We start from the raw sequence: 57671 nt of genomic DNA, 5'->3' as shown, positions 1-57671 counted from the left end.
AGCCATGCGCTGTCCTCTACGAATATCGTCTATCCCGTCATTAACCTGATCATCGCATGCGGCGTCATGCTCTCGACCGGCGGGAGCGCTCTTGTTGCCAAAAAGCTCGGAGAGGGCAGGGAATCAGAAGCCCGCGAGGATTTCTCGGCGCTGCTCATCACAGGTATCCTTGCCGGAGTCGGTCTGATGGTTGTCGGGCTTGTGTTTCTGGAGCCGCTTGTCCGCCTGCTCGGCGCGACGGACCTTCTCCTGGACGACAGTATGACCTATCTGAGGATCGCGCTTTTCTTTGCGCCGGCCTGTATCCTGCAGCTTTTCTTCCAGACGTTTTTTGTGACGGCAGGAAAGCCCGGATATGGCCTTGCGCTTATCTGTGCAGGCGGCGTCTTTAATATAGTCTTTGACTACATATTCATGGGACCGCTTGAGATGGGCATTGCCGGAGCGGCGATCGCCACCGGGATGGGACAGATGATCCCTGCGGTTGCAGGTCTGCTGTATTTTACCTTTGTGCGCAGACATCTATATATCGTAAGTCCCGTACTGCATAAGGGCACACTGTTTTTAAGCTGTTCCAACGGCTCATCAGAGATGGTCACAAACATCTCAAACGCCGTTATCACCTTTTTGTTCAACAGCATCATGCTTCAGCTGCTCGGAGAACCGGGCGTGGCCGCGATCACGATCGTACTGTACGGACAGTTTTTATTCAATGCGCTCTACATGGGCTTCTCGATGGGGGTGGGACCCGTCATCAGCTACAACTACGGCTGCAAAAATCTGCCTCTGCTGCGCCGCGTTGTGCGCATCTGTCTGACCTTTATCACCGTCTCTTCCGCCGTGATCACAGCCGTAGCCCTGATCGCCTCGCCTGCTATTGTCGGGATCTTTACACCTGCCTCTACCGAAACGTATGAGATCGCAAAAACGGGCTTTTTCCTGTTTTCCTTTAACTACCTGTTTGCAGGACTGAACATCTTTTCTTCCGCAATGTTCACTTCCTTAAATAATGGTCCTGTCTCCGCAGCGATCTCTTTCATGCGCACCTTCTGTTTCATTGTCGTAAATATCCTGGTGCTCCCAAAGCTGATCGGTGTGACAGGTGTATGGCTGGCAGTTCCGGTTGCCGAGTTTATGACCCTGTTTTTGTCCCTGTATATGATAAAGACACGGTGGAAACGATATTTCACCGCGTCTTAGCTTTTTATCTTCTTTGCTTTTTGTCTTCTTTGCTTCTTATCTTTTCATCTGGCTGTATACCGCGGCAATCTCTTCCCCTGTCGCCAGCTTCTCGGAAAAGGCGCTGGCACTTCCCGCTGCCAGTCCCATATCAAAAGCATATTTGTAATCTCCTGAGGAAAGCCAGCCTGCCATAAACCCTGCTACCATCGAATCTCCGGCTCCTACCGCATTGATCAGCTTTCCCTCCGGCGCCAAAGCGCTGTAAAGCTCTCCGTCTGCCGCGATCAGCACTGCTCCTTCTCCCGCCAGCGATATGAGCACATTCTGCGCCCCTGCCTCCTGCAGCTTTTTTCCATAAGGGATGACATCTTCCCGTGACTCCAGACGAACGCCAAAGATCTCCCCCAGCTCCTGGTGATTTGGCTTGATCAGAAACGGACGGTATTTCAGCACATTCATCAGAAGCGCCTTCGTCGCATCCACCACGACTGCCGCGCCTGTGCCGTCCAGCCTGCGCATGATCCTCTCATATGTATCATCCGGCATCGAAGCCGGAATACTGCCCGACAGAAACAGCACGTCTCCCCTGCCCACCCCATCAAGGCGGCGCAGCAAAAGTTCTGTCTTTTCCTCATCAATCTGCGGTCCCTGACCATTGATCTCTGTATCGTCCATAGCTTTCAGCTTCACATTAATCCTGCTGAATCCCTCTTCCAGCCAGATAAAATCATTCTTCACTCCAATCTTCTCCAGCCTCCGCACGATTTCCTCTCCGGTAAATCCCGCTACAAATCCCAGAGCTGTACTTTCTATTCCCATATTTTTCAAAACCAGCGATACATTGATCCCCTTGCCGCCTGCAAACAGCTTCTCCGACTGCGTCCGGTTCGTACATCCGGTCTGAAAACCCTGCACCGACACTACGTAGTCCAGTGAGGGATTGCATGTGACTGTATAAATCATACGCTTCCTCCTGCCTTTATCCATTTCTGTTTTCTTCCAGCACAGTATAGCCCCGAATATGTTCAAAATCAATCCCGTCCAAGTGACGCCGCATCACCTGTCGCCGGATTATCGATCAGCATTCCATCCTCCTCAAAACGGGAACCATGACAGGGACAGTCCCAGGAGTGCTCCTGTGGATTCCACTTGAGTGCACATCCAAGATGCGGACATCTGCGCAAAGATGGGGTGAGCAGATGAACGGCAGCCTGCGTTCCGTTTAAAAAAAGCTGCGATTTCTTCATGCGCCTCGCCGGATCGTACAGCTGTCGGTATTGCGGTTCCTTTCCAGTCACCAGATCGCAAAGCATTTTTGCAGCCACCATGGAAGACGTCATTCCCCATTTACCAAACCCGGACGCCACATACAGCCCGGCCGTCCTGCGCGAATACGCTCCAATATAGGGGATGCCATCCAGGCTCATACAATCCTGCGCCGCCCATGCGTACTTCTCCTTCGCTCCCGCATAATACTGATTCGCAAAACGGCGCAGCTCCTGCCACCCGCCTCCCTGCGCTCCGGTACGGTGGCTCCCGCCCCCAAGCAACAACAGATTTCCATAATTCCGAAAAGAAAGTCCCTCCTGGGATTCATCCAGATACATCCCCGCGACCTCCTGTGCGCCTTCCAGACCAAGCACATAAGATCTGTGCTGATACAGCTTCAGAAAATAGCCGCCATGCTTATTCAAAAAAGGAAAATGCGTGGCAACAATGATCTGATCCGCACAGATTTCCCCTCGCTCTTCCCCAGGTTCAGCTCCAATATATGCCGTATGCGGCGCCAATTCCTGAACAAATGTATGCTCGTATATATTCAGTCCTTTTGCAATACCTGTCAGAAACTTCATCGGATGAAACTGCGCCTGCCCCGGAAAACAGATCGCCCCCTTAATCGGAAATGGCAGCGCAAGCGTCTCTCTGAAATCAGTAGAAAATCCAAGCGCATTGACTGCCTCCACCTCATCCTCTATTTTTTTCCTGTCTGACCTTGTATACACAAAAGCGTCCTTTTCTTCAAAATCACAGTCGACCATCTCTGCAAGGATCCGATACTGCGAAAGAGCTTCCTCATTCGCGCGCAGATACTGTGCAGCCCTCTCTTTCCCGACCAGATGCAGCAGCTTGCCATAGATCAGATTATGCTGCGAAGTGAGTTTTGCGGTCGTGTTTCCTGTCATACCACTCCCGATCGTGTCTGCCTCTACAAGCATATAGTCTACGCCTGCCTGCTCCAGAAACCACGCGCATAAAACGCCGCATAATCCTCCTCCAATGATCAAAACGTCTGTCTTATGTCTGCCTTGCAGCTTCGGAAACTGCGGCAGCCCTCTTTTCTCATAATCAAACTCTCTCCAAAGTGACTGGGACATATCTTTCCTCCAAAAAATCCCGGCACAGCTTTCGCAGCTGCCCGGGATTCTATCTGCAAATAACTTCTGTATTCAGTCTGTCCCAAAACCGATGTTTTATTCATCTGTAATCCATATCTGACACGGTACAAAAGCATTTATCGCAGCTGACTGAGCAGTGAGGTCCCGATGCAACCCTGCGGCATCTCCACCCCGAAATTGTCCGCGATCGTTGCTCCGACTACTGCAAAACAATCCTGCTCGGGAAGAGGACCGCTGCCTTTCATAGAGGGTGACCAGGCGAGGAACGGCACCTTTTCCCGCGTATGGTCCGTACCTGTATACATCGGATCATTCCCGTGGTCTGCTGTCAGTATCAGCAGATCATCCTCCTGCAGCGTATCCATCAGTCTGCCAAGCAGCACATCAAAGCGCTCCAGTTCCATTGCATATCCCTGCACGTCTCTGCGGTGACCCCACAGCGCATCAAAATCTACAAGATTTGTAAAGCAAAGCCCGGTAAAATCACGTCCTGCGATCTCGATCGTCTGCTCCATCCCGTGTACGGAACTCTTTGATTTGTTGGACTGTGTCAGCCCCTCGCCATCAAAAATATCAAAAATCTTTCCGACAGAGATCACCTCAAACCCATGATCCTTCAATGCGTTAAGCACTGTTTTCCCGAACGGCTTCAGTGCATAATCATGGCGGTTTGCCGTTCGCTTAAATTCACCTTTTCTGCGCCCTGTGTATGGGCGCGCAATGACTCTGCCTACCTTCCACTCGTCCCGCATCGTCAGCTCCCGCGCGATCTCACAGTAATGATACAGTGTCTCCAACCCCATCGTCTCCTCGTTGCCGCAGATCTGCAAAACAGAATCTGCTGAAGTATATACGATCAGCTTCCCATGATTGATCTCTTCCTCCCCGAGCTCATCCAGTATCGTTGTCCCACTGATGCTTTTATTTCCGATCACCTGTCTGCCTGTACGCCGCTCAAGCTCTGCGATCAGCTCCTTCGGGAAACCGTGCTCACTGAAGGTCTGAAATGGCTTTGTCACATACAGTCCCATGATCTCCCAGTGGCCTGTCATAGTATCCTTACCACTGCTGCGCTCCCGAAGCTTTGCATAATATCCTGCCGGATGCTCCACCGCAGCTATGCCTTTCAGATCACACAGATTCGCAAGTCCCAGCTTTGTCAGATTCGGGATCTGAAAATTTTCCCTGTGCTGTGCGATATGTCCCAGTGTATCTGCTCCCTTATCACCATACTGGTCAGCGTCTGGCATATAGCCGATGCCAAGAGAATCTATCACAATCGTAAAAATCCGTTTGTAACGCATATGACTACTCCACCCTTTCTGATACTGTCTAAAGATGCCTGTCATTTAGATCCTGCCCGGAAAAGCTAAGTGGAAGCAGCTCCTCCAGTGTATACTCCTCCCACGTCAGATTGTCTTTTCCAAGTAAGACAAGAAACTCCTGCGGTTCACAAAATTCTGCAAGCACCTGACGGCATATCCCGCACGGCGATGCGATCTGATCCGCGGATGCGTCCTGTGCTCCCCCTGCAATAGCGATTGCCGCAAATGCTCTGGCTCCCTCGGAAACTGCCTTGAACACCGCTGTTCTCTCTGCGCAGTTCGTAGCTCCGTAAGACGCATTTTCCACATTGCAGCCTGTAAAAATACGTCCATCCTTTGCCAGAAGCGCCGCTCCCACAGAAAAACCGGAATATGGAGCATACGAAAACGCTCTTGCCTTTAACGCCAGCTCTACGAGTTCCCGCTTCTGCTCCTGCGTCAATTCTTTTCCCTGGTTCTCTGTCATATCGCATTTTTCCGCCATATCGTGCATCCCTCCATCTCCAAAAAGGCTTTTCTTATCTCAGCTGCTCCAGACCTTTGTGTATTTCACTTCCAGAAAAACATTTTTGTTATTGTCTCTTTTCTTTGTCTCTTCGTATCAGGATGCGCAGCGCCTCTACTGCGCTTGTGATCGCTGCCTGTGTATCATGCACGATCGGATTTTCCATGCCGGCACGGTCGCGCTCCTGATTACCGATCGCCAGAAAAATCGAACCGCATCTCACTCTCCGGTATCCCGCTACGATAAACAGCGCCGCAGACTCCATCTCAGACGCCTTACAGCCCATGCGCAGCCATGCCTGCCATTTATCTGTCAGCTCGTACCCCGCCGGTTTTGTTTCCGGTTCATGCTGTCCGTAGAAGGAATCCTTGCACTGGACTACTCCCGTATGGAAGCAATAGCCGCATGCTTCTGCCGCCTCTACAAGTGCGTTTGTCACTGCAAGGTCCGGCACTGCCGGATATTCGATCGGCGCATATTCTCTGCTCGTACCCTCCATGCGGATCGCTCCTGTCGCAATGACAAGATCCCCGCCCCTGACTTCAAGATCCATGCCTCCGCAGGTCCCTACACGGATAAAAGTATCTGCTCCGCAGTTTGCCAGCTCTTCCAGAGCAATAGACGCTGAAGGGCCTCCGATCCCGGTCGAGGTAACGCTCACCTTTTCCCCGTCAAGATACCCTGTATACGTCACAAATTCACGACTGTCTGCGACCAGCCGGGCATCCTCAAACCGACTGGCAATTTTTTCACACCGCTTCGGATCCCCTGGAAGGATCACATAGCGTCCTACGTCTCCTTTTCTAAGCTGCACATGATACTGCAGACCGATCTCACCTGAATAATTCTGCATACAACACACCTCCTCCAATGCAGTAATCTGCTATATCCCTATCATACTACCATCCGTAAGCAAATACAACACACCCTCACGACTGAAATGCTTCCAGATATTTATCCACCGACCGCGTCATTTCTTTTGAAAAGTCTGAATTGTACTTTCTGTCACAAAACGCCTTCATCCACTCCTCGTACGGCTTCTGTCCTGCCTTTTGAGAAAACATCTCTTTTCGCTCTGCCCTGTCCATACAGCGATATCCGTTCTCATGTACGATATACTTCTGATCCGTCCGCTGCGGCTTCTGCCTGTCCTTTTGCTGCTGCGTAGGATAGCCGAACACAAGCATCACAGCCGGAAATACATACGGCGAAAGATGCAGCAGCCTGCGCTGTGTTTCACAGTTTTCCATCACATCTCCGATATAACAGGAGCCGATCCCCAGACTCCACGCTGCCGTCACCGCATTCTGCGCCGCGATCGCCGCGTCCGTCACCGCGAGCATCAGGTCGCCGGCTCCCGGCTTTCTCGGGGCACAGCCCGCATCCCCAAACGCATCGTACCATTTCTGACAGTCTGCACAGAAAATGAGCACCATCTGCGCTTTTGCGATGAACGGCTGGTTGTCGCATGTCTTTACCAGCTCCTCCTTCAAAGATGGATCTGTAATATCCAGTATGGTATAAAGCTGCTGATTTCCCGCAGTAGGCGCCATTGCCGCTGCCTCCAGGATCAGCGCCTTGTCCTTCGGGTCGATCCTCCGGTCCTCAAATACACGGACGGACCTGCGCTCAAACAGCTGCCTGATCATCTCATTCATTTAAAATCCTCCTCCATCCAATAGCTTCCTTTTGCCATGCCCACAAAATCTGTCGCGCTGTGCGTTTTGATCTGTAAAGCGTTCTGTTATACCGAATACTCTATCATATTTTTTCAGGCAATTCTATAGTACCGGTACATAAAAAATCTCCGTCTCCGCACTGTCCGCCATCGGATGCAGTGATCGGAAACAGAGATTTCCTTTTTCTGAAGCTGCTGTGCTTCTATATATTTATCGTCCCGTCTCTTCTTCCCTTTAATCTTGACATTGCTCTTGCAAGCGTTGCCTGAGAAATACGGTACTCCTGGATCGACTGTTTCTGGCGCAGCTCCTCCTTCGCACGGGCAAGCGCCTCGCGGGCGCGCACCTCGTCGATCTCCTCCGGCCGTTCTGCTGTATCAACAATGACCGTAACGCGGTTGTTGGCTGCCTGGGCAAACCCGCTGCCCACTATCGCCGTCTCCCATGTCCCATCCGGCCGTTTAAAACGCAGCTGCCCCGGCGACACAGCCACGATCATATTATCGTGATGCGCCATAAATGCCCATTCGCCGTCAAGTCCCGGAACGATAACGATCTCGCACGTTCCTTTATAGAACACGCGGTCGCTTGCCACGACCCTCAGATAAAATTCAGCCATGCTGCTTTGCTCCTTCCCAAAAGATGCCCGAGAAATATCTGTCTGTATGATCCACTGCTTATTGATCCGCAGCTTCCATCTGCTTTGCTTTCTCAATGACATCCTCGATCGTGCCGACATTGAAGAAAGCAGACTCCGGGTAGTCATCCATTTCACCGTCTATGATCGCGCGGAAGCCCTTTACCGTCTCTGCGACAGGCACGTATTTGCCCGGCACTCCGGTAAAGTTCTCTGCCACATGGAACGGCTGCGACAGGAAACGCTGGATCTTACGCGCACGGTATACGGTGACCTTATCCTCCTCAGAAAGCTCATCCATACCAAGGATCGCGATAATATCCTGCAGTTCCTTATACTTCTGCAAAATCTCCTGTACACGTCTGGCTGTCTCGTAGTGCTCCTCACCCACGACGTCCGGCTCAAGGATCCTCGATGAGGATTCCAGCGGATCGACTGCCGGATAGATTCCCTGCTCCACGATTTTTCTGGACAGTACGGTCGTCGCATCCAGATGCGCAAATGTCGTCGCCGGAGCCGGGTCTGTCAGGTCATCCGCAGGCACATAGACTGCCTGTACGGAGGTAACGGAACCATTCTTTGTGGAAGCGATACGCTCCTGCAGCTCGCCAAGCTCCGTCGCAAGCGTCGGCTGATAGCCTACCGCAGACGGCATACGTCCAAGCAGCGCCGAAACCTCTGAGCCTGCCTGCACAAATCGGAAAATATTGTCAATAAAAAGAAGTACGTTCTGGTTCTGTACATCACGGAAATACTCTGCCATGGTAAGACCGGTCTCCGCTACGCGCATACGCGCTCCAGGCGGCTCATTCATCTGCCCGAACACCAGCGCTGTTTTTTCCAGTACGCCAGATTCCTTCATCTCACTCCACAGGTCATTTCCTTCACGGGAGCGCTCTCCGACTCCTGTAAAGATCGAATAGCCGCCATGCTCGGTCGCGATATTCCGGATCAGCTCCTGAATCAGCACCGTTTTTCCCACTCCGGCGCCGCCAAACAGACCGATCTTTCCGCCCTTCGCATACGGCGCCAGCAGATCGATGACCTTGATACCTGTCTCAAGCATCTCCTGTACGGGACTTTGCTCTTCGAATCCGGGAGCTTCGCGGTGGATACACCAGTGCTCCTCATCTTTAAGCGCTTCCCCTCCATCGATCGTATCGCCGAGCACGTTGAAGAGACGTCCCAGTGTCTTCTCTCCGACCGGAACCTGGATACCAGAGCCGGTCGCTGTTACTTCCATATCTTTATGCAGTCCGTCGCTGGAAGCCAGCATAATACAGCGCACCGTATTTTCTCCGATATGCTGCGCTACCTCCATTACGCACCGCTTTCCATCCTTGTATACTTCCAGTGCATCCTTGATAAACGGCAGGTCGCCGTTTTCAAATTCCACATCGATAACAGGCCCTAACACCTGCACGATTTTTCCTTTATTCATACTGCGGCTCCTTTCGCCTTCTTTTTACGCTTTCTCTTCTGTGCCTTTGCTCCGCTTACTACCTCTGTGATCTCCTGTGTGATCGCTGCCTGGCGGACACGGTTGTACTCGATCGACAGCTCACGGATCATTGCCTGTGCACTGTCATTTGCAGCCTGCATCGCCGTCATTCTGGCATTGTGCTCACTGCAGTAGGATTCCATCAGCGCTCCGTATATATATCCGGAAACGTAGTTCGGCACCACGTGGTCAAGTACCTGCTCCGGTGAAGGCTCAAAACGGAATTCCTCCTGATAGACATTCACCGGAATCTCAGGAGTCTTAAAATCCTCTTTGGAAAGCGGCAGCAGACGCATCATTTTTGTCTGTGTCTGTACCGCATTCACCATCATCGTAAAGATCATCCAGACCTCTTCCACTTCATGCGTCTCATAAAGCGCAAGCGCCTTTGCCGCGATCTCCCGCGCCCGGTGCATGGTCGGATTCTGTGCCGTATAGAGAAAATGATCATCTACCTCGATCTTCTGGCTGTGAAAATACTGCCGTCCGACCTCGCCGACCACTGCCAGCGCATATTTGTCGCATGACTCGATCTGCTCCTTCGCAAGCTTTAATACATTGTGATTGTAGGCGCCCGCCATGCCCTTATCTCCGGTCACAACGAGAAATCCTTTTTTCTTTGCCTGCGCTGTCTTGCCGTCTCCGAAATACAGATGCTCCATCTTAGGGACGTGGCGGATAATACGGGAGAGCATGGACTGGAGCGTATAAAAGTAAGGCTCTGTCTCCTCCAGCTCACGGCGCGCTCTGCGCAGCTTCGTCGAGGAGATCATATACATGGCATTCGTGATCTTCATTGTATCGCGGATGCTCTTCATTCTGCTTTGAATCTCGCGTGTATTTGCCATTTACTCACCTTGTTCCTGCCACTGATCCCGGAAGCTCTTTGCTGCCTCAAGGATCCTGTTTTTCAGTTCCTCTCCCAGCTCTTTTCTGGTCGCAAGCTCATTCATGATCTCCGGCTTTGCTGTATAAAACCAGGCAAGCATCTCCTTCTGGAAGCGCTTCATCTGAGAAAGCGGAATATCCAGCAGCAGCCTTCCTGTCACCGCACACAGAGTAACAACCTGCTCTTCCATCGTGAGCGGAGCTCCAAGCGGCTGCTTCAAAAGCTCCATCAGTCCTCTTCCATACTGCAGCATCTCTTTGGTCGCCGGATCCAGATCCGAGCTAAACTGTGTAAAGACCTCCATCTCGCGGTACTGTGCCAGATCGATCCTGATGCTTCCTGCCGCCTTTTTCATCGCCTTTGTCTGCGCAGCTCCGCCGACACGCGATACAGACAGACCCACATTGACTGCCGGGCGCATGCCGGAGAAGAACAGGTCGCTCTCCAAAAAGATCTGTCCGTCTGTGATAGAAATCACATTCGTCGGAATATAGGCAGAAACATCTCCTGCCTGCGTCTCAATGATCGGAAGCGCTGTGATCGAGCCGCCTCCCGCCTCATCACTTAACCGGCTGGAACGCTCCAAAAGTCTTGAATGCAGATAGAATACATCGCCCGGATATGCCTCACGTCCCGGAGAACGCTCCAGCAAAAGTGACAGTGCACGATATGCGACTGCATGCTTGGACAGATCATCATAAACGATCAGTACATCTTTTCCGCCGCGCATAAAATACTCTGCCAGGGCAGTAGCCGCATAAGGAGCCACATACTGCAGCGGCGCCGGATCAGACGCAGTAGCTGCTACAACGATCGTATAGTCAAATGCTTCATACTTTTTCAATGTATTTACCAGCTTTGCGACCGTTGACGCCTTCTGTCCGATCGCTGCATAGATACAGATCACGTCCTTCCCCTTCTGGTTCAGAATTGTATCCAGAGCGATCGACGTCTTTCCTGTCTGACGGTCACCGATGATCAGCTCACGCTGACCGCGCCCGATTGGAAACATCGAGTCGATCGCAAGGATGCCTGTCTCCAGCGGTACGCTGACCGATTTACGCTCAATGATCCCCGGAGCTTCCTCCTCCATTGGCAGATACGAAGCAGCGCGGATCTCTCCGCCGCCGTCGATCGGCGCTCCCAGGGGATCCACCACCCGGCCAAGGAAGGCTTCTCCTACCGGGATACCTGCCTTCTTTCCGGTGCGCATCACTCGCGTGCCTTCGCGGATGCCTGTATCGCGCCCAAACAAAATACAGGCCACCTCGTCGCGGCGGATATCCTGTACCATACCCTTGATCCCATTATCAAAGACGACGATCTCGCCATACATCGCATGATCGATCCCGTCAATATTTGCGATACCGTCACCGACCCAGCTTACAACGCCGACTTCCTTTTCCTTTGCTTCCAGATCAAAATCCTCAATCTCACTTTTCAGGATTGAGATAATACCGTCAAGGCTCTGCGGATGTGCCGAAACGCCCTGCTCCAGCCGCTCCTGCATCTGACGGATCCTGCCATTTCGGGACCAGTCAAACTCCTCGCCCCCGACCGTAAGTATAAAACCTCCTCCCAAAGAGGCGTCCTTCACCATCGTAAAATCCAGCTCCTGCGGATCGTATTTTTCCCGGACAAACCGGCGGATCCCCTCAAGCTGCTTCTCGTCCGGCTCTGTCACATAGCGCAGTACGGCCCGGACACTTTCTTTTTTCTGCGGAATCTGCGTGCGGTACGCTTCACAGATATCCGAAAACATCGAAATCTTATCATTATCGCAGAGGAGCTTTAAAAAATCCCTGATCTCCATCGGAAATACTCTGTCGATCACACGATGCTTTTTCTGTACATCAACAGTCGGGTCTGACAGATCGTCAAGAACCTGCGGTACCGCCTCAAAAATATCAGCGGTATGCTTCTGGACATCCTGCGGGATCTCAAGCTGACGCATCATCTGCGCATATTTTTCTACTGCCTGCAACATACCCTACACTCCATTTCACTTTGTCTCATGCTCATCTTTTTCCTGTGCTGCCAGGAACGCGTCGTACAGCTTTCTGTCGCTGTCGCTTCCAGATGCTTCTCCTGCCACCTTCGCAGCTGCCGTGATCACCATTTCTCTGATCTGTGCGTCTGCCTGCTGCATCATTGCATTCTTTTCTTTTCTTGCATCCTCTTTTGCGTTCTCTACGATACCGTCTGCTGTGCGCTTTGCCTCATCCACAATGCGTCCGTACTCTTTTCCCGCCTGTGTATGCGCTTCCGCCACGATCCGATCCTTCTCACTCTGCGCGTCATGGAGCAGAGCCTCATATTTTTCACAGCTTTCCTTTGCCTGCGCTTCCTTTGCATCTGCCTGTGCAAATCTGCTGTCCGCCTCTGCCTGACGTTTTGCCAGGATCTCATTCACCGGCTTAAACAGAAACCGTTTCATCAGCAGATACAAAATCAGCAGGTTGATGATATTAAAAAGAATATTCCAGTCTAACCGAAGCACTGTCTTTTCCTGCCTTTCTTAGTATGTAATCCTGCATCAGCCCAAAAACAGAATGATCAAAAGCGCAACTACGAAGCCAAAGATCGCCGTACCCTCTGCCATTGCACAACCGATCAGGAGCAGCTTGCTGATCTTTCCGTCTGCCTCCGGCTGTCTTGCTACTGCGTCTGTTGCCTTTCCTGTTGCGATGCCGATACCGATTCCTGCTCCGATACCAGTAAGTGCTGCGATTCCTGCTCCGATTGCAATGATTGTATTCATATTTTTCGTCTCCTTTTCTTAATCCCTGATTTTACACCTGTTATGTGTTTTTATGCTTTTCTGTATTTCTGATGTTCCCTGTGGTTCTTTTGTTTCTTTTGGTTCTGGTGTTTCCTGCGGTTCTTTTTCGTATTGCCCGGATTTTTGCTTCCTGTTACTCGATCGCCTCTTTGAGGAACAAAGAGGTAAGGAATACAAACACGTACGCCTGGATCAGTCCGTCAAAAATATCAAAATAGAAACTGAACACGAGCGGTACACCGACCGGTATCACCATCTTGATCAGCTCCATGATAACAAATGCTCCAAGTACATTTCCGAACAGTCGCATACATAATGACAGCGGGCGGATAAATACCTCCATCACATTGATCGGAGCGATCACTGCCATAGGCTCGGCAAAGCTTTTTGCCCACTTTTTCACACCTCTCTGTCGGATACCTGCCGCCTCGATCAGTACGATACTCATCAGCGCCAGTGCCGCTGTGACACTTAAATCCTTTGTCGGCGGCTTCACCCCGACAAGCCCGATGACATTCGCCGTTGCGACATACAGCAGAACTGTTACAAGATAAGGAACATATTTCTTTCCTTCTTCTCCTACCATATCTTCTACGAAATTGTTGATCCACGTCACCGCTGCCTCGACCGCCGCCTGCTTTTTGCTGATGTTCGTCACACGCATCCCGTGCGTCAGCCAGATAGACAACAGTACGAGAACTGCCATGATGATCCATGTCATCACCGTGGACTCTGATACGCCGATCCCGCCAAAAACAGGGATCGTAAATACATCCTCACACGTCAGCTCTTCGAGAAGATTTTCTGCCAGCGTTTCCATCACATCACTTCCTTTCCCTGCGCAATCTTCCTTTGCGCGCCTTCTCTTTCTTGCTTTTTTGACACCGCTGTATTATACTCACATTAATTCAATATGTAAAATATATTTTCGATTACTCTGATATATCAATTTGACATACCATGAGGTGAACTATGAGTGTTTCTTACGATTACTACCGCATTTTCTATTACGTTGCCAAATATAAAAGCTTCACGCAAGCTGCCAACATCCTGCTCAGCAACCAGCCAAATGTCTCACGCGCGATCAACAACCTCGAAAACGAGCTGGGCTGCCGCCTCTTTATCCGATCCAACCGCGGCGTCACCCTTACTGCCGAGGGACAGTACCTCTTCAGCCGGGTTTCCGCGGCGCAGCGTCAGCTTGAGGCTGCCGAGGCAGAGCTGGCAGATGCCAAAAGCCTGCAGCATGGAATCATCTCGATCGGCGTAAGCGAGATTGCCCTGCATACCCTTCTGCTCCCCCGCCTGAAGGAATTCCACACCCTGTATCCCGGCATTCGCGTCCACCTCACAAGTGTAACGACCACCCAGGCAATCACCTCCCTGAAAATGGGACTCGTTGATTTTGCCCTGATCACCACCCCGGTGACAGTGCGCCGCCCGTTAAAGTCCACTCCTCTGATGGAGATCCATGAGAGCCTCTTTGGCGGACCCCGCTTTGCCGCGCTCGCCGAACAGACGCAGCAGCTGAAGGCCCTGCCGGACTATCCGATCATTCTTCCGAATGCCCAGACCGCGACCCGCGAATTCTACAACCACTTTTTTCTTGATCACGGGCTCTCCCTGATCCCGGAGATCGAAGCCTCCGTGATCGACCAGATCCTTCCTATGATCAAAAACGACCTCGGCCTCGGTTTTCTCGCAGAGGTTTTCTCCGCAGAAGCTGTAAAAAACAGGGAAATCTTCCATATAAAACTGGACTGCGAAATTCCCGCCAGAAGCATCTGTCTCGTCCGGGATACCTCCCGGCCAATGAATATCGCGGCAAAAGAATTTGAAAAAATGCTAAAGCAAAAATAAAACGGGGTGGCCAAAGCCACCCACAACTGTTATACAACTAATTTTCTGGAGTCCCGTTATTATTTTTTGACGCTTATTTTTTACCATATTTTAAGTTGCCATTTTTTCTTTTGATTATTATACCATACTTGTCTGCCCGCTTTTGTATCATGCTGTGCCCAGGCTCCGCACGTCGCCTCCTCTTTTCCGCTAGATAGTTCTGCGCAGAAAGACGCTAAATACATTTCCACGCTGCTCATCTGCTTCCCCTTTCATATAGCCCAGTTCATCTTTTACGATCTGCCGCGCCAGATACAGGCCAAGGCCGATCCCCTCCTGATCCTTTGCAGCTGCTCCCCGGTAAAATCTCTGGAAAAGCTTTGGGAATTCCTCCCTCTTGATCCTGATCCCCCGGCTGCAGACATTGATACGGATGTACGTCTCATATGCAAGCAGCTCCACAAGAATCGGGCTGCCCGGATCGCTGTATTTGACTGCGTTATCGAGCAGATTGAAAAAGACCTCCTCCGTCCACTTTTTATCCAGATAAGCCTCAAGCCTCTGATCTCCTGTAAGGCAAATGTCATTCCTGCGCTGCTCTGCCTTTGGAGAGACCTGGTCGATCGCAGACAGGAGAGCCGGCAATACGGGCTGTACCTTCGGCTGCAGGCTGATGATCCCTGTCTCCAGCCGGGAGAGCCGCGAAAAGCTTTCCCCAAGCCAGCCAAGCTTCTGCGCCTGTTTCTCCAGATTATCTGCAAAATGCTGATACTCCTCCGGCGAAAGTCCGCCATCCTTTAGAAATTCGCTGTACATTTTTATATTAGCGATCGGCGTATTGATCTGGTGTACAAGATCACTGACTGAGCTGCTGATCTGCGCCCGCAGCTGCTGCTCTCTTCGCTCATGTGAGTGATAGACTTCATAAAGGCGCTCCGCCTGCGTCTGGAATTTTCCCAGCAGAGAGTCTTCATTTTGCGGAAAATACGTGACCTTATGTCCCAGAAGCAGCTGCTCCAGCATATCGTCTACCTGCTCCATCGTCTTATTTGCGAGCTTTTTCAGCCTGTAGAGGCGGTATGATACAAAAATAAGCGCTGCAAGCAGCACAACCACTGCCGCAGACAGCGCTGTCATCATCCACGGGTTCATAGCCGGTCACTCCATTTATATCCAATGCCAAAAACTGTTTTGATATACTCCGGCTCCCTGGGGTCATCCTCGATCTTTTCCCGGAGTCTTCGCACATTGACGTTCAATGCTTTTTCGTCCACATAATTCTCATACGTATCCCACACCATGCCCAAAAGCTGCTCTCTTGTGAGCACCTGATTGGGGTGCGACAAAAATGCCTCCAGAAGCCGGATCTGCGTGGCTGTCAGCCGGATCTCCTGCTGTGCCTTTTTCAGCCGCTTTTCTCCATACTCATACGTCAGGTTTTTGCAGCGGTACATCCGGCTGTCCTCATTCCCGCAGTGCTTTAGCAGCACCTCGATCCTGCGAAGCAGCACTGCCATAGAAAACGGTTTTGTCACATAATCATCACAGCCTGCGTCAAAGCCCTGGAGCATATCTGTCTCCGCATCGCGGGCTGTCAGCAGCAGTACCGGCGTCTGGATACTTTTCCGGAGACGTTTCAGAAACAGCCTCCCGTCTCCGTCCGGCAGATTGATATCCAGGACCACCAGATCTACCGGCTGCTTCAGATATTCCGAAGCCTCTGCAAGCGATGCTGCGCAGTACACTTCGTATCCTTTTTTCGTGAGGGCGTACGCAATCCCCTCATTTAACATCGCATCGTCCTCTACTACCAGAATGTTCGCATCCATGTTATTGTGACAGTTCCTCTCTATCGCTTTTTGTCTATTACAGCTATCTTACTCAATTTCACGCAATCTTTCAACAATAGATTTCCGATTCAGCACTCTTACGAGCATCCACGTCATAAAGACACAGATCCCGGTCACCATACACAGCAGCAGTGCGGCAGATAAAAGAAACAGTCCTGCATGAAATCCGGTAAAGATCGAAGACTGCGCGATCAGATAGGACATCACGCCTCCCACACCCAGCATCAGAGCTACAGAAACACTCATAAATTTCATCGTATCAGTAAACAGCATCGCCCACATCTGCTTTTTCGTCATACCAATGGACTGCATTGCCGCCAGCTCAAGCTTTCTGGCAAATACGTCAGAGGTGATCGAATTGACCAGATTCGAGATCCCGATCATCCCCAGCAGACCTGCCAGCAGGAATCCAATCAGCTCAAAGGTCTGTTTCTGTGTACTCATCGCCATTCTTGTCGCGCTGCGCGATTCCAGGTTGAGCTGCGTGTTATGCTGCGCAGAAAGAAGTGTATTAAGCTGCTGGTGCTGCTCCGGCGTAATCTCCTGCTGTGTGGTGATCTCAATACTGCTGATGCGCTCCTCATAGTTCGGATACAGTTCACAAAACAGTGTATCCGACAAGATGATATTTCCGTTTCCGAAATCACTTCTTCCATATATATTCGGCTCTGTGAGCACTCCCAGGATCGTCAGCTCCTTTTTCGTGCAGTTGCCTTCGTCATCGTAAAAGCCGACCGTCACTACATCTCCCGCCTGCGCTCTGCCCTCAAATTCCTTTCCCAGCACATTGTCTATATCGGGAGATACCCAGATGATCCCTTCTCCTGCTGCAAATTTCTCCCAGTCCGGTGTCCCTTCACAGACGCCGGCATACTGCATTTCCAGTTCCATCATATCGGCCGGGATCCCCACCACGCCGAGTCTCCAGCGATTGCTCTTTGCCTGTCCCAAAAGATCCTGATCTCCGTACGTTCCCATATAGGAGCTGCTGTTTGCATAGACATTCATTTCGGTTTCCAGCGCGCCGTCCAGAGCCACGTCTGTCATTGAGCTCGAATAGATTCTTCCTACTGCTGTTTCACTATAATCCGGCATTATCCTGGCATGATATACCACCTCTACCCCCGTCACGAAAGGAAGCTGCGCGATCTCCTGCGGCAGCGTATCCGAAATCGGCTGGTACGGCTCCTCCAGATTCCATTCCGCAGCATCATGAAAAATCTTCGCATCCTTCATATTATAGCGTTCCACCGTGCGGTCCACGGAAAATCCCAGCGTCACATTGCAGACGATCAGAAAGATTGTACCGCTCAGTGTGATCGACAGGATCGTAAATATATTTTTCTTTTTTTTCGGAGAAAATCTGGCCGCCTCTACAGGAGAGATACGGCATGCCAGCTTCAGGGATTTTAGTGCGCTCACATATACTGTAAACCAGGAAAATACAGCTCCCAGGATCCATACTGCCAGCACGTTCGGCGCTTCATAAAACATTCCGTATATCGTCTGCCCCATCACCTTTGGGCCTACCAGATTTCCGAGCAGATAGCCCAGGACGTTCCCGATCACAATACCGATCAGCGCCAGGCGGCGGATCTGCTGCATCAGCACCTTTTTCAGCTGCTTTGCTGTCGTCCCGAGCGTCTTCATCATACCAAACCAGCGGATATCCGATGAGACGGAGATATAAAACACATTGTAGATCAGGAAATAGCCGCTCAGAACGATAAACAGGACTAGCAAAAGCGCAGGTCCTACGCCAAAGAGTACCTCACGCAGACTGTTTGTATGCTTCGTTCCAATCCCCTTTCCTGCGACCAGATCATTTGCCTCCTGCAGCTTCGCCATCACATCTGTCTTCATCAGAAGCGGATTCAAATTGTCAAGCTTTACGTAGATCGGCGAAGCCTGCTCCTGCACAGACGGATTGTACTGTTCTATAAATGCAGGAACCGTATAAATTTCATCATAGATGTCACTGATATTGATGAGCGGGTTTTTATAATACCCTGTGATCGTAAAAGAGATCGGCGTCTCCTGCATCTCTTCTCCCGATCCGGTCATCACGAGCAGCTCAATCCGGCTTCCTACGACAGGATCAACTCCCAGCCGTTTTGCCATCGTATCCGAGATCACGACCTCATCTGCGCTCTGCGCAAATCTGCCATCGAGCAGCTCGACAAAATTATGCTCAAAATATGTCTCATCCGGCGCTAAAAGCCGTACGTCCATCCCTGCAAATTCCTCATTGTGAAGCCCCGCCATACTGCACGGTCTCACCATATCTGCCCATTTGATCTGCGGCAGTTCGCGCAGCTGCTCCAGCGTCCCCGGCGTGCCGGTGATACTGCCCTCGCAGCCTGGTCCCGGCGCGGACTCGCCGTAGTTGCTGATCGTAGAAATAAAACTGATGCCCACGGTCCAGATCGCTGTGATCAGAAGAGTCGTCAGGGTGATCGCCAGAACCGCGATCCTGTTTCTGCTTTTATGGGAGCCATAATTGTCCTTTGCCAGCTCCTTCAGTACTTCCCGGTTAGAATTTTGAAACATCACCGTCACCTCCCACTATCTTTCCATCCTCCAGATGGATCACGCGGTCCGCCAGCTGTGCGATCTCCTCATTATGCGTGATCATAAGGATCGTCTGATTAAATTCCCGGCTCGTCATCTGCAAAAGTCCCATGACCTCTGCGCTGGTTCTGGAATCCAGATTGCCTGTCGGCTCATCGGCAAGAACAATCTTCGGCTTGGAAGCCAGCGCCCGCGCGATCGCCACCCTCTGCTGCTGTCCCCCGGAGAGCTGATTGGGGCGGTTGTGTATCTTCTCCGTCAGCCCCAAAAGCCGCAGGATCTTACTGATAAATGCTTCGTCCGGTCGGTTCCCGTCCAGACGGATCGGAAGTACCACGTTCTTATAGACATTTTGCATAGAGACCAGATTATAATTCTGAAAAATAAATCCGATATTTCTCCTGCGAAACACGGTGCGTTCCTCATCCTTCATATGCAGAAGTGACTGCCCTGCGATGATCACTTCTCCGCTGTCTGCATAATCCAGACCGCCCAGAAGATTCAAAAGCGTGGTTTTTCCCGATCCCGATGTGCCCACGATCGCCACAAACTCTCCTTCTTCCACCGAAATACTGATATCATCGACTGCTTTTACCAGATTCTCCCCTGAGCCATAATATTTCTTCAAATGTATTGTCTCCAAAATTGCCATAACAATCTCCTTTCTCCAGCATCTGTCTTCCTGCCGCCTGCACTTATAAAGTACACAGCAGACTGTGCTGTATCATCTGTGCACCTATCATAGCAAAGAGAAGTTACAATCTGGTAACAAAATAAAGAATAAAAATACCCTCCCCATCCGGTTTTCGTACCGGACAGGGAGGGCAAAACAGACGGTGATCAGCAGCTCGCTCCTCCTGCCAGGTGGAGCTTTGCAGCAAGGATTTCGTCCTTTCGCTGCAGGATCTCATCTGAGAGAAGCTCCCGCTCTACCTCCTCAAAACCAATTCTTGCGATCGTATCCGCAAACCGCTCTCCTGTATGTCCCTGCTCACGGAACAAAAGGATCGCCTTTTCTACTACATCCAGCACCTCTTCTTCTGATGTGAAAATCCTGGAAAGCGCTCTTCCCTGCGCAACCTTCTTTCCCCATCTCCCGCCGATATAGATCTTATATCCCGGCGTACCTTCCTCGATCGCGTCAAACGGACAGTTGCCGATGCAGCGTCCGCAGTTGTTGCAAAGCTCCTGGTCGATCTCCAGGACTCCATCCTCAACCTTTGCCGCCTTCATCGGACAGACCTTCTCGATCTTACATTTTTTGCAGCCATTGCACATATCTTCATCAAAATCCGGCACAAGCTGTCCCACAATGCCCAGATCATTCAGATCCGGCTTTACGCAGTTGTTCGGGCAGCCGCCTGTTGCGATTTTAAATTTGTGAGGAAGCTTTACGCTGCGGTATCCCAGATAAAATCTCTCATGGATCTTCTCTGACAGAGCAAAAGTATCATACAGCCCGTACTGGCACGTAGTCCCCTTGCAGGAAACGACCGGGCGCACCAGGGAGCCTGTCCCACCTGTCTGCAGGCCCGCCCCGGCGATATATTCCCGAAACGGCTCGATATTATCAAAGTGGATCCCACGGACCTCTACCGTAAGTCGTGTTGTGAACTCTACATCACCGTTTCCGAATTTCTCTGCCGCCTCTGCGATCACCTTTGCCTGCTGCGCTGTGATCTTGCCGTTTACTGTAATGACACGGCCATTAAACAGATCGGTCCCTTTGTTGTTCAAAAATCCTAATGCTTTCACTCTCCTGATCTCATCCGCGCTGATCGTACATGCCATAGTTCTGTCTCTCCTTTTCTTTTTCTTACGTTTTGTCTGTGCCAGAGGCTCTGTGAGCTTTTGTCACTGTGCCTCCACCTCGCTGAACATATTGCCGCCTTCCAGTACCTTTGTATCTGTATATCCGTAAAATTTCATGCGGTTCTGAAGCAGGTACGCCCGCTTCCCTTTGTTGCACACAAGCAGCAGCTTCTCATCCTTATCCAGGCCGTCGATCGGACCGTTCACCGTCACCAGATCCACATACGGCGCGCCCTCTGTGGTCGGCTGGATCGATGCATCGATCAGGCGATAGCCCTGCGCCGCACCGGCTGCGTACTCTGCCGGCGTAAAGGTCTCAAATGCGCCGTCAAGCTTATTCTTCAGGACATTCAGCGTATGAGCAAACGGATGGATCGCTGTGGAAAATGGAGGTGCATACGCAAAGTCAAGATCCGAAAGGTCCTCCAGCGTCCCTTTGAGCATAATGCCCGTCACCGCAATATCCACAATCTTATCGACTTCCCCTGCGCCAGCTGCCTGGATACCGATCAGCCGCCGTGTCTTTTTGTCCGCGATCATCTTTATCGCAAAAATACCCGATCCAGGATAGTAGTGTGCCTTGTCATCCACGATCGTCACTACGCTGACCGGATCAAAGCCCTCTTCCTGCGCTTGAGCCTGGGTCAGTCCCGTCCTTCCCACATTGATGCCGGGCAGCCTGCACACTGCTGTGCCAAGCACGCCGCGGTATGGGATCTTTGCTCCCATGATATTCTGCGCGATCACACGCCCTGCGATATTTGCCGTAGAGCCCATCGGCGACCAGACGGGGCGTCCGGTCAGAGCGTTGTGCACCATCGCACAGTCACCTGCCGCGTAGATATCCGGCAGATTTGTCTCACCATATTCATTGGTCAGGATCGTCCCCTTTACCATCTCAAGCCCTGTATCCTTCAGAAATTCCGTATTCGGACGGATACCCGCGCTTAAAACGACCAGATCTGCTTTATAGGTCTTCTTACTCGTAACGACCTTTTCTGCTTTTGTTTCCCCCTCGATCGCGGTGACAGCCACTCCTGTCACAACCGGGATCCCATGCTCAGAAAGCTTTCCCTCCACATACTCCGCCATCTCGGGGTCAAAGCCCGGAGCGAGGATCTGCGGAGCCATATCCAGCACAAATGGCCGGACTCCAAGCGCCTTTAAGTTTTCAGCGATCTCAAGTCCTATGTAGCCTGCACCGACTACCACTGCTTTTTTGATCCCGCCCTGGTCAATGACCTCCCGCATCCGGATCGCATCCTCCGGCGTTCTCATGAAAAATACATTTTCCAGCCCGCAGCCTGCGATCGGCGGCTTTACCGGGCTTGCGCCGACAGCGATCACGAGTTTATCATACGTATATTCCTTTGTCTCCTGTGTATTCAGATCAACTGCTGACACGATTTTTGCCTGCGGATCAACCTTCGTTGCCTCTGTCTGTGTCAGTACCCTTACTCCGGTCAGCTTTTCATATTTCTGCGGCGTATTTACGATCAGCTCCTCACGGTTCTCGATCACATGACCCACGTAATAGGGAAGCCCGCAGCCTGCATAAGAAATATCCTTCCCCTTATTCAGCACGATCACTTCATTTGACCGATCCTCTCTCATCAGCTTCGCAGCAATCTTTGTTCCGGCGGCAACGCCTCCAAGTACTAGTACCTTCATTTCGTCCACCTGTCCCTTCTCCATATATCAGCAGTAAAACATCGTTTTTTCTTACCGCGTTTATCATAACACTTGCTATTTTATAAGTAAAATAGTAATATTTTATGTAGCATATAGGTTTTTTCCTATAGCAGAACAGGAGGTATCTTATGGCTACGATCCGGCAGCTTGAAGTATTTATCGCTACAGCAGAATTCCGAAAAATGAGTGAGGCAGCCAAGCATCTCTATATCTCGCAGCCTACGATCAGCCAGATCATCTCTGAGCTGGAAAAAGAGTATCAGACCAGGCTTTTTGAACGCGGCACCAAAGAGCTGTGCATCACGCCCGCCGGCTCCCTGCTGCAAAAAAGCGCCCGCGAGATCCTCGAGATCCACCGCGCACTGCAGCAGAATATGAAAATGATCAACTCCATCCGTCCGCTGCGCGTGGGCGCTACCATGACCGTCGGAGCCAACATCATCGGAGCGATCACAGAAAATATGAACAAACGGTATCCTGACATTGATATTCATGTCAATGTCTCCAATACAAGTATCATCGAGCAGCTGCTTTTGCACAATGAGCTCGATATCGCCCTTGTGGAGGGTATCCCCGACAACCGGGAAATCAGTGCAAAGCCTGCGCTCCTTGACCGGCTGTGCATCATCTGCAGCAAAAATCATCCCTTTGCCGGCTCCTCCTGCCTGCACGCTGAGGATCTGCGCGACCAGAATTTCATTCTGCGGGAAAAGGGCAGCGGAACACGTGCGATCTTTGAAGCTTTTATGAAAGCCAAAAACATCCCTTATCAGATCAAATGGGAAAGCAGCAGCACGCCTGCCATCATCGACGCTGTGTCAAGAAACCTCGGGCTCGCTTTTTTATCTGAACGCTGTGCCGCCGATAAGGTCGCTGCCGGGATCCTCTGTCACTGCCCGGTACAGGATATCAATCTGGAGCGATTCTTTTATCTGTGCCACAACCGTTCCCATCCCATGACCAGCCAGATGCAGGATTTCACCGAATATATCAGCTCTCTTCCGGAGGACTTTCACTGAGCTCAGACCGCTGTTTTCTCTTCTGTACAAAAAATCCCTTCTATATAAAATGGGGGCTGCAACATACATCCCTGCATCTTGCAGCCCCCGCATACGGTCTGTGTCAGACAGCCTGTATTCTTTTTTCTGTGTTTTATTTTTTCTCTTCCTGTACTTCGATCTTACGGATCTCTTTTGTACGGATCTCTTTCGTGATCGCCGTGATAAAGTCATCCAGAGACTTCTGCCCTTCATCGCCCAGATAACGGCTTCTGACGGACACAACATTCTCCTCTTCTTCCTTTGCACCTACGACAAGCATATACGGTACCTTGGCAAGACGTGTCTCACGGATCTTGTAGCCGATCTTCTCCGAGCGATTATCCACACTGGAGCGGATACCGTTTTTCTTAAGCTCTGCATTTACCTTCTCTGCATAATCCGTGTACTTTTCAGAGATCGGCAGGACGCGTACCTGCTCCGGACACAGCCATGTCGGGAACAGCCCAGCATATTTTTCGATCAGCCATGCCAGTGTTCTTTCATAGCAGCCGATGGAGGTTCTGTGGATGATGCACGGACGCACCTTTTCACCGTTTTCATCAATGTAATACATGTCAAACTGTTCTGCAAGGAGCGCATCCCACTGGATCGTGATCATGGTGTCTTCCTTGCCATATACGTTCTTTGCATTAATATCAACCTTCGGTCCATAGAATGCTGCCTCTCCGACATCCTCTGTAAACTTGATATCAAGCTCTGTGAGCACCCGTCTGATGTGCTCCTCTGTCTCATTCCATACCTCCGGATCGCCGATATATTTCTCCTTGTTATCCGGATCCCACTTAGAGAGATGATACGTCACATCTTCCTCTACGCCAAGTGTCTGCAGGCAATATTTTGCCAGCGCCAGGCAGCCCTTGAACTCTTCTACCATCTGATCCGGCCTTACGACCAGGTGGCCCTCAGAGATCGTAAACTGGCGTACACGGGTCAGTCCATGCATCTCGCCGGAATCCTCGTTTCGAAACAGAGTAGAGGTCTCGCCGTAGCGCAGAGGCAGATCACGGTAGGAGTGCTGCTCTGCCTTGTATACGTAATACTGGAATGGGCAGGTCATCGGACGGAGCGCGTATACCTCCTTGTCCTTCTCCTCATCACCAAGCACGAACATACCGTCTTTGTAGTGATCCCAGTGGCCGGAAATCTTGTACAGATCGCTCTTTGCCATCAGCGGAGTCTTGGTACGCACGTATCCCCACTCATTGTCCTCGAGATCCTCGATCCAGCGCTGCAGCTCTTTCACAATGATCACGCCCTTCGGCATCAGAAGCGGAAGCCCCTGTCCGATCACATCTACTGTTGTAAAGAGTCCCATCTCCCGTCCAAGCTTGTTATGATCGCGCTTTTTCGCTTCTTCAAGCTGTTCCAGATGCGCTGCCAGCTCCTCTTTCTTCGCGTATGCCGTACCATAGATACGTGCCAGCATCTTGTTCTTTTCATTTCCTCTCCAGTAAGCGCCTGAAGAAGAGATCAGCTTAAACGCCTTGATATTCTTTGTGCTCATCATATGCGGACCTGCGCACAGATCGACAAAGTCTCCCTGACGATAGAAGGAAATCTCCGCATCCTCCGGGAGATCACGGATCAGCTCTACCTTGTACGGCTCGCCCTTTTCTTCCATGAATTTGATCGCTTCCTCTCTCGGAAGTGTGAACTTCTCCAACTTCGCGCCCTCTTTGATGATCTTTTTCATCTCTTTTTCGATCTTGTCCAGATCCTCGCGTGAAAACGGCTCATGGTCAAAATCGTAGTAAAAGCCCGTCTCGATCGACGGTCCGATCGCAAGCTTTGCCTGCGGATACAGTCTCTTTACCGCCTCTGCCAGCACATGCGATGTCGTATGGCGCAGCGCAGCCAGACCTTCCGGTGACGACGGCGTCAGAATGTTCAGTTCACAGTCTGCGTCTACGACGGTGCGCAGATCGACAACCGCTCCGTTTACCTGAGCGGCAGTAGCCATTCTTGCCAGCCCTTCACTGATATCCGCCGCAATGTCATACACAGACATCGGCTGTGCATATTCTTTCTTTGATCCATCCTTCAGTGTAATGATCATATCACTTCAGCTCCTTTTCTTCGTATTCATAATCTGTCTGGTATTCTGGCCGCATCCGCTTTGCTCCCGCCCGCAGGCGGCTGTCATTTTCCGGTTCTGCACGGCTCAGTTTTTACGAAAAAAAAACGTCCCATGCAGCCTTTCGGACTGCATGGGACGGGCAACTTTCATCACTCGCGGTTCCACCCTGCTTGTCTGTACTGTGACGCGGCGTATCGATTGCTTCGCCGGATCACGTTCTGTATCAGACCTCTCGTTTGGCGATAACGGCGCCTGCCGGACCGGATTGGGGCCACTCCGAGTTAGTTTTCAAATGGTTCCGCATAAGGGACTTCCAGCAAATCGCCCTCTCTCTGGATGCTTCCGCATTTTACTCTTCTCATCCACGTATTTTGCTTTGTTGTATTGACCAGATACCATATATCTGCATGGTTTCTCCCGTTTCGGGAAAATCTGTAATCAGTATAACATGTTCATCCGTTTTGTCAACACCCGGACCGTGATTTTATTTGACGTTTTATCGTTCCTGCTGTGCCGGTCTTTTCCGGTAGACCCACCGTTCCACCGCGCCGAAGACAATGCGGTCGATCGCGATCCCGATCAAAATGATCACCGCCATCACGAGCATGACCTGGTTCATATCTGCCAGGCTGCGCCCTGTGCTCAGCGTCTGTCCAAGACCGATGCAGGTGGTCATCACTTCTCCCGACATCAGCGCCCGCCATGCAAAAGACCAGCCCTGCTTGAGCCCCGCGATCAGCTCCGGCAGGGCAGCCGGAAAAATAATCTTCCAGTAAAGCTGCTTTTTGTCCACGCCCATTGACAGCGCGGCTTTTTTGTAAAGCAGCGGTACATTGCGGATCGCGTGATCGGTCGCCACTGCCAGTCCGAATACCGATCCCATTACCACAACAAAAAGGATCGCCTGCTCAGTCAGACCAAACCACAGGATTGAAAATGGTACCCAGCAAATGCTGGGAAGCGTCTGTACGCCCATGATAAGCGGTCTCATATTTCGCCTGAGAAAACCAAACTGGTTCATCAGAAGTCCCATCGTCATCCCGAGCAGCACCGCAAGAACGTAGCCCAAAAAGCCGCGGGCAAGGCTGCTGCCAGCCGCCCGCAGAAGGCTCCCGTCCGCAGTCAGCCGCCAAAACACTGCCCATACCCCTGCGGGGGACGGCAGCGCATATGGCTTCCACAGGGCGAAGACCTGCGTACCAAGTACATACAGAGCCTGCCACAGAAACACCAGCGCTGCAAAAAATCCGATTGTCTGCAAGGACTCTCTTATCTTTTTATTCTTCTCCATCCTGTACCTCCTCCAGGATCCGGTGCCGATACTCCACAAATACATCATCATATACGTGGCGCGGCCGCGGCAGATCAATCCTGATCACATCCCGGATACTCTTCTCTTTTTCTGACAGCACCACGACCCGGTCTGCAAGATACACTGCCTCTTCGACACTGTGCGTGATAAAAAAGACCGTTCTGTTCATTTTCATCCAGATCTCCTGAAGCTCTCTGCGCATCCGGTTCGCCGTCTGCTTGTCAAGAGCCGAAAATGGCTCATCCATCAGAAGGATCTCTGTGTCCAGGGTCAACGCCCGCGCAAGCGCCACCCTCTGCCTCATACCTCCGGAAAGCTGATGGATCGGATAATCGCGATACGCCTCCATCTGCACCATGCGGAGGTAATGCAAGGCCCGCTCCTCCTGCTGCGACTTCGGTACGCCTGCGACTTCCATGCCAAATTTTACATTCTCGATCACATTTCTCCACGGAAACAGCGCATGCTCCTGGAACATCACTACGCGGTCTGCGCCCGGACCGGTGACCGCTTTCCCGTTCAGGAGAATCTCTCCGCCCGTCGGCGTCTCCAGCCCTGCGATCAGATTTAAAAGGGTGCTCTTCCCACAGCCGCTCTTTCCCACCACACACAGAAATTCACCATCTGCTATTTCCAGATTGATATCTGCAAGCGTTGGCTCCTGCGCATGTTCAAACTGCTTTGTCACATTTTTTATGATCAGTGTCATACGTTTTCCCTTCCTCCCGGTACTCTCCTGTGCAGGTTTCTTCCCATCCTGCGAGCCGTCTGTCACCCGGCGCTGTCATCTTGCCGTTTGGCAAACAGTTTCTCATATGTCTCCTCGATAAATCCCTGCTCCAGAGAGATCCGTGCAAAATCGTCAAGCGCATTTGGACTGACTTCTGTCGAAAGGATGATCTTCTCAAACGCACGCTCCAAAACAGGCTGCCCCAGAGAGCTCCCTGTCGCGTCTGCAAGCTCCTGATCCATCACTGCCGCTGCCGCCGCCGTATCCTTGCGTATCGTCTGTGTCGCCTCCTCGTGCATCTGCAAAAAGGTATTCACAAGTTCCGGCTCCTCCTCCAGAAAATCTTTTCTCACAGCTACAACCGCCACCGGATAATCGCCCCCTGCATATACCTCATCATAATCGAGCACCGTCTGCGCCCCGTTTTCTGCAAGCAGCGTCCCCCATGGCTCCGGCACAAGCGCAGCGTCAATGCCGCCCTGATCCATCATATTCTGTACGTCTGCATTTTCCACAGCAGTCACCTTCACCGTTCCTCCTTCTTCTACCGTCTGCAGTCCGTAATCCGACAAGAGCTGCAGCAGGCACAGATGCTGAGTGTTTCCGATCTGCGGCACTGCGACTGTCTTTCCGTCCAGATCAGCCACCGTCTCGATGTCTGCGTCCGCAGCCCGCATCAGCTGCGCGCCTGCCATCGCCGCGCCGCTTAATATCTGTATATCTCCGTCTGAGCGCACGTTCGCTGTGATCGCCGGAATCGGACCGATATACCCAATATCAATATCCCCTGCAAACATCGCCTCTACCTCAGCCGGTCCTGCGTGAAACGCGGTCCACTGCACCCTGGCCTGCGTTCCAAACGCGTCCTCCAGCATCCCCTGTGCCTTCATATACAAAGCCTGCGCGTGTGTGATGTTGTTGAAATAGCCGATGTGCACCTCACCGGCGCCGGTTTTCCTTCCACAGCCCGCTGACATAGCCAGAAGCGCCATCGCTCCTGCAAATAAAGCTGCCTGTTGTGATCTGCGATATTTTTTCTCTCTTTTCATGCCTGTATCCGTTCCTTTCTCCGGTAAGTCTGTATTTGTGCTCCTGTCCGCCTACAGCTTCCGATCTGTTCTCTATCATACAGAACCTGGTCTTTCTTCTCAACACGTATTTTGAAAACGTTATCTGTATCATTTTTCCTTTTATTTCTTGACTTATTTTGATTTCTTTTCTAAAATCAGTTTATACTTTTAAAAATAATAAAATATTTTTGACAACGTTTTCATTCACAGAGAATACCGCCGCGGCAGCCTGTCGCGCCTGATTTTACATTTTTGGAGGTACACGCATGTCCCTGAAAGAAATCGCAAAGCGCTCCGGCGCATCCGTCTCTACCGTTTCCCGCGTCCTGAACCGTCCTGATTACCATTGCTCAGACCCCGCACTTCAGGAAAAAATCTGGCAATGCGCCAGAGAGCTGGATTACCTGCCAAACGCTGCTGCCAGACAGCTAAAGCTCGGAAGCCGCACCGGGAGCGAAAAGTCGACAAGCATTGACGTATTTTTGACAAGATTCCTGTCTCTGGAATCCGATCTGTTCTTTAAGGAGCTCTATGACGCACTGCTGGAGGAGCTTCTGGCAAACGGCTGCCACCTCGGACGTCTGCTCACCCTTCCTGATATGACGCAGCGCCGCCTGAACCTGACTCCCTTATCTGCGCGCGCTTCTGCCGGCGCTTCCGGACTGATCCTGCTTGGAAAATGTCCGGCCGAGCTGATTCCTTTCCTCAAAAGCCAGTATCAGGCCCTCGTTGGTATTGACCGGAATCCTACAAACTTTGACTACGATGAAGTGATCTGTAATGGTACGGACGCCGCAGCCACAGCCATGGATTATCTGATCTCACTCGGGCACAAAAAAATCGCCTACATAGGCGACTGCTCCTATGAGGCGAGATATATTGGTTATTATCAGTCTCTGATCTCCCACAAGCTTCCGCTCGACCACGGCAATATCTACCCTACGAGCCAGACAAGAGAGGAGGGGCGGCAGATGATGAAAACGATACTCAAAAAGGACTCCCGCCCGTCAGCGATCTTCTGCGCCAATGACAGCACGGCGCTCGGCGTACTGGAGACTCTCAGAAAAAGCCGCCAGAAAAAATATCTTCCATCCGTGATCGCGATCGACAACATCAGGGAATCCGGGATGATCTCTCCCAGCCTGACCACCATCGACATCCCGAAGCGCGAAATGTCACATCTGGCAGTTGGGATCCTGCTCGACCGGCTGAACCGCGGACACAAAGAGCATCTGCGCATCGAGCTGCCCTGCCGCCTGATCGTACGGGAAAGCTGCTCCTATGCTATGCCCGGCTGACACGCCTCGGCGCCTGAGACGTCTGCAGGATCCCCCGCCGATAAAGCCGCCCATCCGGCGCTCTCCCGGAACGCAGCCAGCGCTCCTGCATCGTGCATCACTCCCGGCGATCGGCTCTGATAAACGGTTCCTGAATATCAGAAGCAGTGATAAGCCCATACTTTTTTGGGCGCCGGTATGCATTTCCATGTACCTCGCTTCTCCGGTACGCCCGCAGCTGCTCCAGATCCAGACTGGCGATATAGAGCCCCTCCTGTCCGTCCGCCTGCAAAATACAGGTGTCTCTGGAGCCATCTGCCTGGGGCAGATACGCGACTCCGTCAAAAACACTGGAGCCGCCATTACAGTCGGGTACAGTCTGAGGATAATTGCAGGTAGCGATCGCTGTCATATTTTCATACGCTCTGGCACGAAGCTGAGAAAGGCGGTTGATCTCCATCGGGCAGGCGTTGGGGACAAGGATCAGCTCCGCCCCCTTTAGCATCAAAATCCTGGCGCTTTCCGGGAATTCCCGGTCATAGCAGATCATCGCCCCGACCGTTATCTCCCCGCATGCGGTATCGAGTACGGTAACATAAAAATCATCCCCCGGCGTCAGGCTGTGTTCTTCCCCAAAATCACACGTATGTACCTTGGCATATACCAGTCTCTGTCTGCCGTACCGATCAAACAGAATGAGTGAATTTCTGAGCGCATCTCCATATGCCTCCAGTATCGTAATACCGATCGCCATGTTCAGCTCCCGGGCAAGATCACCAAAGGTACGGACAAAATCACTGCAAACCGGGATCGCCTCTTTCTTCCATTCCTCCGCAGGTCGGTCATAAATACGATATCCATTGCTCCACATTTCAGGAAACAGCGCAAGGTCCGCACCTGCCTTTTTGGCTTTCCTGCAGTATTCCGCTCCCTTTTCCAGATTTTCCTCCAGCGATCTGCCAGGAGCGATCTGCAGTAAAGCAATTTTCAGTATCTGATCCAAAGCCTCTCCCCCCTGTCTCATTTCCTGTTACCACTGTCTCAAAAGTCTTTAAAGAGCGGTAAGGTTCTGTTCTGTAAGCTTATTCCCTTGTATTTTACTCCATCCTTTCCGTTTTTTCCCTTACCAAAACGTCATCATAAACCGATCGTTTCCAGCTCCTCGATCCACATCCGTACAGACGCATCGCTGGGCATCCGCAGATCTCCGCGCGGGGAAAGCGCAACGCTTCCGACCTTCGGTCCGTCCGGCACGCAGGAGCGCTTAAACTGCTGGGTGAAAAATCTCCAGTAAAACTTTTTCAGCCAGTACAGGATCGTTGTCTTTTCATATCTTCCTGCAAAGGCAAGCTGTGCCAGACGATAAATCTTTGCCGGAGCAAACCCGCAGCGCACCATATAGTACAAAAAGAAATCGTGAAGTTCATACGGACCAACCAGATCTTCCGTCTTCTGGGAGATCTCCCCATCCTTTGGCGGAAGCAGCTCGGGGCTCACCGGCGTATCCAGCACATCATAAAGGATCTGACTGATCGCCTCATCGGCACAGGCGTCTGCATAATACCGCACCAGATAGCGCACCAGAGTCTTTGGCACAGAACAATTCACTCCGTACATCGACATATGATCTCCATTATATGTGGCCCATCCAAGAGCAAGCTCTGACATATCCCCTGTTCCGATCACCATTCCATTCTTCTTGTTGGCAATGTCCATCAGGATCTGCGTCCGCTCTCTGGCCTGACTGTTTTCATACGTCACATCATGTACGGCAGGATCGTGTCCGATATCCTGAAAATGCTGTGTTACTGCATCCCGGATGGGCACCTCCAAGAGCTGTGCGCCAAGGCGCCTTGTCAGCTCACACGCATTCTGATAGGTACGGTCTGTTGTGCCAAATCCCGGCATCGTCACCGCAGTGATACATGTGCGTGGCAGCTTTAGCATATCGCAGGTCTTTGCCATGACCAGCAGCGCAAGCGTAGAATCCAGACCGCCGGAAATACCGACTACCAGATTTTTGCACCCGGTGTGCCGGATGCGCTGTTTCAGTCCGAGCGCCTGCAGCATCAGGATCTCCTCGCACCGCTCCTGTCTGTCTGATTCCCTGTCAGGGACAAACGGCATTGCCGGGAACTGCCTTGTCAGCAGCGTCTCTTCATCCGGCAAAGAGAAACGGATGCGTTCGTACTCTTCTACACCGGATGGCTCAAATGACGTCATCCGGCGCCGCTTTTCCCGCAGGCCTGCGACATCGATTTCAGAGCAGGTCACGCCAGTCGTAAACCTCAAAGACTCAGCCAGTGCATGTCCGTTTTCTGCGATTATATTATGACCGCCAAATACAAGATCCTGCGTGGATTCTCCCTCTCCGGCGCTCGCATAAATATAGCCGCACAGCAGTCTGGCAGACTGACCTGTGACCAGCGCTTTCCGGTACGCATACTTTCCTGTCGCTTCATCACTCGCAGAAAGGTTGACAATGATCTGCGCGCCTGCGAGCGCATGACGGGTACTTGGCGGATCCGGCGCCCACAGATCCTCGCAGATCTCTGCCGCCACACAAAGTCCCTGTGGATGATCGCAGCAAAAAAGCTGGTTCATACCGAACGGAACAGGTTCTCCTTCGAATTTCTCCCATTCTATGCGCGCATTTCCGGGCGCAAAGTATCTGGCCTCATAAAACTCGTTATAATTTGGCAGATACCGCTTTGGCACAAGCCCGATCAGCCTGCCGTCTGAAATGGCCGCCGCCACATTATAAAGCTTTCCATTTTTCTCCCATGGCATACCCACAAACAGCAGGGCGTCCTTCCCGCGGGTATGCGCGATAATCTGGTGCAGCGCATGCTTCGCCTCTGCCAGGAGCTTTTCCTGCCAGAACAGATCCCCGCATGTATATCCGGTCAGACAGAGCTCTGGAAATACAATGATCCTTGCCTTCTCCCCCAGCGCTGTGTCCAGCTCTTCACAAATACGCTGCGCATTAAATGTACAGTCTGCTACTTTGATCTCCGGCGTTACAGCCGCTACCTTTACAAATCCGTCTCTCATGCCTTTTCCTTTTCCCGGGAGTGCGCGCACACTCTGCTGCTCCTTTCCAGAAGCGCCTTCAGCTCATCTACTGTTACGTGATACTTTTTGTTGCAAAACTGGCATCCGACCTCGATCGTCTCTCCATCCTCGATCATCTCCTGCAAATCCTTCCTGCCGATACTGATCAGCGCCTTCTCGATCCGCGCCTTTGAGCAGTCGCACCGGTATCCCGCCGGTATCCGGTCAGTGATCTCCACACCGAACTCACCGATCAGCTCCTCAAGAATCTGCTCCGGAGTCATCCCCTCATCCAGCATCGCCGTCACAGACGTTGTCTGCGCCAGCTTTTTCTCCAGACGATCGATCACCTCATCCGGCGTAAACGGCATAAGCTGTATGATAAATCCTCCTGCCTGCCGTACCGTATTATTCTTTTCCATCAGCACGCCCAGTCCTACGGAGGATGGCACCTGCTCCGATACTGCAAAATAGTAGGTCAGATCATCCCCGATCTCCCCTGTATTCAGCTCACACTGCCCGACATACGGCTCCTTCATACCAAGATCGCGGATCACATTCAGGATGCCGCTGCCTACTGCGCCGCCGACATCCAGCTTGCCGTTTTCATTTGCATGCAGCATCACGGAGGGATTCTGCACGTAGCCCTTGACATTTGCCGATGCATCGGCTGTGACGGTGATACCGCCGATCGGACCGTCTCCCTTTATCTGCAATGTCAGGAGATCCTTTTCTCCTTTCATCATCACGCCCATCATCGCGCCTGCGCTCAGAAGCCTGCCAAGCGCCGCCGTAGCCACGGGGCTTGTATTGTGATAACTGCGCGCCTGCTCAACAAGGTCGCGTGTTGTCGCTGCAAATGCACGGATCTGTCCGTCTGCAGCAGTCGCTCTTACTATATAGTCCATATCCTTTGTGCTCCCTTTCTATTTATAAAATACCCAGCATACCAATTATCATACCTGATACTGTACCGCTGATATAAAGAGCTGCCGTGATCGCCAGATTCATCCTGCGGCTCGAATTTTCCCGGTATAAAACGAGAAGTCCTGTACCTGCTCCGCATAAAAGTCCCGAAAACAGCGCTCCGCTTCCCAGTATCCCTTCCAGAAACAGCTGTGTGATGAGCACAGACGCCGCACAGTTCGGGATCATCCCCACCAGACCGGCGACAAGCTCTGTCACTCCATGCATTCCTGCGATCGTATGAGAAAAACCTGCCACGTCAAACAGCTCCATCGCAGCTCCGATCGCCAGTGAGATCAGAAACAGAAAGCCTGCTGTCTGCACGGTATGGGCAAACGCAGACTGCCATATCCCGTGCTCGCCGCATCCGCAGTGGTCATGCTCGCACATGTGCGGATGATCTGGCAGCTCATTTCTCCTGCCCAGTACCTTTTCTGCCACCAGATCAAGGGCGAGCCCTGCTGCCATCGCCACAATGACCTTTACCAGAAGGATCTTGAGGATCACGGAAAAAGCGATCCCCTCTGAAAGCATGATCGGCAGCATCTCATCTGAGGTCGACAAAAACACTGCCAGAAGCGTCCCCGGAGAAAGCATCCCTCCTGCAAACAGTCCTGCCGCCGCTGCCGCAAACCCGCACTGAGGGATCACCCCGATCAGCGCTCCGATGACCGGACCTGCTTTTCCGGCACGGTAGATCATTATTTTTGTTTTTTCACTCATCCTGTGCTCTGCATACTCTACTGCCAGATATGACAAATAGAGAAATGGCAGAAGCTTCAGGCAGTCTATTATACTGTCTGTTAAAATTTCCTGCATAAAACCGCCTTCCTGTCATCTGCTGCTTTGCCCCCATTTGCATGTGAAAGCGCGTCTGCGCCTCCAAAGGGCAGCATTCTGCTGACTATCATATCACAAAACCTCAGGAAGCAACAGGGGCTTCTGTCTTTTTTATACTTCTTTCCCATGCTCCTGCTCCTCCTGTATGTCGGAAAAGGCAGAGAGCATCGGGCGTACCTGCTTTCCGCAAAACCGCCGCGCCTTATAATTATCCGTAATCCGCAGCACAAGCGGGGAGAGCAGCAGGATCCCTGCCAGATTCGGAAGTGCCATCAGTCCATTAAAGGTATCTGACAGATCCCAGGCAAGCTGCAGATCCATCACCGCGCCCCAGAAGATCATCCCGATAAATGCTGCGCGGTACAGATGGACCTGACGTTCCCCAAACAGGTATTCAAATGCCTTTGTCCCATAATGGCACCAGCCAAGCACCGTTGAAAACGCAAACATCAGAATCGCCGCCGCTACAAACGCCGGACCTGCCTTGCCAAACACTGTGCCAAATGCCGCTCCGACTGCCGCACTTCCATCCGCGCACAGCCCACAAGAGCCGTCCGGTATCCCCATCACACCGGATGATAAAACGGCAAATGCCGTAACGCTGCACATTACAACCGTGTCGACAAATACTTCAAAGATCCCCCACATCCCCTGTTGGACGGGCTCCTTTACATTTGATCCTGCATGAACCATCACCGAAGACCCCAGTCCTGCCTCGTTCGAAAATACGCCCCGCTTCATTCCCCAGGTAAGCGCCGCGTGTATACCGTACCCTGCCAGACCTCCTCCGGCAGCTTTTATCCCAAACGCCCCTTTGACAATCGCCGTCCAGACCGCCGGCGCCTGCTCTATGTTTACCGCACACACCGCCACACTTCCGGCGATATAGAGCACTGCCATAACCGGTACGATCTTTTCTGCCACCAGGGCGATCCGCTTCATACCTCCGATAATGACCAGCCCTGCTGCCCCCATCAGCACGCTCCCGCTGATATAGGGAGAAATCCCAAACGCTGCTTCCATATTTTGCGCAGCGGCATTCATCTGACTCATATTTCCGATCCCAAAGGATGCCAGAATACAAAACGCTGCAAACAGCACGGCCAGCCTCCTGCCGATCCCGGCACATCCACGCTGCGCGCCAAGACCGTATTCCAGGTAATACATCGCCCCTCCGCACCATTCTCCCCGGGCATTCTTTCTGCGAAAATAAATGCCCAGAACATTTTCCGCATACTTTGTCATCATACCGAAAAATGCCGCAGCCCACATCCAGAAAACAGCGCCCGGGCCGCCTAAAAACAGCGCAGTCGACACTCCGACAATATTTCCTGTGCCAAGCGAGGCTGCAAGCGCCGTACAAAGCGACTGAAACTGTGAGATTGTCTGACCGTCTCCGGTATGCCTTGTCACCCGACGGTCGGTGAAGATCTTTCCGAGCGTACAGCTCATCCAGTATCGGAAATATCGCAGCTGAAAGCAGCCCGTCCTGACTGTCATCCAGCATCCGGTCCCAATCAGAAGGAGCAGCATCGGCATCCCCCACACAAGCTCATTGATCCCATCGTTCCATTTTCCGATCAGTGCATATACTGACATCCGCGCCTCCCGCTGCCGCTGTACCATTGAGCTATATATATGCAGAAAAGTGCCGTTTCATACGGATAAAAGCAAAGCGGACTGCTGCAAAACTCACCGGAATAAGTATTTGCAGCAGCCCTCTGATATCGTCCACATCTCTTTTTTTGCATCATGGCACATATCTTTATGCCATACTGCTTCTCCGCCGGCATTACAGGAACTGGGCAAACACAGATGCTCCAATTACCGTAAGAAGTCCTGCCACCGCGATAGACAGGCTGCTCATTGCTCCCTCAATCTCACCGATTTCCATCGCCTTTGCCGTCCCGATGGCATGAGAGGCAGAACCCAGAGCAATCCCTTTTGCGATCGGCTCTTCGATCTTGAACAGCCGGAATACCGCTTCTCCGATCACATTTCCAATGATCCCTGTCACAATGATCACTGCTACGGTGATCGTCACAATACCGCCAAGCTCCTCTGAAACGCCCATACCGATCGCTGTCGTGATCGACTTTGGAAGCAGTGTCACGTATTCTTCATGGCTAAAGCCGAAGATCATCGCCATCACAAGGATGGAGATGAGACTCGTAAACACACCGGAGACAAGCCCTGCCATGATCGCTCTCGCATGCTTTTTTAAAAGTACGATCTGCTCATAGAGCGGGATCGCCAGACATACTGTCGCCGGCGTCAGCAGATACGACAAAAGCTGTGCCCCCTCCTGATAGCTCTCATAGTCAATCCCGAGAACAGCCAGTGTGAGCATCACGACAATCACTGCGATCAGCAGCGGATTGCAGACTGCCCATTTGAGCCTGCGCTTTAACAGTACTCCCAGCTCATATGCCAGCACGCTTATCATCACGCCAAAAAACACAGAATTACTAAACAGATCTTTCATTCTCTGTCACGCCCCTCTTTCCCGCCGGAGCTCTCCCTGTCAGAGCCCTTCTGATCAGATCCGCTCCTGCCGCTTCTGATCACAGCCTGCGTCACCTGGCCTGACACTGCCATAACGAGTACTGTAGATACCACGGTAACGATGATCAGAGGGATCAGGATCGACTGTATCCGTCCCCATGCCTGCGTCAGTCCGACGGCTGCCGGAATAAACATAAGCGGCATGATCTCTATAAGGAATTTTCCCGCATCCTTCACTGCACACAGCGGGATCACCTTCAGGCAAAGCGCTGCAAGCATCAGCACCAGACCATAGATGCTGGCCGGAATCGGCAGCGGGATCAGTGCTTTTAGCACCTCTCCCAGAAATGATACGGCCAGGATTATCGCAAACTGTCTCACATATTTCATGACTTGGCACACCTTCTCTTTTTCTTTACATACGCTCCGGCGCAGAGAAGCCAAGCAGATCAATGCTTGTCTCAAGTACTCTGCGCGTCAGGTCGAGGAGCGCGATCCAGCTGCTCTTTTGTTTCTCATCCTCTTCTGCCAGAATACGCGTCTCATGGTAGAAACGGTTGAACGCGTTCGCCAGATCATAAATAAAGGAACAGATCTTGTGCGGCGCCGTCTCCTCAAAGGCCTGTTCGATCACGCTGTTAAACTTTACGAGCTGCAGCATCAGATCCTTTTCGCTTCCCGTCACAGGATTCAGAAGTCCTGCACCGTTCACCTCGTTTCCGCCTGCCCTGTATTTATTCAGGATCGATTTAATGCGGACGATCGTATACAGGATATACGGCCCCGTATTTCCTTCGAAGGAAGTAAATTTCTCTGTATCAAAAATATAATCCTTTGACGCCTGATTCGACAGATCGCCGTACTTGATCGCAGACAGTCCGACAAGACGCGCCGTCTGTCTTGCTTCCTGAGGATCTACATCGTGATTCTCCGTGATCTTTTTATACATCTGCTCTGTGATATCCGCGATCAGTGTTTCCAGACGCATCACACCGCCGTCTCTTGTCTTAAACGGTTTGCCGTCTTTTCCATTCATTGTACCAAAGCCAAGGAATTTGAGCTGTGTATCTTCATCCACGAGCCCTGTTTTTCTCGCGCAGCGGAACACCTGTGTAAAATGCATCTCCTGCCGCTTATCTACAACGTAAATGATCGTATCGGGATGGATCAGCTTCATACGCTCGATGATCGTCGCGAGATCAGTCGTCGTATAAAGCGCAGCTCCGTCAGATTTGAGGATAATGCACGGCGGCACCTCTTTTGTATCTGTCTCCTCTTTTACATCCACGATCAGAGCGCCCTGATCCTCATACGCATAGCCTTCCTTTTTCATGTACTCCGTCATCTCCGGTATGTACGGCTGCGCGTCTGATTCCTTTTTCCACAGATCAAACTCTACGTTCAGGTTGCTGTAATTACGCTTTAAGTCTGCGACAGACACATTCAGGATATGCTGCCACAGCGCCCGGTATCCGCGTACTCCATCCTGAAGCTTTGCCGTCGCCTCCAGCGCTTCTTCCTTATAAGAAGCATCCTCCTTGGACTTTTTGCTCGCTGTCGGATAGATCTCCTCCAGCTCTGAGATCGTAAACGGAGCCTCCTGCGGATACTCTCCCTCAAAGCTCTCATCAAAATACACAAGCTCGGGATTACGCTTTTTCACTTCTGTGATGATCAGCCCCATCTGCAGACCCCAGTCCCCCAGATGTACATCACCGATCACCTCATGACCGACGAAACGTCCGATCCGCTTCACACTCTCGCCAATGATGGCAGAACGCAGATGGCCTACGTGAAGCGGCTTTGCTACGTTTGGTCCGCCATAATCTATCATGATCTTTTTTTTCTGCTGTGCCGTCTCAACCGACAGCTTCTCGTCTGCCTGCATGCGCAGCAGATACTCTGAAAGATACGCTCCAGAAATTTTCATATTGATAAATCCGGGATTTACTGCACACACCTCTTCAAACACCGGGCTGCCTGCAAGTGCCGCAGCTACTTCCTGCGCGATCAGGATCGGTGCCTTTCCGTATACCTTTTTCGCCGCCATCGCACCATTGCACTGATACTCACACAGATCCGGGCGGTTGGAGATCCCTGTCCTGCCATATGCCGCGTCATAGCCACATGCAGCAAATGCATCCATAACCTCCTGACTGATCAAATCCAGAATCTTTTTCATCCTTCATCCATCCTTTTCCTGTTTCTCGTTCTTTTGCTTCCTATCAGGAAGGAAGCGCTCCAACTATCTGTTTTTCATGCCTTATGGCATACATGTTAGTATAGCACACAAATTTCATTCCCCACAATCCCTTTTTCCGTACTTTTTTCGTACTGTGAAAAACACACAAAGGAGCCCCAGAAATGACATCAGCAGCTGCCAGTTATATGCAAGATAAAAGCCCGCGGCACAATATTCATCCCGGTATCCCACTGCCATCGCAAACGCTGCCAGAGCCATTGCCCACCACAGAAGATTCCATGCAGTATACGCCCCATGCAGCTCCCTCCACAGACGCGCGCACAGGCTGCGCAGATACAAAAGCGAATTCCCGACCACTGCCGTAAGCACCGGAAGCAGTACAAGGCTTCCCCACGCAGCTCCCCTGCCGCACAGCATTTCCCACAGATGCAGGACCATCCTCAGGCAAAAATAGAAAAAAACAGATATCTGCGCAGTAAAAAACCACACTGCACTAAGACAGACGGTAAGATACACGCCCCGGCCTCCGGCTTTTAAAAGCGCTGCAAAGGTCTGCTCCTCCTGCCACAGCAATTTCTCCATCCAGACACTCAGAGCACACCAGACGATGCAGCCCATCGTCAGTACTCCCAGCCCCGGCTTTGTCCAGCCCCCGGCGCGCACAAGCGCAAACAACACCGCAAACCTGGCAAAACCCTCTGCTGCCAGCAGCCACTCTCTCCTTGACCAGAATCTTCCTGCTCCTGTACTCATATCAGATCCCCGCTTCCTTTTCCTGTATTGCCGCTTTCCCCTCTGCCTGCCAAAGCAGCAGGCGGGTGCAGCATACTATGACAATTAGTATGCCTTTGTTTGTGCCGCTTATTCCGATTCAGAAAAAGAAGTATGCCGGGCTGCGGCTGGCGCATCCCGGCTGTCTGTTCTGTCTATCTGTCTGTGCATCCGTCTGTGTCTACGCAGCCGCTTTTAACTGTGCGCTTCCCGCAGGGTCTGACGTCTCCACATCCTGCGCCAGTTCAGGAAGCCATAAATATCATTGACAAAAAACGCGATAAAGCAGACTGCCACAGACCAGTACTGCGGCTCAGACCAGGCGGCCATAATCCACAGACCGATCAGTACCACATCATTTGCAGCATATCCCAAAGCAAAATAGGCGCTTCTGCAAAAGGTCAGATAAACCGCGATAAAACTTGTCAGCACAGACAGCGTACTAAGACCGATATTGGCCGTGCCAAAATAGTTCAGCACAAAGTAAAACCCGATCGTAACAGGCACGCCTAAAACCCACATCAGCCGCCACTGTGCTCCTGAAAGCTCATTCACCTCCACCTCATTCCGATTCCCTTCATATGGATTTTTTGTCCACGATACCAGCGCAGCTGCCGCCATCGGCATCGTCATCCCCAGATACGTGATCATCTCTCCGTAATACGAAAAGGTATACGATATGATCCCGTAAAGCAGACTGAACAGGATCATCAGCATCTGTCCAAACGGATTTCCCTTTGCACAAAATATCAAAGACGTGACGCCTACAAGAGAAGCAAGCAGCGTCAGCAGACCATCCTGACTAAATAAAAGAAAGGATACCAGTATCGCAGCCACAGATCCCATCCAAAGCGCAAGCTCTCCCTTTGTAAAATAATTCAGTAATTCTTTTCCCTTTTTCATGTGTTCCTCCTCACAAAAAAGCATCCGCTATACATCTTCCAGGATCTACTGATGTATAAACGAATGCTTCTCACATTCTCATCTGCTATTCCTTTGCGTTTAATACTCCGATGATGTGCTCCTTCTGCCGTTCAATATGACAGCCGGACGCCGCGAGCGCCCGCTCTACATCACGCGCGCGAAGCGCCTCCAGGATCTCTGCATGCTCCTGCACGAGCTGGCAGTGCGCGTCGCGGTCTTTGAGATACTCCATGCGATAACGGTACATCTGCTCCCGCAGATTATTCAGGATCTGCACCAGCCGTCCATTTCCTGTAGCTGCATAGATCGCCTCATGAAATTTCATGTCGGCCTGCGCACAGGCGCCGACATCCTCCCCGTAAAGTGTCTGCTCAAATTCCTCCGCCAGGATGCGGATCTGCTCAAGCTGCTCTTCTGTGATCATCCTGCAGGCCAGCTTGACAGCAAGCTCTTCGAGCGCCATGCGCACCTCCAGGACATCCTCCAGATCAGAGATCGTGATCTCTGCCACTACAGCGCCCTTTCGCGGGATCATCAGCACCAGCCCCTCCAGCTCCAGCTTCCGGATCGCCTCCCTCACCGGAGTCCGGCTGACACCGAGCTTCTGTGCCAGATGGATCTCCATCAGCCGCTCTCCCGGCTTCAATTCTCCTCTCAGGATCGCCTGCCGCAGCGTCTGGAATACGACGTCACGCAGCGGCAGATATTCATTCATCTGCAACTGAATATTTTCTATCATAGTTCCTCCCCGCCGCACCCGCGGCAGTCATCTTTCCTGTCCGGTGCTACCGGTTATGGAAAAACCTTGTCAGATACACGTTTTTTGCCAGAGAGCTGCCTCTGAGCTCTTCATATGCAGCCTTTGCACGGCCGGCATCATCAAAAAGCCCGAAAACCGTCGGCCCGCTCCCGCTCATCATCGCATTTACCGCGCCTGCGCGCTTCATGGCTGCCTTGATCTCGTCAATGACCGGATACGCCGGCACAGTAACCGTCTCAAGCACATTGCCCATCAGCGCTGCCATCGCATGTGCGTCCCCGCTCTGGATCGCTCTCACCTGCGCGTCAATATCCGGATGATGCTCCAGCCTGTCCGCTCTCAGATTCGTATATACAAAAGCAGTGGAGACATGGATCGGCGGCTTTGCCAGCACGACATGCATATCCGGCGCATCCGGAAGTCTCGTCAGCACATCTCCGATCCCTTCTGCAAGCGCAGTCCCGCGCATAATACAGTACGGGACATCCGCTCCGATCTTTACTCCCCGCTGCTTCAGCTCCTCCTTAGACAGACCCAGGCCAAACAGCCGGTTCACACCGATCAGCACAGCCGCTGCATCAGAGCTTCCTCCGGCAAGCCCTGCGGCTACCGGAATGTACTTTTTCAGGTGGATACGCACTCCCTGTTCTATTCCAAACTCCTCCATAAGCAGCTTTGCTGCTTTATATACGAGATTATCCGCATTGACAGGAAGATATCCCACATTCGTTGTAAGCCGAATGTCCGGCGTGTCAGTCTCCGATAATTCAATCTGATCATACAAAAAGACCGTCTGCATGATCATCCGCAGGTCATGATAGCCATCGCTGCGTCTGCGCAGTACGTCCAGACCCAGATTTATTTTTGCCATAGCTTTTAGCTGTAATTCCATATCCTTTGTACTCTCCTGCACTTTGTATACAATGTGCCTTTATTTTACGCCCCCCTGCGGACCGTGTCAACGAACAGAAGTCATTTTTTTCATTTTTATGAAAACTGCCGAACCATACTCTTCATTAAAATCAGGCGATCCCCTTTCCTGACGTTCTCTGACTCCAGCCCATTCATTTCCATGATCTGCTGCGGCGTCATATAATACTGCTTTGCAATATCCCACAGGGATTCTTCTCCCTGCACAATATAGCCTGTGATGCCCGGCACAGCCTCCAGCTGCTCCAGCTCATACTCTCTTTCCTGGATCTCATGGATACACTGCTGGCGATGCGGCTGCACCACAAAAAGATTCAGGCTCACAACCGCGCGGACCTCGATCTCTTCGCTGTCCGACATCGTCGCGGAAAGCTGATCTATCCCCGCCAGAAGAGAGTATCTGCACGTATCGCTGATCCCCGGCACCTCTGCGACATGGGAAAACGGGATCGTTCCCTCCAATACTGCAAATGGCATTCTGTCATCAGAGGATATATAAAGAATCGACACCGGCATGGCCCCGTCGACCTGCAGTCCTTCCGGTACCGTCTGGATATTATCAATTCTGATCTCCGCACTGCTGTGGCAGACCTGCAGGATCCGCGGCTTTGCACTCTGTATCCTGATTTTCCCATTTACCCTGCATTTTGATTCATTTTTTATGACAAGGCTCTCGTAAACCTCCTCGCTGGTTACAAGCTCCAGATTTTTCTCTGGTGAGTAAACATCCTCCAGTATCTCCGCCTCCTCACTCCCATAGACGCGGATCGCAAGCTCGAGCACTCCCTCGAGATGGAACAGCCGCAGCTCTCCATCGGTGTCTTCCTTCGCTGTCAGATCCGCCTGAGAGAGCACCGCATCAATATCGGGGATTAGATCCGGGCGGCACCCGCCACACGCAATCTCTCCCTCAAATGGTACAGACTGCTCCAGCCACTGCACACTCGTATTTTCATCCTCTGCACGATACAGCACAAAAATAAACAGGCTGCCCTGCACGTACACGCCGCCGTCACGCAGCGATAAACGACAGCCGCGAAGCTGCGTGCTGTCCCACAAAATATTACGGATATTGGGCTTATTGGAAGGCAGAGGCACCTCCTCCTTCAACCGGAAAATATCCTTATTCTGCACCTCGAGCTGCATCAGATCCAGGCGTTTTCTGCGTTCACACGTCTGTATTCCCGTCTGCGTCTCCACTGCTGCTGACAGATCATAGATTTCTTCGACAGAAGCGGAAAAACTCAAAAGCGCCCGTATCGTAAGCTTGCGGGAATTGATCAGAGCAACGCTCAGATCCTCTGTCTCATACTGCACACGCACAGTCTCCCCTGCCTTGAGGCCCTCCATGCTGATCACCTCAGCAAAGGGCAGTCTTGCCTCCAGCCGATGCAGCTGCCGCTCCTGTGTATCATCCATATAGAGAATACTGACTGCCATGACTCCGCCAACGCAAAGCTGACCATCCTCCGCTCTCGTATTTTCCAGGATCACACGCTCCCTGCTCTGTATGATCGTATCCACGTCCGGATTGATATCCGGCACATTCAGATCCTCATCCAGCGTGATCTGCGTCCCCGCCTGCTTTGCCTGCCTGCACATATGTATATTTTTCATCAAAAGTTCCATACTCTACCACCTTTCTATGCCTTCACCTGCTCTGCCTGCCCTGCTTTCTATTCTATGACTGCTTCTTTTTCCCTTGCTTCGATCTTAACCACAAGACAGGGATACGAAGGTGCGTCCCTGTGCTTTTTCTGTTCCTGCGGTCCGATCAGCCGTGTATCAAAATAAATCCTTTCCTCATCCTCCGTACACTCTGACACAGAAATACTGTATCCTCCTGTCTCCTGCTCTCCATAGCCCCGGATCAGATACATAAATCCGCCGTCAGTATACGTCATACGTATCTCCTGTGCCTTATTTTTTTCAATTGCCTCCCGCAGCTCCTGCGGAAGCTTCTCACTCTCCATCACTGTAAACTCAATCTCTTTTCGTTCGCCCTGTCCGTCTCCAGTACCAGAACACCCGGAAAGCAGCACTGCCATCCACATACACAGCGCTAACAGACCAATCCCGCGCCATTTCATTTTCACCTCATCACACCCGGTTCCTGTGTTTATACTATTGTTATTTTCCCTATGCCTGAAATATGCCAGTATTTTCAAAAGAAATAATTGTCTTTCCAGAGCGGATTCGATATAATGAAGGATATGAGAAAAATATAAAGGAGATACCTATGAATACAAAGACAACAGCAGATAAGACCGAACCGGTCATTACCAAAAAGCACACCCGCGTTTCCGGGATTCTCGTGCATCCGACGTCGTTCCCTTCTCCGTACGGCATCGGAGATATGGGGCCGGGCGCTTATGATTTCATTGATTTTCTGGAAAAATCGGGACAGCACCTGTGGCAGGTCCTGCCGCTTGGACCGACCGGCTTTGGCGATTCTCCCTATCAGAGCTTCTCTTCCTTTGCCGGACAGCCGCTGATCATCAGCCCGGACAAGCTGATCGATATGCAGCTGCTGACAAAGGAGGACCTCGCAGACATGCCGCAGTGGGATGACTGGAAGGTAGACTATGGTCCAGTCATCGCATATAAGACAGGACTGCTCAGAAAGGCATGGGCTGCCTTTTCACATACACCGGATAAAACACTTCTTGAAGAATTTGAGCAGTTTTGTGAGAAGGAAAAGGACTGGCTGGACGATTACACACTCTTTATGGCCTGCAAGGACTACCATAATGGAGCAAGCTGGCAGGAGTGGGAGAAAGAAATCCGTCAGCCGCTCGAAAAGACGAAAAAGCTCTGGAGAGAAAAACTCAAGCAGGAGATCGGATATTACAGCTTCATTCAGTTCATTTTCCAAAAGCAGTGGTTTGAACTGCGGGAATACGCCCATGAGCACGGCATCTCGATCATTGGCGATATCCCGATCTTCGTCGCAGCGGACAGCGCGGACATCTGGGGCAACAACAGACTGTTCCAGCTCGATACAAAGGGGCATCCCACGCAGATCGCAGGCGTTCCGCCTGATTATTTCAGCGCGACGGGACAGCTCTGGGGAAATCCGCTCTATGACTGGGACTACCATGAACAGACCGGATACGCCTGGTGGATCAGCCGGATCAAACGGCAGCTCTCCCTGACAGACTACCTGCGGATCGACCATTTCCGCGGTTTTGAAGCGTACTGGTCCGTTCCCGCCGGAGAAGAAACTGCCATAAACGGCAAATGGGTCAAAGGACCGGGCGTAGAGCTGTTCCACGCAGTCGAAAAAGCACTCGGCAAAAATCTTCCGATCTTCGCTGAGGATCTCGGCGTGATCACTCCGGAAGTAGAGCATCTGCGTGACGAGCTCGGTTTTCCGGGCATGAAGGTGCTCCAGTTCGGTTTTGGCGATATGAACGATGACAATTATATCCCGCATTTTTACACAACCACAAACTGCATCTGCTATACCGGCACGCATGATAATGACACAACCATGGGCTGGTATGCCGTACAGCCTGAAATCGTCCGCGACCGCATCCGCCGTATGGGAAATACAGACGGCAACTGCGTAAGCCTTGATTTCATCCGTTTCTGCATGGGCAGCATTGCCAAATACGCAATCTTTCCGATGCAGGATCTGCTGGTACTGGGAAGCGAGGCGCGCATGAACTGTCCTGGCGTCGCAGCTGCGAACTGGACCTTCCGCTATCCCAAAGAAGCGCTTTCTAACGGACGCTGCGAGTGGCTCCTGAAAACAACACAGCTGTATAACCGCTGATCCTATTTTTACAAAGAGGTTTTTACCATGATTCGTTTTATACTTATTGTGATTTTTCTCATCATTTATCTCGTACTGTCCATTCCCGTCTTTTTTGCGGAATGGATTATCGGGAAATTCAATCCTCATGCGAGGGACATTTCCTCGCTGCGGATCGTGCAGGCCGGCTTCAAACTGGTGATCCTCATCTCCGGTGTAAAGCTGACTGTGATCGGGGAAGAAAACATCCCGGATGACACAGCAGTCCTCTACATCGGCAATCACCGCAGCTATTTTGATATTGTGCTTACCTATGCACGCTGCAAAGGGCTGACCGGATACGTCGCCAAAAAGGAAATGCTCCGTATCCCGCTCCTGTCCACATGGATGAAGTTCCTGCACTGTCAGTTTCTCGACCGTTCAGACATTCGGGAAGGTCTCAAGACGATCCTGGCTGCCATCGAGAAGATCAGAGAAGGCGTCTCTATCATGATCTTCCCGGAAGGCACACGCAGCAAAAATGCCAGTGAGCTTGAGCTCCTGCCATTCCACGAAGGTTCGTTTAAAATCGCGACAAAATCAGGATGCCCGATCATCCCGGTATGCATCAACCATTCCTCGGCGCTGTTTGAAGATCACTTCCCGCGTATCAGACCGGCACACGTGATCATTGAATACGGAAAACCGATCTATCCAAAAGAACTCCCGCGCGAGGAACAAAAATTTATCGGTAAATACGTCCAGAACGTAATCGCCGAGACTCTGAAAAAGAACGCATCCGCAGTATAACCATATTTACACATTTCTGGAAAAACAATACAGACCTTTTCTGTCAAAAGAAAAAAGGTTATTGCAAAAATACTTATTCCGGCACATTTGGGTATATGTGTTTTTTGCAATAACCTCTGTTATTTTTCTTTTCTGTTTTCACATGTTTTAATGCTGTTCCTTATATATGAATTGAACAATCCCATGTGGTAAATTTTTCTCATCGTCTATATAAATTCCGCCAAAATCTTTTTCCTCTTTAGTCTTCAACACCATAGAATGACACAGACCTTTGTAACCACCTAATAAAATCACATTATCATAATACAATACTCGAGACAATTCTTTCTCTATCTTTCTCAATTTATCGCTAAATTTTTCGTTTTTATCGTGTGAGTTTAAAAGGCTCTGAAGATATATCCGCATTTGCCCCATCTTGTTCCTGGTAGCTTCATTTGCTGATTTTAAAATTTGTGAAAATTTCACATTATTTTCCAAATACAAACTTCCATTCAGCCTTGCTCCTGCTTTTATCATCTCCACACCAACATTCTCAAAAAAAACTGAAAATGCTGCATTCTCCTGATCTGTATCATGAATATACTGCGCTTTATACAAACTGCGAAGAACGATATCTGTATTCTTTACCTCCACATCATCAACCATACAGACCTTCTTATCATTTGCGCTCAACAATGCACCCTTCACCGAGCTTCCAGGAATATAGTACTCCGCATCCTTTGGATGATAGCTTTTATATTCCCCGTATTGGTAGAAAGGATAAATACAACTTACTTCTTTCTTCTTATTGTTTGATACCTCTGCCGATGCTTCAAACTCGTCTATGTCCTTATACAAAGCCCTGCCGGATCTCGGAGACAAAATCAAACTTGATAATACTTTCATTTCATATTTTATTTCTTTCATCTGTATTCCTCTTTTCCTAACGCAATCGGATATAAAAAAGCATTTCCAAAAATAATATCCCTTCTTTCGTTAAACGGAGAGCATACACTTTTGCCTGCCTGTTCTATTTCATCTTTCAATACGATTATGCTCCCACTGTCAATAAAACTGATAAAGTATTTACAAGTCTCATTCCACCCTCCCGGCATTCTAAATGGTCGGCGCTCAGAAGTAAATAACCGCAGTGTAGATTTCTGAAAGTCAATTCTCCCTGGCAGCAGCATTCCCAGATTCAAATAAGATTGAGATTTTTGAAGCTCGACTTCCTCTATAGAAAGAACCTTATACTTATTCAATCCCTGAGAGGCTCTTTTCCCCAGAATAATAGATTCTTCACTTTTCCTGAAGTTCTCTATAACCTTTTTTACATAAATTACGGATTCATCTCCCTGCAGATAAAAACAGTACTTGGAAACAACGTTCTTTCTCCCTTTTCGATCAACAACCTCTTCCACTGTTACAGATGGCACAGTATATAACTTTGTTTCGAGTCCTCCAATTCCATAAAAGGTACTTTCTGAAAAAGCCCGTTGCTGGTAACTGTCTGACACCTTCACATATGGAAATATATTCTTGCACATTCTCGGTTTTTCCAATATCCGCTTTAAATCCTCCAGCTTTACAAACTCTCTCTCTTTTACCACTGCCCGCTTCTCTTTTAAAGATTTCTGATCCGAGTTCTGTCTGGCCAGCTTATCCACAATATAATCCTGCGCAACAGGAAAATAGTCTAATGGAAGTAGATTGGAGACTGCAATATGGCTCTTTTTCTCAAAAACAGCTTTTACCAGCCGCGCCGCTTCCTCTTCACCATCAAATCTTGAAAGCGCTGTAATCAATGCTCCAAAAATCTTCTGAGAGTCCGGCAATTGTGTAATCCGTCCGACAGACTTCAATATCACTTTATAATTTTTCACTGCCCTCTCTCCCATCTTCTAAAATTGATACATGGATTTTTCCATAACCACGGCTCTTCGAACCGCCAAGCCGATAAATACCATCATTAAATTTTTCCAAATTTTGAATCAAATATTGTTTACATTTTTCACCTATCTCTTCATCAAAATGATGCAGTTCTATCTCACCTTCAAACTCCATCCCTTTTCTGACTGCTTTGTAAGTTCTCGGATTAGACTTTGGACTCTTTTCGGTATATTCAATTGATGTCTTTGCATCAATCGAAAAACATTTCTGCAAGTCACGGTACTCTTCCCGCAGTCTCAAATCATTAAATAATAGTTTCGGTGTATTATTAAACTCCCGAATTCCGAAAAGATAACATGCCGATGCCTGATTTATTGCTTCTGTGTAGCGTTTTTCAATTCGCTCCAGCTCTTCTTTGTAATCTCCCTGCCTGTTTTCTGCGCATAGCTTTCCCAGCCATTTTTGCGTCTCCCTCTTTTCCCCTTCCAACATTTCCCGATACCACTGAGCAATTTCTTTTCGATCTTCACTTGTATCTGCTTGTACAATGGCACGCAGTGCACCTTTCAATGATGATGCAGGAATACATGGAAATCCCTCCTCATCTACCGCCGTCCACTGATCAATCCCTCCTATTTCAAACGGTCTTGGATTGCCTCCTATAAACAGATTTGCCAGTGCTTTTACCCTTATTTTTATTGCATTTCTCATTTTGGCATTCCCCTTTGTGCTTGTTTTGTTTCTCTGTTTTTCTAGACAGTTCATTATAACGATAGAATAGCATCAAAGAATCTACAAATTCAGGCGTCCAATTGTCTTTATTTGCAATATCCTTAAATTTTTCTTTTTCAAAATACAATCTCTTTGAAGACTTTTTATCTCCTTTTTCCTTTTCGTCTGCTCTTTGGTTCTCATTTTCCTTGAATGAATTACGCAGCTCTATCATATTCGCCGCTTTTTCTATTGGTATAGATTCCACTTCTCTCAAGCGGTAAAACATCGTCGTTTCCAGGATAAGACAGGAATATTTTGGTTTCGTTTCTGCCGATGCGTCCCTTACAAAAATCTCTGTCAGCTCCGCTTCTTTTTCCTGCAAACACTTCTGATACAAATAAGTTCTCGGTTGCTTGAACAAATATTTATATAAATTATCTTTATTTTGACTCCACTCTCGCTGCTTATTTCTTTTGAAAATACGAAAACGCACATCACTAAACAAAATCATCAGCTGCAAATATTTTTCAAAATCCTGCTTTTTCCTTTTATCAATTCTAAGTTCATTTTCTTGATATAACTGTTTTATCAAGTTATAATTCAGGCAAGTCTCCATTTCTTTAAGATGCTTATCAGAAGATTCAAAATAATCCGGCAGCAAATGGTACAAAACATGATTAATATAGGCTATATCGTTCTCACGCACCTTCTCATTTGAAATATCTTCCAACAACGTATAAAAGTAATTTGTCTTTCCGAGTAATTCACTGCATTTTCCCTTATCACTTCTTATCTCATTCAAAAGCTGCAGATCCTCCAAAAACTCTTTCCACTCAGGAAGTGCTTGCTTTTGAGTAAACTCCCTGTTCTGTTCAGCCCCACTAATAAATACCAGATTGCCAATACAAATTTTCATTATCGCCGGGTTTTCACACTGTGTGGAAAGCTTTTTTGATTTTGCAATCTTTAACTGCTCTTCCACCATTTGCATATAATAACGAATCGGCTCTTTATTAAATGTAATTGCCACTCCAATACTCAAACTTAACTTTATTAAAATATTGTTTTCCTGCAATTTTTGATTAATCATATACAACAGATTGCTGCATACATCAATTCCCAAGATTAAGTCCTCTACTGCTACAGCAAAGAAAATATCATCTCCTGCAATATAGAATGGAAAAAGCCATCCCGTCTTCCTCTTTTGCTTACACTTATGCGCTGCTTTATAAAGTCCGTCTAAAGAAACTTGTTCATAGAGAATTTTACTGACCGCCTGATACTTCTCATACTCGCTAATTCCCTGAAACATTGCTCCCATTCCATCCAGATCCGCTTTGATCACAGCGATCCGAAATCTTTTTCTTTCTGCATTTTTCTCCGGCCTCAATGCATTTATATCTTCAGAAAATTCATCCGACAATTGCTTTTCATATGTTTTCTCTTCCTGTTCCTGTATTTGATTACATTTAAACAGAAGATCCTGATTTTTTTCTATGATATATCCCCAATTTTTCGCTTGTTTCAAAGCTTCTTTGGCTTTCTTAACCGCACTGAGGTCATCCATCTCTTCGGAAGGAAAACAATACCATCGAAGTAATTTTTGTCCCTGAGATGCTATGTAATATTCTCGAAACAGCTCATTTAATCTGTCTTCCAGCTCATTTCCCGGCAAATAACATTTAAAAATATATACCCCTGAACACTTTAACAGCACTTTTTTCTCAACACCAGAAAATTGCTTTTCAATCGACTCAAAAAAGTCCTTTGAAATCTGATTAGAAGAATTTACAATTCCTTTTAAAGTGGCATCTTCCGTCTGTTTTTCTTGAACATGGGAACGGATAACTTCTGTCAAAAACGTTTGTACCTTTTCTACAGATAATGCAGCAATTTGTTCCTTCACGTTATGACTCCCCCTCTTTGTTAAATAACTTGGCATATGCGAGATGCGGAAATAGCATTGGATTATTAATCAGCATCAGAATTTGATTAAATTGAAAATTGAAGGTCATTAAGGATAACTTCTCTCCATTAAGCTGCACTTCATAACTATCCAGATTTTGTTCTGCTACCTCAGACGCAGGCTTCGGACTTTGTTTTTCTCCTTTCACATGATTTAGAGCCTGATACCAATCATACAAACTTTTTCTTTTTGAAGACCATTCAATTTTTAATCTTTCTTCTCCTGCTCTTATCGTCACGTCAAAGTCGACTACTTCCTGCAGATCCTTATATTCTTCATTTAAACAGCATAAAATACGTAAAGGTCGAGTCGCAGTCTGTGTTGGTGCCGACCCACATATAACCCCGGCAGCAGTCCGAGCAACTGATTGCGCAGAAGTCTCCAGGCTCTTTATCCTTTCTACCCACTTTTTCAACAAATCTTTGTCCATAGACGTACTTTTACATTCTACAACTGCTGCCACCGCTTCAATCGGAATAAATTTAATTTGACCATATCGAAAAACATACGGCGTATACATCTCATCAAAAATAGCCAGATCAACCTCATTTGATACATTTCCGGCAGAATCAATAATAAAAACGGATTGTTCTATTACAAACTTTTTAGGCACAATTGCCTCAAACATCTTTCCCCAAATCTGCTCCCTGTAACGTCCAATTGTGCTTCCATGAGGCACTGAAAAAAACAACTGTTTAACATAATCCTCTTCCATTCGCTTATAATTCTCTTTAATTTTTTTAATCGTCTCTAAATCCACTCCTTTTATCCCCCTGTTTTTCATTATTATATAAAATATACTTGAACCTTTCCCATTCCAAATGTCGTATTTCGTCCAATATGCAGCACCTGCGCCGCTGCCAGCCATGGAACAAACGGAGTCAGATCTCCGGCATATTCCAGTTCTCCAATCAGCCCGCTAAAGTCCATTTTCCCATGCAAACGATTAGAATATCGTTCCAAAAACTCTACTTTCACCTCTTCTTTTACTGTCTGCACCTTCGCTGCAAGAATCTGAATATTTTTGACCTCTTCATAATCCACCCATCCGCCATATCGCTCTACCAGCATTACAATTCGTTTCGTAATATTTCGAATCAGCGTCTCAAATGAAATATGTGTTAGCAACTTTCCGCCCCTTCTAATCCGAAGTGGGGTTTGCAGTTGCACAACTGCTCCCGTCACACCTTCCAATTTCAAGTGCAACAATTTCTTCGTACATATCGCCCGTATAAAATCTCTGTCCTCCTGCCAAAGTATTCTTTGTTCCAAAGTATCAATAATCCTCAATAAATAAAACGGATACCTCTGTGCTCCTATTACCAACCGCTTCATTTTCTGCAAAGAATCTATCAATGAGGCCGCACATTTCACTCCTTTTCCAAAAAGTAAAATCTCAAACTTCAACTCCTCTCCTTTTTGCACTACTAATTCTGTTCCACAAACTGCTGGCGGAATTATTACATACGGCTTTACAATATCCTGCTGATCTTTGCATTCTTTCCCGTTCTCATACAAAAATTCATAAAGTTTTCGATCTGTCCTATACAATACCTGCCCTAAAACTCCTCTCAATGCAGAACCCAGGTGCTTTGGCAGCCTTGCACTTTCCTGTGCCTGTAAAGAAATGCACAGTTGTAAATACGTAACTTCAAACAACTCTCGTTCATTCATAAACATACCCATTACTCAAATTCTTCAAACTCACTGTTTCTAATATCTGCAATCATTACACTGCCCTCTGCCAAAATCCCCCCATTCTCTCTTTCTTTGTCTTTCTTCAATCACTCAAAATCGCATTATGACCAAATCTACGCGGATGTCTCTCTTGAATTTCACTCCATACTCCCGCGTAGGGAGCGACACTACGATCAAGTAAAAAATCTTTTAGCTTCCATATTTCAATCCACGCTCCCGCGTAGGGAGCGACCAGATCAGGCAATGGGAATTTTATGCAGATTTTTAATTTCAATCCACGCTCCCGCGTAGGGAGCGACAAAACCTGTTTTTAATACCGCATGTCAGAATCGAATTTCAATCCACGCTCCCGCGTAGGGAGCGACTGGACGAGGTGCCGCCGGAAGGACGCAAGATCAAATTTCAATCCACGCTCCCGCGTAGGGAGCGACGAGAGCGGCTTTAAGGCAGTCAAATCGATATACTGATTTCAATCCACGCTCCCGCGTAGGGAGCGACGAAAGAGAGGGGAAAACACATGGAAAAAATAGAAATTTCAATCCACGCTCCCGCGTAGGGAGCGACTATTCGCTTACAACATGGACAGCGATCCTACCAAAAATTTCAATCCACGCTCCCGCGTAGGGAGCGACCCGCCGGTGGAACGGTAAATACATCGCACTGCACAGATTTCAATCCACGCTCCCGCGTAGGGAGCGACAATGCCTGTCACATCCCACACATCTACTTTGATCTATTTCAATCCACGCTCCCGCGTAGGGAGCGACGAGAAATACCGAAAGCAGTAGTGAGGATGAGGAATTTCAATCCACGCTCCCGCGTAGGGAGCGACGAAATTGATATTTAACGGAGGTAGGACATTGAGAATTTCAATCCACGCTCCCGCGTAGGGAGCGACAGCATTATTAGCTAATTTTTCTTTTGGAATCAATTATTTTTTATTTATTATGCCTTTTTTTCTCTATTATTGCAATTCTAATTTCAATCATTTTCACATTTTCCACAAAATATGAGTTGTTTTTCGGTGCGAATCTCCCAGGAAATTTCTGTTTACTACCCATTCGCACCTGGCATTTTCATTAAACCTGTCTGTCCCGAGAAAGTCATTATATTATCTCTTAGGAGTCAATTAGACAATTCCTTATGATAAATTTTCCTCATCGATAGAACATCGATCAGTGTGCTCCTTCTGCTTAGAATTTCATAGCATACATAAAGCAATCCTACAAATGCTATTCTCTCAGTGCTGTGTTTTACCTTTCTTGCAAAAGCTAAATACTCTCATACTTTCAAGGTAATTTGCCTTCCCATTTTCTCCAAAAAGCTACTGGAAAATAGTTGGAAGCTGAAGTTTTCATAGATTACCTTATCATAATTCTTATGCTCAACAATCCTCTATTTCTGTAGAATCTATGCCATTTAAAGAGAGGCTGCTTTCAATACAGTATTTTTCATACTCATACTTTTCTCTGATAATATATAGCATCATCTTGAAAATCAGATCAACAATCTCCTCGTAACTTTCTAGTCTGTGATTGATGTCAATCACCCGAGATCTACCCAAACAGTATCTGAAGATATCAAAATATCTTTGTTTGCGGAAGCATATCAACTTTCTTTGTGTTAAGAAGATATCGACACATTCCGCTGTCTGTATCACAACCTGAACGTCGTCTTACACTGAAACAGGTCTGCAATTTCCTTTGTATTTACAAAGATATCACTGCTGCCTCACCCTGCCAGGTTGCCATCGGCTCTACCTTTCCTGTCTGCAATGCAGAGAACAGAATAACACCTATTTTCAGGCCCAGCTGATACTCTACTTCCCAGCCACGCAGTCTTATTACACTGAAAAATCAGCATTTAAAGCAAGAAATAACTATTCTATTTCTTTGCATTCTCTTCTAATTCCAGCATGTACTTATCAAAATCGGACATAAACAATCTGTCCTGAACAACACGATATTTTTCAAATTCGGTCTCAGCTTTTGCCCTGGCAATCTCTGCTGTGATTTTTCCCGCATCCTGCAAGATTTCTCTGTCATCCGCCATCAGGAATAAATCTAAACGCTTCACCCAATCCTCCATCGTCATTGGAATATGACGTTCCGCACGATCTTCTGCCAAATCCAGATATGCCGAAACAATGCGTTCCAAAGAGCGCATTTCTTGTTCTAAAAGATAATTTTTTGCAATGCTCACATCGCTTTTTACAATCTTGCCGTCTGGTGCCGCAGCCCATGTGGTCAGTCCCATATGTGACTTATCTGCATTCGCACGCTCATAAATCAGCTCCGCTGCCGTATGTCCATGTACCGCATAATGCATCTTGTTCTGTACCTTTGCAAAAAACTGCTTCGTTGTTTTTGCGGTACGGTCATAGTCGAGTGCCGTAGCATAGATATCTGTTATTTTCTGATAGAACCTGCGCTCGGACAAACGGATTTCTCGAATCTGCTCAAGCAAACGGTCAAAGTATTCCGTTGTGAGTACTGAACCACCGTTTTTCAAGCGCTCATCATCCATAACCCATCCTTTGATGGTATAAGCCTTCACAATACCATTAGCCCATTTACGAAACTGTATCGCTCGCTCATTGTTTACTTTGAATCCAACCGCAATAATCATTTGAAGATTATAATGCTTGGTATCGCGTGTAACCTGACGGGAACCTTCAGTTTGAACTATCCGGAAATTCCGGATAGTTGAATCTTCCTCAAGCTCTGAATCAGAATAAATTTTTTTAATATGCTCACTAACCGTACGGACATCCACATCATACAGTGTAGCAATCATTTTCTGTGTGAGCCATATATTCTCGTCCTCATAACGCATCTCAATGCTGTCCTGCTGGTTACCAACAGCAGCAACATAAGTCAGATATTCTGCCGCGCTGGAACGGATGGTTATTTCATTTTTTTTCTTTTTCAAATAGGATTTCCTCCTCCAATTTGTATTTACCTCTATAAATCAAAGTACGCCCCCACAATTGCATTTAGCTATCATGCTACTTTCGTATAATTCACGCTCCCGCGGAGGGAGCGACGGAATAGACTGAAAGGAGGTTTATCTCATGGCAATTTCAATCCACGCTCCCGCGTAGGGAGCGACCGGCGGCACGATGTCAATTCTGAAAACGCATTTTTAATTTCAATCCACGCTCCCGCGTAGGGAGCGACGACACTCAGCAGGAGTACGAAAAAGTGAGACAGGAATTTCAATCCACGCTCCCGCGTAGGGAGCGACCGGCGGCACGTTTCTTTCGTGGCTTTTTGATGGAATTTCAATCCACGCTCCCGCGTAGGGAGCGACGAAGCATCAAATATGATCGACGGATTCTCGGATATTTCAATCCACGCTCCCGCGTAGGGAGCGACTAAAAATTGCAGCTTTCCACGCTGTCGCAGATACTATTTCAATCCACGCTCCCGCGTAGGGAGCGACCGATTTCAGAAAGCTTTTTATACATTTGCCTCCTATTTCAATCCACGCTCCCGCGTAGGGAGCGACAGCACTAATAACTAGTTTTATGCAAAAAATCATTCCATTTTTTATTTATTATGCCATTTTTTCTCCATTATTGCAATCTAAATCTTCATTTCATTTTCCAGAGTTACTGTCAAGTAATCGTTGGCAAATTTTTTCATACATGATTTATCATACGCCCGTTCAGGATACAGGCAACGCTGCTAACGCATTCTCGCTCCATTTCGCTCGCAGCGGAAGCTGACCTCATCC

The 57671-nt window shown here is 49.5% G+C and carries 50 protein-coding genes and 2 CRISPR repeat arrays (1 of these 52 running past the window's edge); of the genes, 6 read left to right on the top strand and 44 right to left on the bottom strand.

The window, feature by feature from the left end; all coding sequences use genetic code 11:
- A protein-coding gene (locus tag QOX44_RS16835) for an MATE family efflux transporter (RefSeq protein WP_283684885.1) crosses the window boundary here: on the top strand, positions 1 to 1200 show its 3' portion. Its footprint begins 132 nt before the window's first position; the window shows 1200 of its 1332 coding nt (coding positions 133-1332); the start codon falls outside the window, past its left edge; the stop codon is at positions 1198 to 1200.
- Positions 1201 to 1236: 36 nt separating this feature from the next.
- Here QOX44_RS16835 and pfkB read toward each other — a convergent pair whose 3' ends face one another.
- From pfkB to QOX44_RS16770, 13 genes are all read right to left on the bottom strand, one after another.
- Positions 1237 to 2145: a 1-phosphofructokinase gene (gene pfkB / locus QOX44_RS16830; RefSeq protein WP_283684884.1), complete on the bottom strand. Its 909-nt coding sequence runs from the start codon at positions 2143 to 2145 to the stop codon at positions 1237 to 1239.
- Between the two features lie 68 nt (positions 2146 to 2213).
- Positions 2214 to 3557, bottom strand: a complete 1344-nt coding sequence (locus QOX44_RS16825; RefSeq protein WP_283684882.1) for an FAD-dependent oxidoreductase — start codon at positions 3555 to 3557, stop codon at positions 2214 to 2216.
- Positions 3558 to 3694: 137 nt separating this feature from the next.
- Entirely contained in the window at positions 3695 to 4882 is a 1188-nt protein-coding gene (locus QOX44_RS16820) for a phosphopentomutase (protein WP_283684880.1), read from the bottom strand.
- Positions 4883 to 4910: 28 nt separating this feature from the next.
- Complete coding sequence (locus QOX44_RS16815; RefSeq protein WP_283684878.1) at positions 4911 to 5387, bottom strand: cytidine deaminase; 477 nt, start codon at positions 5385 to 5387, stop codon at positions 4911 to 4913.
- Between the two features lie 88 nt (positions 5388 to 5475).
- Positions 5476 to 6261: a uridine phosphorylase gene (udp, locus tag QOX44_RS16810; protein WP_283684876.1), complete on the bottom strand. Its 786-nt coding sequence runs from the start codon at positions 6259 to 6261 to the stop codon at positions 5476 to 5478.
- Between the two features lie 76 nt (positions 6262 to 6337).
- Complete coding sequence (locus QOX44_RS16805; protein ID WP_283684875.1) at positions 6338 to 7066, bottom strand: nitroreductase family protein; 729 nt, start codon at positions 7064 to 7066, stop codon at positions 6338 to 6340.
- A 223-nt stretch (positions 7067 to 7289) separates the two neighbouring features.
- Positions 7290 to 7706, bottom strand: coding sequence for an ATP synthase F1 subunit epsilon (gene atpC / locus QOX44_RS16800; RefSeq protein WP_283684874.1), 417 nt, complete (start codon positions 7704 to 7706; stop codon positions 7290 to 7292).
- Positions 7707 to 7764: 58 nt separating this feature from the next.
- Positions 7765 to 9165: a F0F1 ATP synthase subunit beta gene (atpD, locus tag QOX44_RS16795; protein WP_283684873.1), complete on the bottom strand. Its 1401-nt coding sequence runs from the start codon at positions 9163 to 9165 to the stop codon at positions 7765 to 7767.
- Positions 9162 to 10073 (bottom strand): ATP synthase F1 subunit gamma, encoded by a 912-nt coding sequence (gene atpG, locus QOX44_RS16790; RefSeq protein WP_283684872.1) that lies wholly within the window; start codon positions 10071 to 10073, stop codon positions 9162 to 9164. Before atpG ends, atpD begins: the two co-directional genes overlap by 4 nt.
- Positions 10074 to 12101, bottom strand: a complete 2028-nt coding sequence (gene atpA / locus QOX44_RS16785) for a F0F1 ATP synthase subunit alpha (protein WP_283684870.1) — start codon at positions 12099 to 12101, stop codon at positions 10074 to 10076.
- A 15-nt stretch (positions 12102 to 12116) separates the two neighbouring features.
- Positions 12117 to 12614, bottom strand: a complete 498-nt coding sequence (locus QOX44_RS16780) for an ATP synthase F0 subunit B (RefSeq protein WP_283684869.1) — start codon at positions 12612 to 12614, stop codon at positions 12117 to 12119.
- Positions 12615 to 12650: 36 nt separating this feature from the next.
- Complete coding sequence (atpE, locus tag QOX44_RS16775) at positions 12651 to 12875, bottom strand: ATP synthase F0 subunit C (RefSeq protein ID WP_176851668.1); 225 nt, start codon at positions 12873 to 12875, stop codon at positions 12651 to 12653.
- A gap of 154 nt (positions 12876 to 13029) precedes the next feature.
- The gene (locus QOX44_RS16770; protein WP_283684866.1) at positions 13030 to 13716 is read right to left on the bottom strand and encodes a F0F1 ATP synthase subunit A; all 687 of its coding nucleotides are present in this window, start codon (positions 13714 to 13716) and stop codon (positions 13030 to 13032) included.
- A 152-nt stretch (positions 13717 to 13868) separates the two neighbouring features.
- On the opposite strand from QOX44_RS16770, the gene QOX44_RS16765 reads away from it, so the two are divergent.
- Complete coding sequence (locus QOX44_RS16765) at positions 13869 to 14756, top strand: LysR family transcriptional regulator (protein WP_283684864.1); 888 nt, start codon at positions 13869 to 13871, stop codon at positions 14754 to 14756.
- Positions 14757 to 14945: 189 nt separating this feature from the next.
- On the opposite strand, the gene QOX44_RS16760 is transcribed toward QOX44_RS16765, so the two are convergent.
- From QOX44_RS16760 to QOX44_RS16735, 6 genes are all read right to left on the bottom strand, one after another.
- Complete coding sequence (locus QOX44_RS16760; protein WP_283684863.1) at positions 14946 to 15887, bottom strand: sensor histidine kinase; 942 nt, start codon at positions 15885 to 15887, stop codon at positions 14946 to 14948.
- Complete coding sequence (locus QOX44_RS16755) at positions 15884 to 16564, bottom strand: response regulator transcription factor (RefSeq protein WP_283684862.1); 681 nt, start codon at positions 16562 to 16564, stop codon at positions 15884 to 15886. The genes QOX44_RS16760 and QOX44_RS16755 overlap by 4 nt, the downstream gene beginning before the upstream one ends.
- Before the next feature lie 48 nt (positions 16565 to 16612).
- On the bottom strand, positions 16613 to 19135 hold the full coding sequence (locus QOX44_RS16750) for an ABC transporter permease (protein ID WP_283684860.1): 2523 nt from the start codon (positions 19133 to 19135) through the stop codon (positions 16613 to 16615).
- The gene (locus QOX44_RS16745; RefSeq protein WP_283684859.1) at positions 19119 to 19808 is read right to left on the bottom strand and encodes an ABC transporter ATP-binding protein; all 690 of its coding nucleotides are present in this window, start codon (positions 19806 to 19808) and stop codon (positions 19119 to 19121) included. The genes QOX44_RS16750 and QOX44_RS16745 overlap by 17 nt, the downstream gene beginning before the upstream one ends.
- Positions 19809 to 19996: 188 nt before the next feature.
- Positions 19997 to 20947 carry a 4Fe-4S binding protein gene (locus tag QOX44_RS16740; protein WP_283684858.1) on the bottom strand — a complete coding sequence of 317 codons (951 nt, stop codon included), beginning with the start codon at positions 20945 to 20947 and terminating at the stop codon, positions 19997 to 19999.
- Positions 20948 to 21010: 63 nt separating this feature from the next.
- A complete protein-coding gene (locus QOX44_RS16735) occupies positions 21011 to 22639 on the bottom strand; it encodes an FAD-dependent oxidoreductase (protein WP_283684857.1) in 1629 nt (542 codons plus the stop codon).
- A gap of 149 nt (positions 22640 to 22788) precedes the next feature.
- Between QOX44_RS16735 and QOX44_RS16730 the strand changes: the two genes are divergently transcribed.
- Complete coding sequence (locus tag QOX44_RS16730) at positions 22789 to 23679, top strand: LysR family transcriptional regulator (protein WP_283684856.1); 891 nt, start codon at positions 22789 to 22791, stop codon at positions 23677 to 23679.
- A 133-nt stretch (positions 23680 to 23812) separates the two neighbouring features.
- Here QOX44_RS16730 and thrS read toward each other — a convergent pair whose 3' ends face one another.
- The 4 genes from thrS to QOX44_RS16710 form a co-directional block, all read right to left on the bottom strand.
- Complete coding sequence (gene thrS, locus QOX44_RS16725; protein ID WP_283684855.1) at positions 23813 to 25777, bottom strand: threonine--tRNA ligase; 1965 nt, start codon at positions 25775 to 25777, stop codon at positions 23813 to 23815.
- Positions 25778 to 26294: 517 nt separating this feature from the next.
- On the bottom strand, positions 26295 to 27089 hold the full coding sequence (locus QOX44_RS16720; RefSeq protein ID WP_283684854.1) for an ABC transporter permease: 795 nt from the start codon (positions 27087 to 27089) through the stop codon (positions 26295 to 26297).
- Positions 27076 to 27819 (bottom strand): ABC transporter ATP-binding protein, encoded by a 744-nt coding sequence (locus QOX44_RS16715; RefSeq protein WP_283684853.1) that lies wholly within the window; start codon positions 27817 to 27819, stop codon positions 27076 to 27078. Before QOX44_RS16715 ends, QOX44_RS16720 begins: the two co-directional genes overlap by 14 nt.
- A 62-nt stretch (positions 27820 to 27881) precedes the next feature.
- The gene (locus QOX44_RS16710) at positions 27882 to 28889 is read right to left on the bottom strand and encodes an aliphatic sulfonate ABC transporter substrate-binding protein (protein WP_283684852.1); all 1008 of its coding nucleotides are present in this window, start codon (positions 28887 to 28889) and stop codon (positions 27882 to 27884) included.
- 287 nt (positions 28890 to 29176) lie between these two features.
- On the opposite strand from QOX44_RS16710, the gene QOX44_RS16705 reads away from it, so the two are divergent.
- Positions 29177 to 30208, top strand: coding sequence for a LacI family DNA-binding transcriptional regulator (locus tag QOX44_RS16705; protein ID WP_283684851.1), 1032 nt, complete (start codon positions 29177 to 29179; stop codon positions 30206 to 30208).
- Positions 30209 to 30305: 97 nt separating this feature from the next.
- Here QOX44_RS16705 and QOX44_RS16700 read toward each other — a convergent pair whose 3' ends face one another.
- The 14 genes from QOX44_RS16700 to QOX44_RS16635 form a co-directional block, all read right to left on the bottom strand.
- Positions 30306 to 31190, bottom strand: a complete 885-nt coding sequence (locus tag QOX44_RS16700; protein WP_283684849.1) for a carbon-nitrogen hydrolase family protein — start codon at positions 31188 to 31190, stop codon at positions 30306 to 30308.
- Between the two features lie 134 nt (positions 31191 to 31324).
- Positions 31325 to 33241 (bottom strand): NAD(+) synthase, encoded by a 1917-nt coding sequence (locus tag QOX44_RS16695; protein ID WP_283684847.1) that lies wholly within the window; start codon positions 33239 to 33241, stop codon positions 31325 to 31327.
- A complete protein-coding gene (hslO, locus tag QOX44_RS16690) occupies positions 33238 to 34149 on the bottom strand; it encodes an Hsp33 family molecular chaperone HslO (protein WP_283684846.1) in 912 nt (303 codons plus the stop codon). The genes QOX44_RS16695 and hslO overlap by 4 nt, the downstream gene beginning before the upstream one ends.
- 22 nt (positions 34150 to 34171) lie before the next feature.
- Positions 34172 to 35026, bottom strand: a complete 855-nt coding sequence (locus tag QOX44_RS16685; protein ID WP_283684845.1) for a putative manganese transporter — start codon at positions 35024 to 35026, stop codon at positions 34172 to 34174.
- 132 nt (positions 35027 to 35158) lie between these two features.
- Entirely contained in the window at positions 35159 to 36646 is a 1488-nt protein-coding gene (locus QOX44_RS16680) for an alanine/glycine:cation symporter family protein (protein ID WP_283684843.1), read from the bottom strand.
- Between the two features lie 193 nt (positions 36647 to 36839).
- The gene (locus QOX44_RS16675; protein ID WP_283684842.1) at positions 36840 to 37532 is read right to left on the bottom strand and encodes an LrgB family protein; all 693 of its coding nucleotides are present in this window, start codon (positions 37530 to 37532) and stop codon (positions 36840 to 36842) included.
- Positions 37529 to 37942 carry a CidA/LrgA family protein gene (locus tag QOX44_RS16670; RefSeq protein WP_283684841.1) on the bottom strand — a complete coding sequence of 138 codons (414 nt, stop codon included), beginning with the start codon at positions 37940 to 37942 and terminating at the stop codon, positions 37529 to 37531. The genes QOX44_RS16675 and QOX44_RS16670 overlap by 4 nt, the downstream gene beginning before the upstream one ends.
- 25 nt (positions 37943 to 37967) lie before the next feature.
- On the bottom strand, positions 37968 to 39734 hold the full coding sequence (gene argS / locus QOX44_RS16665) for an arginine--tRNA ligase (RefSeq protein WP_283684838.1): 1767 nt from the start codon (positions 39732 to 39734) through the stop codon (positions 37968 to 37970).
- 114 nt (positions 39735 to 39848) lie between these two features.
- The gene (locus tag QOX44_RS16660; RefSeq protein ID WP_283684836.1) at positions 39849 to 40508 is read right to left on the bottom strand and encodes a hypothetical protein; all 660 of its coding nucleotides are present in this window, start codon (positions 40506 to 40508) and stop codon (positions 39849 to 39851) included.
- A gap of 213 nt (positions 40509 to 40721) precedes the next feature.
- Positions 40722 to 41429, bottom strand: a complete 708-nt coding sequence (gene pnuC / locus QOX44_RS16655; protein ID WP_283684835.1) for a nicotinamide riboside transporter PnuC — start codon at positions 41427 to 41429, stop codon at positions 40722 to 40724.
- 85 nt (positions 41430 to 41514) lie between these two features.
- Entirely contained in the window at positions 41515 to 42189 is a 675-nt protein-coding gene (locus QOX44_RS16650) for a GntR family transcriptional regulator (protein ID WP_283684833.1), read from the bottom strand.
- Between the two features lie 46 nt (positions 42190 to 42235).
- Positions 42236 to 43102, bottom strand: coding sequence for a 4-(cytidine 5'-diphospho)-2-C-methyl-D-erythritol kinase (ispE, locus tag QOX44_RS16645; protein ID WP_283684831.1), 867 nt, complete (start codon positions 43100 to 43102; stop codon positions 42236 to 42238).
- Between the two features lie 95 nt (positions 43103 to 43197).
- A complete protein-coding gene (locus QOX44_RS16640) occupies positions 43198 to 44769 on the bottom strand; it encodes a DUF3794 and LysM peptidoglycan-binding domain-containing protein (protein ID WP_283684830.1) in 1572 nt (523 codons plus the stop codon).
- Positions 44770 to 44816: 47 nt separating this feature from the next.
- Entirely contained in the window at positions 44817 to 45230 is a 414-nt protein-coding gene (locus QOX44_RS16635; protein ID WP_283684828.1) for a protease complex subunit PrcB family protein, read from the bottom strand.
- 149 nt (positions 45231 to 45379) lie between these two features.
- On the opposite strand from QOX44_RS16635, the gene malQ reads away from it, so the two are divergent.
- Positions 45380 to 46918 carry a 4-alpha-glucanotransferase gene (gene malQ / locus QOX44_RS16630; RefSeq protein WP_283684826.1) on the top strand — a complete coding sequence of 513 codons (1539 nt, stop codon included), beginning with the start codon at positions 45380 to 45382 and terminating at the stop codon, positions 46916 to 46918.
- Between the two features lie 27 nt (positions 46919 to 46945).
- Positions 46946 to 47686: a lysophospholipid acyltransferase family protein gene (locus QOX44_RS16625; protein WP_283684824.1), complete on the top strand. Its 741-nt coding sequence runs from the start codon at positions 46946 to 46948 to the stop codon at positions 47684 to 47686.
- Positions 47687 to 47833: 147 nt separating this feature from the next.
- Here the strand turns inward: QOX44_RS16625 and QOX44_RS16620 are convergent, their stop codons facing one another.
- The 7 genes from QOX44_RS16620 to QOX44_RS16590 all read right to left on the bottom strand — a co-directional run bounded on the left by QOX44_RS16620 (position 47834) and on the right by QOX44_RS16590 (position 56864).
- Entirely contained in the window at positions 47834 to 48592 is a 759-nt protein-coding gene (locus tag QOX44_RS16620; RefSeq protein WP_283684823.1) for a hypothetical protein, read from the bottom strand.
- The gene (locus tag QOX44_RS16615; protein WP_283684821.1) at positions 48589 to 49548 is read right to left on the bottom strand and encodes a hypothetical protein; all 960 of its coding nucleotides are present in this window, start codon (positions 49546 to 49548) and stop codon (positions 48589 to 48591) included. The genes QOX44_RS16620 and QOX44_RS16615 overlap by 4 nt, the downstream gene beginning before the upstream one ends.
- Positions 49535 to 50266 (bottom strand): RAMP superfamily CRISPR-associated protein, encoded by a 732-nt coding sequence (locus tag QOX44_RS16610; protein ID WP_283684820.1) that lies wholly within the window; start codon positions 50264 to 50266, stop codon positions 49535 to 49537. The genes QOX44_RS16615 and QOX44_RS16610 overlap by 14 nt, the downstream gene beginning before the upstream one ends.
- On the bottom strand, positions 50193 to 52175 hold the full coding sequence (locus QOX44_RS16605; protein ID WP_283684818.1) for a Cas10/Cmr2 second palm domain-containing protein: 1983 nt from the start codon (positions 52173 to 52175) through the stop codon (positions 50193 to 50195). Before QOX44_RS16605 ends, QOX44_RS16610 begins: the two co-directional genes overlap by 74 nt.
- 1 nt (position 52176) lies before the next feature.
- Positions 52177 to 52995 (bottom strand): DUF6602 domain-containing protein, encoded by an 819-nt coding sequence (locus tag QOX44_RS16600; RefSeq protein ID WP_283684816.1) that lies wholly within the window; start codon positions 52993 to 52995, stop codon positions 52177 to 52179.
- A 26-nt stretch (positions 52996 to 53021) separates the two neighbouring features.
- Entirely contained in the window at positions 53022 to 53570 is a 549-nt protein-coding gene (gene cas6, locus QOX44_RS16595) for a CRISPR system precrRNA processing endoribonuclease RAMP protein Cas6 (protein ID WP_283684888.1), read from the bottom strand.
- Between the two features lie 497 nt (positions 53571 to 54067).
- Positions 54068 to 54831: direct repeats of the CRISPR family, unit length 32 nt; unit sequence ATTTCAATCCACGCTCCCGCGTAGGGAGCGAC.
- Between the two features lie 986 nt (positions 54832 to 55817).
- Entirely contained in the window at positions 55818 to 56864 is a 1047-nt protein-coding gene (locus tag QOX44_RS16590) for a virulence RhuM family protein (RefSeq protein WP_283684814.1), read from the bottom strand.
- Positions 56865 to 56947: 83 nt separating this feature from the next.
- A CRISPR array of direct repeats spans positions 56948 to 57443; the repeat unit is 32 nt; unit sequence ATTTCAATCCACGCTCCCGCGTAGGGAGCGAC.
- Between the last annotated feature and the right edge of the window lie 228 nt (positions 57444 to 57671).

This window comes from Parablautia sp. Marseille-Q6255 (genome assembly GCF_951230155.1).
GTDB lineage: Bacteria > Bacillota > Clostridia > Lachnospirales > Lachnospiraceae > Choladousia.
Note: the sequence above shows the minus strand (reverse complement) of the source record. Positions and strands in the feature narration are given on the sequence as shown.

Bases quoted from the DNA above. Each gene is read 5' to 3' on its own strand.
- QOX44_RS16720 (WP_283684854.1), bottom strand. From the start codon at position 27,089: ATGGAGAAGAATAAAAAGATAAGAGAGTCCTTGCAGACAATCGGATTT.
- atpA (WP_283684870.1), bottom strand. From the start codon at position 12,101: ATGTTGCAGGCAGTAGAAAAATATGCGCAGATGATGCGTCAGCTTGAG.
- QOX44_RS16670 (WP_283684841.1), bottom strand. From the start codon at position 37,942: ATGAAATATGTGAGACAGTTTGCGATAATCCTGGCCGTATCATTTCTG.
- QOX44_RS16805 (WP_283684875.1), bottom strand. From the start codon at position 7,066: ATGAATGAGATGATCAGGCAGCTGTTTGAGCGCAGGTCCGTCCGTGTA.
- pfkB (WP_283684884.1), bottom strand. From the start codon at position 2,145: ATGATTTATACAGTCACATGCAATCCCTCACTGGACTACGTAGTGTCG.
- ispE (WP_283684831.1), bottom strand. From the start codon at position 43,102: ATGGAATTACAGCTAAAAGCTATGGCAAAAATAAATCTGGGTCTGGAC.
- QOX44_RS16730 (WP_283684856.1), top strand. From the start codon at position 22,789: ATGGCTACGATCCGGCAGCTTGAAGTATTTATCGCTACAGCAGAATTC.
- thrS (WP_283684855.1), bottom strand. From the start codon at position 25,777: ATGATCATTACACTGAAGGATGGATCAAAGAAAGAATATGCACAGCCG.
- QOX44_RS16640 (WP_283684830.1), bottom strand. From the start codon at position 44,769: ATGGAACTTTTGATGAAAAATATACATATGTGCAGGCAGGCAAAGCAG.
- QOX44_RS16765 (WP_283684864.1), top strand. From the start codon at position 13,869: ATGAGTGTTTCTTACGATTACTACCGCATTTTCTATTACGTTGCCAAA.
- QOX44_RS16755 (WP_283684862.1), bottom strand. From the start codon at position 16,564: ATGGATGCGAACATTCTGGTAGTAGAGGACGATGCGATGTTAAATGAG.
- QOX44_RS16660 (WP_283684836.1), bottom strand. From the start codon at position 40,508: ATGAGTACAGGAGCAGGAAGATTCTGGTCAAGGAGAGAGTGGCTGCTG.
- QOX44_RS16745 (WP_283684859.1), bottom strand. From the start codon at position 19,808: ATGGCAATTTTGGAGACAATACATTTGAAGAAATATTATGGCTCAGGG.
- QOX44_RS16625 (WP_283684824.1), top strand. From the start codon at position 46,946: ATGATTCGTTTTATACTTATTGTGATTTTTCTCATCATTTATCTCGTA.
- QOX44_RS16750 (WP_283684860.1), bottom strand. From the start codon at position 19,135: ATGTTTCAAAATTCTAACCGGGAAGTACTGAAGGAGCTGGCAAAGGAC.
- hslO (WP_283684846.1), bottom strand. From the start codon at position 34,149: ATGGACTATATAGTAAGAGCGACTGCTGCAGACGGACAGATCCGTGCA.
- QOX44_RS16610 (WP_283684820.1), bottom strand. From the start codon at position 50,266: ATGAGAAATGCAATAAAAATAAGGGTAAAAGCACTGGCAAATCTGTTT.
- QOX44_RS16820 (WP_283684880.1), bottom strand. From the start codon at position 4,882: ATGCGTTACAAACGGATTTTTACGATTGTGATAGATTCTCTTGGCATC.
- QOX44_RS16680 (WP_283684843.1), bottom strand. From the start codon at position 36,646: ATGTCAGTATATGCACTGATCGGAAAATGGAACGATGGGATCAATGAG.
- QOX44_RS16650 (WP_283684833.1), bottom strand. From the start codon at position 42,189: ATGATAGAAAATATTCAGTTGCAGATGAATGAATATCTGCCGCTGCGT.
- QOX44_RS16825 (WP_283684882.1), bottom strand. From the start codon at position 3,557: ATGTCCCAGTCACTTTGGAGAGAGTTTGATTATGAGAAAAGAGGGCTG.
- QOX44_RS16815 (WP_283684878.1), bottom strand. From the start codon at position 5,387: ATGGCGGAAAAATGCGATATGACAGAGAACCAGGGAAAAGAATTGACG.
- malQ (WP_283684826.1), top strand. From the start codon at position 45,380: ATGAATACAAAGACAACAGCAGATAAGACCGAACCGGTCATTACCAAA.
- QOX44_RS16715 (WP_283684853.1), bottom strand. From the start codon at position 27,819: ATGACACTGATCATAAAAAATGTGACAAAGCAGTTTGAACATGCGCAG.
- atpD (WP_283684873.1), bottom strand. From the start codon at position 9,165: ATGAATAAAGGAAAAATCGTGCAGGTGTTAGGGCCTGTTATCGATGTG.
- argS (WP_283684838.1), bottom strand. From the start codon at position 39,734: ATGAAAAAGATTCTGGATTTGATCAGTCAGGAGGTTATGGATGCATTT.
- atpE (WP_176851668.1), bottom strand. From the start codon at position 12,875: ATGAATACAATCATTGCAATCGGAGCAGGAATCGCAGCACTTACTGGT.
- QOX44_RS16735 (WP_283684857.1), bottom strand. From the start codon at position 22,639: ATGAAGGTACTAGTACTTGGAGGCGTTGCCGCCGGAACAAAGATTGCT.
- udp (WP_283684876.1), bottom strand. From the start codon at position 6,261: ATGCAGAATTATTCAGGTGAGATCGGTCTGCAGTATCATGTGCAGCTT.
- QOX44_RS16760 (WP_283684863.1), bottom strand. From the start codon at position 15,887: ATGAACCCGTGGATGATGACAGCGCTGTCTGCGGCAGTGGTTGTGCTG.
- QOX44_RS16705 (WP_283684851.1), top strand. From the start codon at position 29,177: ATGTCCCTGAAAGAAATCGCAAAGCGCTCCGGCGCATCCGTCTCTACC.
- QOX44_RS16635 (WP_283684828.1), bottom strand. From the start codon at position 45,230: ATGAAATGGCGCGGGATTGGTCTGTTAGCGCTGTGTATGTGGATGGCA.
- QOX44_RS16710 (WP_283684852.1), bottom strand. From the start codon at position 28,889: ATGAAAAGAGAGAAAAAATATCGCAGATCACAACAGGCAGCTTTATTT.
- QOX44_RS16685 (WP_283684845.1), bottom strand. From the start codon at position 35,026: ATGCAGGAAATTTTAACAGACAGTATAATAGACTGCCTGAAGCTTCTG.
- QOX44_RS16675 (WP_283684842.1), bottom strand. From the start codon at position 37,532: ATGAAAGATCTGTTTAGTAATTCTGTGTTTTTTGGCGTGATGATAAGC.
- atpC (WP_283684874.1), bottom strand. From the start codon at position 7,706: ATGGCTGAATTTTATCTGAGGGTCGTGGCAAGCGACCGCGTGTTCTAT.
- atpG (WP_283684872.1), bottom strand. From the start codon at position 10,073: ATGGCAAATACACGCGAGATTCAAAGCAGAATGAAGAGCATCCGCGAT.
- pnuC (WP_283684835.1), bottom strand. From the start codon at position 41,429: ATGAAAAAGGGAAAAGAATTACTGAATTATTTTACAAAGGGAGAGCTT.
- QOX44_RS16740 (WP_283684858.1), bottom strand. From the start codon at position 20,947: ATGGCATGTACGATCAGCGCGGATGAGATCAGGAGAGTGAAAGCATTA.
- QOX44_RS16620 (WP_283684823.1), bottom strand. From the start codon at position 48,592: ATGAAAGAAATAAAATATGAAATGAAAGTATTATCAAGTTTGATTTTG.
- cas6 (WP_283684888.1), bottom strand. From the start codon at position 53,570: ATGAAGCGGTTGGTAATAGGAGCACAGAGGTATCCGTTTTATTTATTG.
- QOX44_RS16770 (WP_283684866.1), bottom strand. From the start codon at position 13,716: ATGGAAACGCTGGCAGAAAATCTTCTCGAAGAGCTGACGTGTGAGGAT.
- QOX44_RS16695 (WP_283684847.1), bottom strand. From the start codon at position 33,241: ATGAGAGACGGATTTGTAAAGGTAGCGGCTGTAACGCCGGAGATCAAA.